The organism is Chitiniphilus shinanonensis DSM 23277 (assembly GCF_000374805.1).
GTDB lineage: Bacteria > Pseudomonadota > Gammaproteobacteria > Burkholderiales > Chitinibacteraceae > Chitiniphilus > Chitiniphilus shinanonensis.
On the sequence record NZ_KB895355.1, the window covers coordinates 1 to 56,375 of the forward strand.

Genomic DNA, 56,375 nt, shown 5'->3' on the forward strand with positions numbered 1-56,375 from the left:
GGCGCCGCCTACGGCGAGCAACTGCTGCCGCAATCGGTCGCCGGCGAGGAAGCGCTGTCCCGGCCGTATCGCTACGTGGTGGAATGCCTGTCGCCCGACGTCGGCGTGCCGCTCAAATCGCTGCTCGGCCTGCCGGCGCAGCTCGGCATCCTGACAGCCGACGGCGACGAAGTGGTGCGCTGCGGTGTGGTCACCGCCGCCCGGGCACTGCCGTCCGATGGCGGCTTTGCCCGCTACGCGCTGACGGTCGAACCGCCGCTGGCGCTGCTGGCGCATCGGCGATCCAGCCGGGTATTCCAGGACTTGAGCGTGGTCGAGATCGTGCAGCAGCTGCTGGACGAACACCTCGCCACCAACCCGGTGTTCGGCGCCACCTTCGCGGTGCGTTTCGATCTGGCCGAGACCTATTCCCCCCGTTCCTACTGTTTGCAGTACCGCGAGAGCGATCTGGCCTTCGTCTCGCGCCTGCTGGCGGAAGAGGGCCTGGCCTACCGCTTCGAACATCAGGCCGGCGATACGCCGCGCGTCACCCTGGTGGCGTTCGACGACCCTTACTCGTTGCCGCAGGCGCGCCACGGCCGCATCCGCTTCCATCGCGCCGACGCCACCGAAGCCGAAGACAGCCTCACCGACTGGACCAGCAGCCGCCAGCTCGGCCCCGGCCAGGCATCGCTGGCCAGCTTCGACTATCGACCGGTGCTGACCCAGCAGGCCGGGGAAGACAGCGCCATCGACCAAGGCGCGGGTGGCAGCCAGGCCGAAAGCAGCCTGGAGCACTACGATCCACAGTCGCTGTACTACGCCGCCGACGGCGAACAATTGGGCCGCTACGCCCAATTGCGGCAACAGGCGTTCGACCTGCAAAAAAAGGCTTTCCACGGCCAGGGCACGGTGCGCGGGGTGCAGGTCGGCGAATGGTTCCAACTAGCCGACCACCCGCTGCATGACAGCGACGCCCCGGAACAGCGCGAGTTCGTCGCCAGCCAACTGAGCTTCACCGCCCACAACAACCTGCCGGGCGACCTGCTCAAGTTCCTGAAGCAGGGGCAAGACGTCCCGCAGCCGTTCACGGTCCAGCTTGCAGCGCAACGGCGCGGCATCCCGCTCACGCCCGACTACGCCGAGAGCACCCACGCCAAACCCACCGCCCTCGGCGTGCAGACCGCCACCGTGGTGGGGCCCGAGGGTGAGGAAATCCACACCGACCAGTACGGCCGGATCAAGGTGCAGTTCCACTGGCAACGGCCGCAGGAGCATCCCGAATTCGGCGCCAACCTGGATGACCGCTCCTCGTGCTGGCTGCGCGTCGCCTATCCCAGCGCTGGCGCAGCCTGGGGCCACCAGTTCATCCCGCGCATCGGCCAGGAAGTGCTGGTGGACTTCATCGAAGGCGACATCGACCGGCCGCTGGTCAAGGGCGTGTTGTACAACGGCAGCCACCCGACCCCGGCGTTCTCCGGCGCGGGATCGCTGCCGGCGAATAAAACCCTGTCCGGCATCCAGAGCAAGGAATACCAGGGCAGTCAGTACGGCGAACTGCTGTTCGACGATACCCAGGGCGAAGTGCGCACCAAGCTCTCGTCCGAACACGGCAAGACCCAACTGAACCAGGGCTATCTGACCCACCCGCGCAGCGACGGCAAGGCCGAACCACGCGGCGAAGGCTTCGAACTCAGAACCGACCGCCAAGGCGCGCTGCGCGCCGCGCAGGGCTTGTTGCTCAGCACCGAAGCCAAGCCCGGCGCCAGCGGCCAGCAACTGGACCGGGAACAGGCCCAGGCCCAACTGGAATCCGCGCAGCAACTGGCGCAGACGCTGGGCGACACCGCGCAGCAGCAACTGGCCGACCCCACCGAAATCGGCCCCGATACCCTCGACCTCGAAGGGCAGAAACAGGCCAGGTCGCAGCAAGGCCACCTCGATCACCTGAACCAGGCGCTCAAGGCGTGGCAGGCGGGCAGCAACACCGATCCCGACGGCAAGACGGCGCAGGGCCAATCCGGCCAGCAAGCGATCCTGCTCGCCACGGCCCCTGCCGGCATCGGCCTGACCACGCCCAACGAACTCATCCTGCACGCCGGACATAACCTGGACAGCGTCAGCCAGCGCGATACGCAACAGACCACGGCCCGCCGCTGGCTGCACAACGTGGGCAGCAAGATCAGCCTGTTCGTGCAGGGCGTGGCGGATCAGATCAACCTCAAGCTGATCGTGGCCAAGGGGCATGCCAACCTGCATGCGCAGGCAGGGGATGTGGAGATCGTCGGCGACAAGAACGTGCGCCTCTACGCCAACAAGCAGAAGTTCACCCTGGCGGCTGGGCAGGAACTGCTGGCCACCTGCGGCGGCGCGTATATCCGGCTCAAGGGCGGCGACATCGAAATCCATGCGCCCGGCTCGGTGACCTTCAAGGGCACGAACTTCGACTTCAGCGGGCCGGCCAGCCTGAACTACCGCCTGCCGCAGTTCCCGCAAAGCGAACTCAAACTCAGACAGCGTTATTCGCTCTCCCGCTAATCGTTCCGGCCCGCCCCATGCTGATCAGCCCCCCTTTCCTGCCGACGCGGCAGGACAACGAAACCGAAAGCGCCTGGCTCGACCGCGCCATGCGTGAAGCCGCCGACGGCATGTATCCGGTCGGCCAGAATCTGTGCTGGCACGGCGGCGTCCACCTCGAAGCGCCCACCGTGGACCGGCAGCCATTGCCGGTACGGGCGATCGCGGATGGCGTGGTGCGCTGTGTCCGTGCCGCCGCGCCGAACCAGAGCAGCAATCCCGATCACGCGCAGAGTTACGCCGGCTGGACCGACAACGGCGTGGTGGTGATCGAACACAACACCGAGATCGGCGCGGCCGCCGACAACACCCCGGTGGCGGTGCGCTTCTATTCCATCTACCAGCACCTGATCGACATCCCCGCCACCGTGCGCCCCGGCCAGCCGATCTATCGCAAGGCCGAACTGGGACACGCCGGGTATATCGACGGTCAACCCGGCCGTATCCACTTCGAGATCGCCTGCGATGGGGAGAACCTGCAACACCTGATCGGCCGCAACCAGGGCCAGGTGGCGACCGACCGGGATGGCCGCAGCGATGTGGTGTTCGGGGAAATCTATGCCCGGCTGCCCAGCGGTACGCCGGTCTATACCCTGCCCGAAGGCCACCGCCTGCTCGACAACAGCGCGGCGGCGCAGAGCCAGGGCCCGGCGCCCCGGGCCGGCGCACAACGCCCTCCCGCTCAAGCACTGGCGGCCGCCACGGCCACGACCATCGACTGCTACATCGGCCTGCGCTATGCCATGGGCGACGGTCCCGCCGCCAACCGCGGCGACCTGACGCTGACCACCTATCGCGAGGATGGCAGCGCCTGCGGACAACGCCGCGAAGCCAACGGCGAATACAACCTCTACAACCGCGCCAAGGCGATCAGCGAAGCGTATCCCGCCACCGGCCGCCCCGCGCCGAGCGCCGTCTACGAATTGCTGCGTTTCGGCCGCGTGATCAACACCGCCAACGAAACCCTGACGCCCGCCGATGTGCCGCACTGGCGCGAGATCATCATCCCCACCGCCGACGGCACCGGCACTCAAAGCGGCTGGGTCAACCTGAACAATCGGGCGGAAGGCCAGCAAGTACGCCTGTTCAGCGACGCCGATTTCCCGCACTGGCGGGGCTGGCAACTGTTCGATGACGACCTCAGCGCCGGCGACAGCCGCTGCGACTCCGATGCACTCAAGACCCTGCTCGACGTGGACGGCGACCACCATGTCACCCCTGACGAGCGCCGCACCCGCATGCAGGATGTAAACGTCAGAAGCAAACTGCGCCACGCCATCTGCGCCATGCCTTCCGAGTGGAACGCGGCGGACCTGCAGGCCCGCTGGTCCTGGCTGCAACAAGCCACCGAGGAAAACCCCACACCACTGGTGGGGGAGAACTACGACGACTTCATCGCTCACGCCCAGGCGCTGAGCTTCGAGGCACCACAGGCATTTGCCGCGACCTGGCGGTTTCATCCGAGGGGGTTTATTGAAGCCTTTAAGAAGTGTGGATGGCTAAGCCGCGAAGAGCTCGTGCGAATCTATCCCAATAGCAAGTACCCAATCGCAGCGTTGCGTACAGAAGGGTTGGGAAGGACTCCTGAAACTATTCGAGATACCCATCGGCTTCACATCAACCGTACTACTAGGAAATATTCCATTAATACACCGGTTAGGCTTACTCATTTTCTTGGCCAGGGTGCAGTGGAGTCCCAATTCCTTTCGTTGATGATTGAGGGATCGGCAGCCTTTTCACGCAATCCAGCGCACGCCAGCTTTCGGCCAGAGACCAACGGTTTTTATGTGCCCACAAATCCGAACGACTATCTTTATTATCTTGAAAATGTACTTGGGAACGTAGAGGCGGGTGATGGGCCGAAATTTCGTGGTCGCGGAATGAAGCAATTGACGGGTAGGGAAAACTACGCGAAATATTGGGTTTATCGAGGCTGGCTTGCTTATGATTCATATACCACTCCGTGGTACAACCCGACACGTTTAAACCGAGCTCCTCAAATACCAAATCCTCAGCAGCTTTCGATTAGCCCATTCAATGCGATTGATGCTGGGGGCTGGTACTGGGAGGCTGGCGCGGCTAGCAATGCATACAATTCGATGAACTCGGTCATTGTCAGCATGACCATCAATCGTGCTAGTGTTCGCGAGGTCGCCCGTGCAATCAACGGCGTGAATCGACGAACTGGCGATCCAAATCAATTGGCCGAGCGTTTAAATGAAACGCTGGCGGTCGCAGTAATAACAATGGATGCAGCATGAATAAGTTTTTAGTTTTTCTTGCTTTTCTAATTGCTCAATCATTCTGTCTTGCAAAGGAGGCGCTTTCTTTGAAAGGGGTTCGGTTTTCGATTAATCCTCCTTCCGCATTTTATTTGAGCAAGGAAAAAAAAATATCTTTATCTTATCCGGATACTGAATGTTTGGAGGTCAGGAAGCGGGTGGGGAAAAAGAATATTGGATTTTTCTGTTCCACTCACAGTAAAGCGTTTATGCGGGATTTCGGTGTTTTCGAAAAGCAAGACGATGCGAATTCGGGTGGCCAGGCTGTTGATGAAGGCGCAGCCAGCTATACCTTGGCAACTGGCATGTCAACATATGAAGTTGCACCATTTACCGATAAAGGAATAAAGAGCTATGCCGCGGAAGTCGATTGCGATGAAGCGGGTGGGGCTGTATATAGGGCGACATCGACCTGTCACGTTGCGATTGCTATGTTGAAAAATGGCAGGTTTCTATATAGCAATATTGTAATCAAAAATCATGTGTCAGGCGCGGAAGGGGGTAAGGTGGCAGACATCAAAAAATTCTGGGAGAGCCTTGAGCCCACGGATGCCAATTAGGGAGCGTGTCCTTGATGCCGATTCGTAACAATGAAGGGCGGGCGGCGTTCTCTGCTGTCTGGGGAGTGATCAATGACTCCATGCAATGGCTGTTCTTATATTTTTTATGTGATGATGTTGGCTTTTTCGGCTGCTGTTAATGGGCAGGAATACCTTCATGTGATTGGAAAGGATTTTCTGCTGAAAGAGTGCGCGAAGAAACAAGACGTAACTCTTGTTACTTTTGTGGAAAGTGCTGAAAGCTCAAGAGCCGATGATTTTGATGAGGTTGTGTGGGTTTTTGGTTTTTCGAAAAAAGAAGAAACGCCACATGATTTGATTGGGTTTGCAAAGACAGGGAGAGGCTTTTTATTCAATGGCAATGAAATTTCGTCTCCACTCATGAATGAATATGTTGTCGCGCGTAAACCTGAAAACAAGATCACTCGCGAAGGACGGTGGAAGGTTGGAGTAGAGAACATCTACTATGGAGCGCAAGGAGGTGCAAATGGCTATACCATTGATTGTGCTACCGCCATTTCTGCGAGCGAAGGAGGAGGGTTCTACGTCGTTTCACAATGCTACCCATTAGAGAAAAAAAGTGCCTTTGCGAAGTTGCTAAAAGAAATAAATCTTGATTTTTTGCAGAGACTGACAAATCTATTGGAAATAGAAGTTCAAACCCAAGATGGAGCTTGCTCAGGCGTTGCTGAAAAATAATCGTGACGACCTGAACAATGCTATGGGACAAAAATTGATTGCGCGTTTGAAAGGCGCTGCATTTTTCCTGTTTCTGTTTTTAGCTTCGTTTGCGTTTGCTGAAAATGGGGTGAGCCCGTTTTCCCAGAAAAACCTGGGCCGATGCTACAAAAGCACCAATGACTTTTTCGAATATGTCATAGGTGAGCGCGCACTGGATGATGAGAATATCTCTGTTCGGGAAAAAGAAGGGTGGGTTTGGATCGTAGATCGAACTGCTTCCACCAACTATACTTGGTACTTGTTGTCACGCTCGGGAAAAAATCTCTGCTTTGAAGCTTATATCCTCTTTGCGGCAGAGGTTGGGTTTGAAAATAAATGTGGGAAAAGGGTTTTGAGGGCGATTATTCCACAGGCGCTCAATTTTCCAGGGAAGTTAATGATATTTGAAATGGGTGGTGGCGGGAGATATTTCTCGATAATTCATTGTTATTCGATGGCGTTGTCTTCAAAAGGAAAAATTAAAAATCCCATTGAATGCGATCAAATTTTGGATTAATTGCTTCTGCGTGCGTCCTCGAATCTCAAGAGATTTTTCATTATGTTCGCCAATTGCCTTAGCCATATGGCACTTTTCGCCATACTAATCATGGCGTCTTCGTTTGGCCTGGCAGCCTCGTCAATTTGGGCGAATGAAGAGTTGGGAGTATGTTATCCCACGGTCGATAGTTTCATGGAGACAACCTATGGATCGGATTGTTCGCAGGATGAAAATATAAAAATATTTCCTGCGCCTGGGACTATTGAAGGAAGATATATGATTGCGGTTGACGACACGCCATCGATAAACCAAACGCATTATTTATTGGATAATTCTTCAGGTCAGGTTTGTGTTGTTCTTTTTGCGCCGTTTTCCAGCTCGTTCGAGTTGAACCTGAAAAAGGATGGCTCTTTGCCCGAAAAAATAAAAACAAGCAGTACCGCCCCAGCAGGGCACTCTTCCTTTGAGGTGATATTTAATTTGGATAGAAAGAAAAATATCTATCGCCCATATAAATGTAGATCCGTCAAATACAATGGTAAAAAGGAAGAGATAAAAGTAATCAATTGTGAAAATTCATTTCAAGGGTTGTAGTTGCGCAGGGGCGTGGCTTGTCTCCTGGAGTTTGGGCTCGAAAACCCGGACATTCGCCGCAGCTTGGCGATGGGCTAAAGAGGTTTGACTTGAAAATCCATCTCGCTCTTCTTCTCTGCGGTGTGTTGCTTCCTTCTTTTTCTGAAGCTGCGATAGAGATAAAGCTATCGGACTCAAAAAGGACTCTGCTTGTAAACGAAGGCACAAATAGCAGGGAATGTATTTTGCCGCATGAATCCGAAAAGGCGTGGGTCAGCTTCGATGGAGAAGCGGTTATCTTGTCGGAGCGGGAATACGTGCCAGTCCGCGGGCTTGTCCAGTGCAAAGAGCAAGTTCCTGTTGTCGTGAAAGAAATCCCGGAAGGCGTAGGGTTCTTGGTTGATATAAATATACGAAAAGGTATTTATTTGACGCTGGATTTCATATCGACAAATCCGCTGTCTTATTTGGCCACGGTGGCGAGAATCGGCCATTCCAAGAATATTGTTTCCCTCCCGGGCGCCTATGTCGAATCTGCGGATTTGCAGGAACTTCAACGGTACGGGTTCGGCTTTGATCCAGAGTCAGACCGCCCGCGTATATCGCTCAGCGGCCGTTACGTTTCCCCCAGCGGAAAAATTGATTGCTCTAGCGACGCTTATCCCGGGGTTTGGGATATCAAGAAAAAGATCAAGGTGACCATAAGCGGATCCAATAGCACATGTGAGCAATTGTTTGAAAAACCATGACCCTACGAATTTTTGGCATGACAGCATGGTGATGGCCTTAATTCACCGGTGTTTGGTCGTACTCGTTGGCGGTTTTTTTGGTTTTGCTGCACAAGCCGGTTCTGAGCTTTCTTCACATGTGAAGAGTGAGTATTTTCATATCAACGACCCTTCCGAAACCGGCCTCGGTTTTTTGGCCGATACCAATCTGCTGTATGTAGGTGGGTGTCGTGTTTTTGAATTGAAAAAAAGAGAGTTTGGAAAAACCTGTTTGTATCCAGCTGATTTACGATGGGCGGCAGTCAGCCCGGATGGTTCACTGTTGTTGGGTTCGGCAGCTCCGGTTGATGGGGGGAAAGGAACATCTTATCAACTTGATGCGGTAACCGGGCGTGTGCTTTCTTCGAGGCGTGGTTTGTATTTTGCCCCTCCAATTGCCATTAGCCCGACCAACAAATATTGGGTCGGCTCGTTTGCTGCTGCAAACGCCATTGGATCGGAACATCTTGGTCTGATGGGGCGGGATTGGCGTATAAAAAAGCAAAATATCGATGCTGGCGTACAAAGGATATTCCGGCTGGATTTTTCCGAGAACGGAGAGCATTTGTGGGTCAATGGCCATGGTTCCACATCGGCCAGGCTGGACACGGTGAACTGGGAGGTCAGCTCCGATATAGACGCCTGCGATGCCTGTGGCAACTTGGCCTTTGTCGATCAGAAGGCAGGAATCGGGGTGCGGTTCATTCAGAAAAAGGCAATTATCAAATCGCTCGAAGATGGCCGAGCGCTTTTCGAGGTGGATATCGACTCATCCCGTGCCGAGCCGGAGGTGGCCATCAGCAAGGATGGGAAGTTGCTGGCCATTAAAGGGAATTTTGAAAAGGATGGCAAGGTCAACTATGGTTTTGTGTTGGTTGATTTGAAGTCCTTGGTGAGATGATATGCCCTGTGTATATGTTGCCCTGTTGCTTTTTCTGTTTTTCTCCACGGTTTCGCACTCCAAGGAAATAGAGATTTCCGGTGTGGCAGTAATTGATTTGGACGATCCTGCGGGATGGGTCTTGGAAAAAGATTCAACCGGTCAAGGTTGTATTGTTCTGGCAAGAAAAGAAGAAGCCAATAAGGTGCCGACCATGCGAATTTGTGCGCAGGAAAAGGGTGGGACTCTTGCTGCGAAGGAGTTTGGTTTCTATTTTGAAGATGCGCGCTGGAAGGTGGGTGGCGCTTTTGGCACTTATGATGTCCAGCTTGTCGATTTGGCGGATAAACTGATTTTGAAGTCGGTTGTCGATTGCGGCGTTGAGCAAGACGGAATTCATCATGCGGCGGCTGGGTATTGCTTTCGGGCCATGGTTTTTGGAGAGCGGGCCTCCGTGAGCATTGAAGCCAGCTCTGTTGGTCAGGCCATGACGGCGGTGGAGCGAATTGTGCCGCGTATTCGTCCTAAATTGCCGCTATCCAAGATCAGTAGGGATGAAATCGTGAAGGGTATTGGCGCCGCAGTGGATTGAATTTTCCGGCTCTTGGAGTAGCCCTGCAATAACCCTGGCGACCCCAGCCGCCCAAATAAAACGGAGCAACCCAAAGGGTTGCTCCGTTTTTCATTCACCGGATTGCGCGATTACCCCCACGCCAACCAGCCGATCCGGCCGCGCCTCAAGCCAGCCCGTTGTGCCGCAGCAGCGCATCGATGTTCGGGGCGCGGCCGCGGAAGGCGGCGAAGGATTCGGCGGCGGGGCGGCTGCCGCCGACGGCGAGGATTTCGCTGCGGAAGCGCGCGCCGACCTGCGGGTCGACCACGTTGCCGCTGTCCTTGGCGGCTTCCTCGAATGCGGCGTACGCATCCGCCGACAGCACTTCGGCCCACTTGTAGCTGTAGTAACCGGCGGCGTAGCCGCCGGCGAAGATGTGGCTGAAGCTCTGCGGGAAGCGGTTGTAGTCGGGCGGCAGCGGGATGGCCAGTTCGCGCTGGATCTCCTCGGCCAGCGGCTGTACCGCCACGGCCTCCACCTGGCCGTGCAGCGTCATGTCGAAGATCGAGAAATACAACTGGCGCTGGAAGCCCGAGCCGGACTGGAAGTTCTTGGCGGCCAGCATCTTGTCGAACAGCGCGCGCGGCAGTGAGGCGCCGGTGTCCACGTGGCGGGTCAGCGCGGGCAGCACCTGCCATTCCCAGCAGAAGTTCTCCATGAACTGGCTGGGCAGTTCCACGGCGTCCCATTCCACGCCGGAGATCCCCGACACCGACAGTTCGTCCACTTCGGTGAGCAGGTGGTGCAGGGCGTGGCCGGTCTCGTGGAACAGGGTGATCACGTCGTCGTGCGGCAGCAGCGCGGGCTTGCCGTCCACGCCACTGGCGAAGTTGCAGACGATCAGCGCCACGGGGGTTTGGAGGCTGCCGTCGGCCAGGCGGCGACGGCCGCGCACGTCGTTCATCCAGGCGCCGCCCTGCTTGCCTTCGCGGGCGTACATGTCCATGTACAGGCCGCCGACTTCGCTGCCGTCGGCGTTCTCCAGGCGATAGAAGCGCACGTCCGGGTGCCACAGCGGGGCTTCGGCGGGCACGAAGCGCAGGCCGTACAGCGTTTCGACCAGCTGGAACAGGCCGGCAATCACGGTCGGCTCGGTGAAGTACTGCTTCACTTCCTGTTCGGAGAACGCGTATTTCTCCTCGCGGATGCGCTCGGAGACGAAGGCGGTGTCCCACGCCTGCAAGCGGTCGTAGCCCAGCTTGTCCTGCGCGTAGCGTTCCATCTCGGCACGGTCGGCCAGCATGTGGGGCTTGGCGCGGTCGGACAGATCGCGCAGGAAGCCCAGCACCTGGCCGGGGCTGTCGGCCATCTTGGTGGCGAGCGATTCCTCGCTGAAGCTGCCGAAGCCCAGCAGGCGCGCGGCTTCCTGGCGCAGGCTGTGGATCTCGCCGATCAGCGGGGTGTTGTCCAGCCCGGCATCGCCGAACTCGGATGCGCGGGTGACATAGGCGCGGTACAGCGTCTCGCGCAGCGGGCGGTGCTCGGCGAACTGCATCACCGGCAGGTAGCTGGGCATCTTCAGCGTGACTTTCCAGCCGGCCTTGTCGTCGGCCTGCGCGGCCTGGCGGGCGGCGGCGCGCCAGTCGTCCGGCAGGCCGGCCAGCTCGGCTTCATCCTCGACGTAGAGCGCCCAGGCGTCGGTGGCGTCGAGTACGTTCTGCGCGAAGCGGGTGGTCAGTTCGGACAGGCGCTCCTCGATCTCCTTGAAGCGCTGTTTCTCGGCCGGCGGCAATTCGGCGCCGGACAACTTGAAGTCGCGCAGCGCGTCCTCGACGATGGTCTTGCGTGCGCGGTCGTAGCCGGCGAATTCGGCGCTGGCGGCCAGTTGCTTCCAGCCGGCGTACAGCGCTTCGTTCTGCCCCAGGTCGGTGAAGAAGTTGGACAGCCTCGGGATGTTGGCGTTGTACACCTCGCGCAGCTCGGGCGTGTTGACCACCGACTCCAGGTGGCCGACCACGCCCCAGGCGCGGCCCAGGCGCTCCATGGTGTCCTCCAGCGGGGTGACGAAGGCGTCCCAGGTCGGCGGCGCGGCCTCGGCCGCCTTCACCGCCGCGTCGGCCTGGGCCAGCAATTGGTCGAGGGCGGGGTTGACGTGTTCGGGGCGGATGGCGTCGTAGCGGGGCAGGCCGTTCGTTTCGAGCAGGGGGTTGGACATTGAGGCGGCTCCGTGAGGGTCGGGGATGGCGGCGGCCGCGGTGGGCCGCGCGCGCGTATCGGGTCGGGCGTCCGGCGACGGACTGCCACGGGACAGTATCGGTTCAGATGTGCGCCAGGGGCGACAACTTCAAGGGCCGGCGCGGGCCGGCGGCGTTACAATCGGCTTTTTCGCAACGGAACGACGCGCATGGCGCTACAGCAATTCGACGGCATCGCGCCGCAACTGGCGGCCGGCGCCTGGGTGCACGACGGGGCCTGGGTGATCGGCGAGGTGCAACTGGGCGAGAACGTGTCGGTGTGGCCCGGCGCGGTGGTGCGCGGCGACGTCAACCATATCCGCATCGGCCGCGATTCCAACGTGCAGGATTGCAGCGTGCTGCATGTGACCCACAAGCGCCCCGACGATCCCGAAGGCGCGCCGTTGATCATCGGCGAGCGCGTCACCATCGGCCATGGCGTGATGCTGCACGGCTGCACCATCGGCAACGAGGTGCTGGTCGGCATGGGCACCATCGTGCTGGATAACGTCGTGATCGAGGATCGGGTGATGATCGGCGCCGGCTCGCTGGTGCCGCCGGGCAAGGTGCTGCGCTCGGGTCATCTGTACCTGGGCCGGCCGGTGAAGGAGGTCCGCCCGCTCACCGACGACGAACTGGTGCATTTCGCGTATTCCGCCGCGCACTATGTGCGCTTGATGGAAAAGCATCGCCAGTCGTGATCGGGCGGCGCGATGGCGCAGGTCAAAAAAAAGCGGAGCTTCGGCCCCGCTTTTTTTGTCGTGCCGGAAACCAGGCGCGATTCAGGACTGGCTGCGGTGGCGGACGGGAACGAGCAGGTCGAGCTGCGCCGGCCGCAGGGCTCCCGGCGTCTGTAGATGAGTGAAGACATTCAAATGCTCTTCCAGCGAATCGAACATGTTCTCCGGGGAACCATTGCCGCGATAGACGTATTCGCCGTTTTGCTCCACCCACGCGCTCAGCCATTCCCATTCGTGGAAATCGTCCATCTGGATGGCGTGGGCCGCATACAGGCCGCCTTCGAATCGCTTCTTGGTAAGCGGGGCAGGGACGGCGAGGTCATCGGGAATGGTGAGCCAGAACTCATAGCCATGCGCGCCGGTATCGTCCACCGGGTTGGGATGGTTGAAGCCGTACAGCCGCAGGTCGGGCTTGATTCGGGCCAGGTCATGGGCGCGGGCGAACGCGGCGATCTGGTCGAGCGTGACGTGTTCCGGGTCGGGACCGATGAAATGGGCGGCGGCGACGGTGGCGGGCGGCAGATAGAGAATGCGCACATTGCGCAGCTTGGAACACGATTGCCGGTCATGCTTCAAATCATCTGTCATGGCGTGGGCTTCCTCGGGTTGGTCGTTTCGGGTGGCGGAGGATTGGCACGGTTTGCCTGTCCCGCGCCCGGCAAAGGAATGGCGATCTGAATCGCCGGATATGTTCTCCGACATGCACTTCGCATGCCTTTGTCTTTTCTCAAGAAACAATGGGCTGGATTCAAAACGTCGGGCCAAGACGCGATCGTGGGCCAGCGACCGGCGAGCCGTGCGCAATGCGGCGAGTCCATATCCTGATATCCGGGGCAAAGCTTTGGGTCATCCACTGGGCGTCCATTGCCGGCGGATGCTTGCCCGGCGTTGGGGCGGCGGCCCGGCATGGCCGCGCGGTGACGGGGCGCCGCGATGATCGGCGCGGGGCCGGCCAATATAAAAAGCGGAGCCGAAGCCCCGCTTTTTATATTGCGTGAAACGACCTCAGAACCAGGTGCCGAAGCGGGCCCACAGTTGCGATGTCGGACGGCAGACGTTGGCTGCGTTGCACAGCCAGACGCTGACGCGGCTGGTCGGGTCGATGCGCGTTGCCGGCAGCGTGGCGCTGGCGGTCCAGGCATAGCGTGCCTCGCACACCGGGTTGCCGGGCTTGGGCTCGGGGCAATCGGTCACCACCTGGTGGAACAGCGTATCGCTGGCGGCCACTTCGCCGTTGACGTGGATTTCCCAGCGCGCCGGGGCGGGCGTGCGCGGGCCGATCGGGGTGTTGATGAAGAAGTCGTAACGCTGCGTGGCCTGGGTGGCGTCGAGTATCCGGTACACATTGGCGAGGAAGGTCTGCGGCAGGCCGGAGGGCGGCGGCACGTCCGGCAGCAGTTCCCACGCGCCCCACTGCTGGCTGCCCGGCACTTCGCCCTGCGTCCACCAGCGGGCGCGGTAGACCAGGCCGTTGTAGACCACCTGGGCACCGCCGCTGTACGCGATGCTGTTGGACCAGGCACCCGCGGTGCCGTTGTCCAGCGGCTCCCACGCGCCGCCGCTGCCCGGACGCTCGCCCTGGGTCCACCATTTGGCGCGCCAGCCCACGCCATCGACGCTGGCGGTATCGCCGGCGTTGTAGACGCGCGCAACATCCCAGGCCGCCGGCAGCGGCGTGCCGCCGCCGAACAGGCGCTGGTAATCGGCGTCGGACAGCGAGGGCAGCGGTGCGTCGTTGCCGTAACGGCCGGGTACCGGGCAGGGATTGGGGGGGATGACGCCCACCGGCTGCTGCGCGATGTTGGGCAGCACCAGCGGCAATTGACCTTCCGGCCCATTGGGAGCGGGCGCGAGCGGGATGATGAGCGGGGGCAGGCAGGCCAGGGCGGGCGCGGCGCACAGCGTGCCGGCCAGTATTGCCAGGCCGCGTGCCAGGGACGGGGCTTGCATAGGGACACTCCTCCAGTCGAATGATTATGCGGACAGCATGGCGCTGCCCGCGCTAAGCATCGGCATGGCACTGAAGGAAGTCAATAAATATCAATAAATCAATATATTGCGATGGATTTGCCTGCCGCCGGTCGCGCGAAACCCACCGTGTGGAGCGGGCCGGCGCCAGGGCGAATCGATCTTCACGCGTGGGTGCGAAGGTCGGGCGGATGGCTGTGTTGCGCCTCGCTTGCGGGTTTACCCCGCGGTACTTGGCACGCCTTGCCCTGCCTCCCGGCATTCGCCCTTCGCACCCAGTTTGAATGTCGATTCACCCTAGGCCAGCCCCATCGATCAATTGCGTTTCTGCTCGATTTCCCAGGTGACGATCTTGTCGCCGTTCAGCCCGCATTTGAGGATGACGGGAAGGCTCTTGCCGCCGCGCGTGCCGGTGGCGTCGATCAGCACGCGAGTCGACACCACCGTGGAAAGGCGCGGGGTGAAGGCTTGCTCCCAGCGCTCGATCATGCCGGCGGCCAGTTGCTCGTCGGTGGCGTGGATGGCGGTGTATGCGGTGCGCTTGGGAACGCGCTTTTGCAGGCGTTCGTAGCACTGGGTGACGGTGGCGGAAGGTGTGGCGCCGGGGGACGAGGCGTCGTCGGCGGCCTGGGCGGCAAACGGGATGGCTAGAGCGGCGATGAGGACGAACTGGAACGTGCGCATGAGGTTGAGCCCCTTTCTTGTCTTGAACCTTCCTTAGCATTGGCGATGAAAGGTTGTGTGGCAAGTCGGGATCACGGCAAAAGCCGCAGGTGGTTGATCGACAAGGAAACTTGCCGTGATCCACGGGGCTGATCTGTCAGCAACGACCCTTTTTGGCTTGTCCGGGCGGGCAATGCTTGGGCTTGGGGCCGTGATGGTCGTGCCACCATTTCTGGTCGCGCCAGCGATGGCCGTCCCAGTAATAGCCCTTGGGATGGCGCTCGCCGACATGGCGTCCCTGGTGATCGTCCCACCAGCGCGGTTCGCGCCAGTCGTAGCCGTCCCAGTAATAGCCGCGATGATCGCGATCGCCGATGTGGATGGAGATGCCAGGGGCGCCGATGCTGACGTCCACGTCGGCGGCCTGGCCCAGCAGCGGTAAGGCCGCCAGGGCGGCGATGAGCAGGTACTTTTTCATGATGGGCTCCTCGATGGGGTATTGGACCAGCCTACCAACGTTCAGCCCGGTATGTCGGTGGACCAATTAACGGCCCACCGGCCGACAGGCGCGCGATTTCGTGAGCCACATCACAACGCTCAGCAGTCCCCCACCCGGTGGCCTTTGCCGCGTACGTGGCGCTTCACCGACGCCGAGTCGAACTGGTTCTCGAAGGTATAGGCGTCGCGCGCGGGGTTGAAGACGATCACGCTGTGCAGCGTGGACGCGTCGGGTTCGCCGCACTGGATGTCGGTGGTCAGCGTGTTGCCGCTGACGGTATAGCGCGGGTCGCCGCATTGCTTGCCCAGGCCCTGGCTTTCCTGCCACGCCTTGAAGCTGGCTTCGTCCACGCACATCGAGCCGGTCAACGTGCCGGCCTTGAGGTCGAGATTGGCGCCGCTCTTCTTGATCTGCGCCAGCGCCTGCGGGCCCGCCTTCTGAAAGGCGGCCTGCTGCTCGGGAGTCAATTCGGTGGTGACTTCCCATTTGCCGTTCGCGGGCAGCAGCGGCGGCAGGTCGAGGGCGTGGGCGGCAAAAGGGAGCAGGGCCAGCAGGCAGAAGCGGCGGAACATGAGCAACTCCGTTGACATGAGGAGTCCTCTATATCCACGCCCGACCCTGGGCGCGCAAGCGATACGGTTCATCGGACACGAGGAACGGCGCGCTCGTCTTGCCCGCGTCGGGGCGCGCCGGGTTGGCGGGCCGATGGGCCGGCCCCGTCATCTGGCGTTCTAGCGTGACGGGCGATTTGCCTCAGCGCTTGCCCAGCAGCTTTCCCAGCAGCGGGTTCAGCGGCTGCGCCTGCTTGGCGCCGCCGTGTTGCGCGCCGTGTTGCGCGGCGCTGTCCTGCTTGAGCTTGTTGTTGATCTTGAGGCCCCTGCGCTTTTCCAGCTCGGTGCGTTTCATGGTCATGGCGGTGTTCCCGGGAAACGAAGGCGGCGATTGTACGATGCGCCGCCGCTGCCGGGTATCGTCGTCCGCCCTGCGCGATCCGCTGCACGGCGCCGGCGGGGCGACGCCCACGAAAAAGCCGGCGTCGGCCGGCTTTTCCGCAAGGTGGGCGAGGATGATTACTTGGTGCCGCCGCCCAGGGTTTCCAGCACTCTCCATTGTCCGCCGGACACGCGATAGACCGTGATCGCGCCATCCTTCAGATCGCCCTTGGCGTCGTAGGCGATGTCGGTGGAGGTGACGCCGGCGTAGTGGATCTGCGCCAGCTTGGGCAGGTAGCGCACCGGGTCGGCCGAATCGGCCTGCTTCATCGCCTGGAGCAGCACCCGCGTGGCGTCGTAGCCGTAGGGGGTGTAGATCTCCAGTTCGCCGTACTTGGCGCGGTAACGCTCGGCGAAATCCTCGCCGCCGGGCATCTGTTCCAGCGGCAGCCCGGCCAGCGAGGCGATGGTGCCTTCGGCCTCGCCGCCGGCCAGCTTGAGGAAGGTATCGGAGCGCGTCATCTCGCCCGACATCAGCGGGATCGCCATGCCCAGGCGCGCCTTCTGCCGCGCCATCGGGCCCGATTGCGCGTCGGTGCCGCCATAGAAGATCAGTTGCGGCTGGGTGGCCTTGATCGAGGTGAGGATGGACGAGAAGTCGGTTTCTCGGTCAGTGGTGAATTCGCGCCGCACGATGGTGGCGCCCGCCGCCACGGCGGCCTTCTCGAACTCGTCGGCCAGGCCCTTGCCGTAGGCGGTCCGGTCGTCGATCACCGCGATGCGCCTGGCGTTGAGCTTGTCCACCGCGAAGCGGCCCATCACCGATCCTTGCTGGGTGTCGGAGGTCATCGAGCGGAAGGTGGTCTTGTAGCCCTGCTGCGTGTAGTCGGGCGCGGTGGCCATGGCGATCTGGGGGATGCCGGCGTCGGCGTAGATCTTGGAGGCCGGGATCGAGGTGCCGGAATTGAAGTGGCCGATCATGCCGGCGATCTTCATGTCGACGAACTTCTGGGCGATCTGCGTGGCGCTCTTGGGATCGGCCTGGTCATCCTCGGCATAGAGCACGAACTTCACCGGCTTGCCGCCCAGCGTGGGATGGCCCGCGTTGACGTCGTCGATCGCCATCTGCACACCGTTCTGGTAGCCCTTGCCGTAGTGCGCCTGGTTGCCGGTCAACGGCGCGGCGAAGCCGATCTTGATCTCGGCGACGCCCGACGCGTTGTCCGCCGCCTTTTCCGCCTGCCTTCCGCAACCTGCCAGCGCGAGAAACGCCAGCAGCGCCACCCCTAAACTTTTGGTTTTCATTGTCTTCCCCTTGATGGATAAACCACTGCCGTTGTAGCGGATTCCGGGGGGACGATGCAAAGGGCGCGGCGTTCAGCGTGCGTGCGCGCCCCAGCCCAGCGCATCGAGCACGCTGGCGTAGTCGTCGGCCAGCGGGCAGCGCAGGTCCAGCGGCTGGCCGGTGGCGGGATGGACGAAAGCCAGGCGGGTATTGGCCAGCAACAGCCGGCGCACGCCGAAGGCTTCGGCGAAGGCGCGGTTGTGGTGGCCCTTGCCGTGGGTGGCGTCGCCGATGATGGGGTGGCTGATGTGCTTGAGGTGTCGCCGCAACTGGTGGCGGCGGCCGGTCAGCGGATGCAGCGCCAATAGCGCGTAGCGGCTGCTGGGATAGCGGTCGATGGCCCATGGCAGTTCCACCGTGGCCAGCCGGCGGTAGCGCGTCAGCGCGTCCTGGGCGCCGCTGGGCAGCGGGCCGCCCCAGATCTCGGCGTCGTCCAGGCGCCGTTCCAGCGGGTGGTCGATCTCGCCGGCCTCGTCGGGCCAGCCGCGCACCACCGCCAGGTAATCCTTGTCGACCTGGCGGGTTTCGAACAGCGTGCTCAGCGCGCGCCCGATCTCGGGCGTCAGCGCGAACGCCAGTGCGCCGCTGGTGCCCTTGTCCAGCCGATGCACCGGATAGACGCGCCGCCCCAACTGGTCGCGCACCAGTTGCAGGGCGAAGCGGGTTTCGTGGAAATCCAGCGAGGTGCGGTGGACCAGCAGGCCGGACGGCTTGTGGACCACCACCAGGTGGTCGTCGAGGTACAGCAGGGGCAGGGCGGACATGGCGCGATGATAGCCCGGCTGTGGTGCCGCTCACATCATCGACGTCATCGGCCGGCGCGCGGTGGGCGTTATGGGCGCCAGGGGATGCACACAGTAGCGCCATGGGGCGCGATGTCGAAAGGAGCCACACCATGAACACCCTCTGGATCAAACGCCTGATCCGCTGCCTGCCGCTTTGCGCCGGGCTGGCGCTGGTGCCCACCGCCCAGGCCGAGGTCAACGTTGACATCCGTTTCGGGTATCCGCCACCGCCACCCTACGCGGTGGTGGTGCCGCCGCCACGCTATGGCTACTACTGGCGGCCCGGCCGCTGGGTGTACTACGGGCCGCATCGCCGCTGGGACGAAGGCTACTGGATGCGCCACAGCTGGTATCGCCCGCCGCCTCCGCCGCCGTACCGGGGCGGGCCGCGTTGGGAACACGAGCGCTGGGATCGCGGGCCGTACGACAAGGGACGTTGGGACGACGACCGCTGGAAACACCGCGGTGGCGACGACAAGCGCTACGGCCGCGACGGCGGCTACGATCACAGCCCGCGCGGTCATGGCCGTGGTCGCGATTGATCTCGCCCATCCGAGCCTGGCGAGGCGGCCGCGGCGACCGGCCGCGCCGCCCATCGTGCCGCGACGCGGGCCGCGCGATGCGTGGCGCTACGGCAGGCAGACCGGCGTGACCGGATGGCCCGCATGCCGCAGTCGCTAGGGCGAATCGATCGAACCCCTTGCGCAAGCGACAGGAGCCGGCCCCTGATGGGAGCCGGCTCCTTTTTTGCCCGACGCGGCGGATGGCCGCGCCCGGCGGGTTACGGCAGATCGTGGATCAGCTTCACCCGGCGGATCTGGAAGTGGATGGTGCCGCCCTGGTCGTCCCAGGCGGGCAGCAGTTCCAGCACCGAACTCAGCCTGGCCGCATTCCAGCTCGGATCGTAGCCGGCATCGGCGAACGGCAGGCGCACGGTGACCCAGTTGTTGAGCGGCGGGTGGCCCAGTGCGGTCTTCAGGTCGCCGGTGCGGCAGAAGTCGGGCTTGCGCTCGCACACCATCTTGACCCAGAAGCCCTGGGTGTTGCTGCCGTAGTCCAGCACGCGGAACTCGAACTCGACGCCGCCGTCCGGCGCCACGGCGCCGTCGATCAGGTTGGGCGAGCGGGTCTGGAAGAAGATGCCGCCGTTGCCGCCGCCATCGCTCACGCCGTTGAACACCACGTCGAGCACCTTCTCGCCGTCGACCACCAGCGTCTTGTCCAGCGCGATGCTGCCGCCGCCGTACGACCAACTGCCCGGATCGTCGAACAGCGCGGGGTCGGCGTTGCCGTCGACGAACACGTCGATATTGGCGTTCACCGGCGTCACCGGTGCGTTGCTGGCGCCGTCGCACGCCACGTTGCCGGCGCGATTGGGCTCCCAGCGCACGTTGCCCACGGCAATCTCGAAGGTGCCCGAGCTGTAGAGCAGCAGCGGCGTGTTGACCACGGTGAAGTCGGTGCCCTTGTCGGCGAAGCATTGCAGCGGGATCGCCAGTTCGGTCCAGGTGCCGGTCGGCAGCGCGGCGATGGCGCTGGTGACGTCGATCTCGCCGATGCACGGGTAGACGCAGTCGATCCGCGCCTTCACCGGCGAACTCGGGGCGACGCCCAGCCGCGCATCGAACACCAGTGCGCCGCCGGCGTTGAGATAGCCCTGAAGATTCTTGCCCTCCGCCTCGACCGCGGTCTGGATGTAGAGCTGGCCCTCGGCGTTGTGCCAGGTGGCCTTCACCGCGCCCCACTGGCTGCCGTTGCGGTCGTCCACCGGCGTGGCGGTGATTTCGCCGTTGGGCGTGGCGGTGCTGGCGCTGGTGGCCTGCACCACCGGCACGCCGCTCCACAGCGACGGCGCGGCCACTTTCATCAGCCAGTCGTCCTGGTTGCCGCGGTCGAAGATCGCCAGCGGGGTATCGGCCACGCCGCCGCCGTCGGTCACGCCGCAGCCGATGTCGGCGCTGGGTTCGGGCAGCGGCGCCACCTCGGCGGGGCGGCCGTAGCTCAGGCCGTAGCCGTAGGCGAACTGCGGCGCGTAGTCGGCGTCGCCGACGTTGAGCGGGGTCTGGCACGGCGCGGCGGGCCAGGAGTAGGGCAGCTTGCCCTGGAAATCCAGGTTCACGCCGCCGCTGGCGGTGCGGAACAGCACATCGGTCATGCCGTCGCCCTCGGTGCCCGGCAGCCAGGCGGCGACGAAGGCGTCGGAGCGGTTCAGTTCCTTGTTGGCGTACAGCGGCCGCCCCGAATACAGCACGGTGACGATCTTCTTCACGCCCCTGGCCTTCAGCGCGTCGATCAGCGCGATGTCCTCGGGCCGCAGCCGTGCCAGCTCCAGCGTCTTGTTCTTGCCGATGTCGCCCAGGCCCTCGGCGTACGGCGTTTCGCCGATCACCACGATGGCGGCGTCGAAGTCCGGGCTGCCCAGCGCGCCGTCGGCGCTGGCATCCAGCACCGCGTTGGGCGCGATGGCGTGGATGGCGCTCCACAGCGTGGTGCCGCCGCCGAAGTCGGCGTTGGTGTTGTTGGTGCCCTGCCAGGTCAGCGACCAGCCGCCGCTCTGGTTGGACAGACTGTCGGCGCTCTTGCCCGCGACCAGGATCTTCGCCTCGCGCGACAGCGGCAGCAGCTTGTCGTTGTTCTTCAGCAGCACCAGCGACTTGGCCACGGCCTCGCGCGCCACCGCACGGTGTTCGGCGGTGCCGACCTCTTGGCTGGTCAGGCGCGCCGACGGCTTGGGCTTGTCGAACAGGCCGGCGCGGTACTTCACGCGCAGGATGCGGCGCACCGCGTCGTCGATGCGCGCCTGCGGGATCTCGCCGTTCTGCACGCTGGCGATGGTGTTGGCGATGAACGCCTGCCAGTCGGCACGGTACGGCACCATCACCATGTCGATGCCGGCGTTGATCGCCTGCGGGCAATCCGAGTTGCTGCAATTGCGCGGGCTGTCGCTGTTGCCGGTGGTGAGCTGGCCGTTGCCGTTCCAGTCCGACACCACGAAGCCATCGAAGCCCATCTTGGTCTTGAGCACGTCGGTGAGCAGGTACTTGCTGCCGTGCATCTTGTAGGCCTTGGCGCCTTCGCCGGCGGCCTTGTCCTGCCAGCTGTTGAACGACGCCATCACTGTCTGCGCCCCGGCGTTCAGCGCGGGGTAGTAGCCACGGCCGTGGAGGTTGATCAGTTCCTGCTCGGTGGCCACGGTGATGCCCTGGTCCTTGCCCTGGCTGGTGCCGCCGTCGCCGATGAAGTGCTTGGCGGTGGCGATCACCTTCTCGTTGGCCTTGGCATCCTTGGCCAACTGGCCTTGCAGGCCCTCGATCAGCTTGCCGGCGTAGGATTCGACCACCTCGGGGTTCTCGGCGAAGCCCTCGTAGGTGCGGCCCCAGCGGTCGTCGCGCACCACCGCCAGCGTCGGCGCGAACGCCCAGTCGATGCCGGTGCTGGCCACTTCGCGCGCGGTCACCGCGCCGATGCGGCGCATCAGCGCCGGATCGCGGGCGGCGCCCAGGCCGATGTTGTGCGGAAACAGCGTGGCGCCCTTGACGTTGTTGTGGCCGTGCACCGCGTCGGTGCCCCACATCAGCGGGATCTGGTGCGGGTTGGCCGGGTCCATCGACGCCGTCCACAGCGCATCGGCCAGCGCCAGCCAGTCCGCGACCGCCGCGCCCTTGTTCTGGCCGGGGAACGAGCCGCCGCCGTTGAGCACCGAGCCGATGTGGTACTGGCGGATCTCGTCCGGCGTGACCTCGGCGATCTCCACCTGGGTCATCTGTCCCACCTTCTCGGCCAGCGTCATGCCGGAAAGCAGGGCCTCGACCTTGGCCTCGATGGCCGGGTCCTTGGGGATCGCGCTATGGATGGTGGGCCAGTCCTGCAATTCCGGGCTCGGTGGGATGGGAGGTTGTTCTTCCTCGGGCACGCACCCGGCGAATGCCAGGGTGACGAGCGCCGCGGCGCACAGCCGTAGCCGCCATGGTACTGGGTTCATGTGTTCTCCTGGAGCCTGGTCCGTGGACGCAGGCATGGGTTGGGGACCGACCGCAACGCGCACCCGGCCAGGCTGGCCGTTCCGATCCGGCGCGCCGCATGCCGGGGGGCGTGACCTGCGGCGCGCCGGCAGGGCGGCGCGTGGCCCGTAATGGGGCGCGACAAGAATGAAAGCGCTTTCAAATTGCGTGGGAAACTTAGCCGGCGAACCACGATGGTGCGCTGCCAGCACGACGGACGGTTGTTTTGGTGCGACGTGCGCAGACGGCGAAACACCGCTCGTCGCGGCGCTTGACGGCACTGACGCAAGCTGTCGAAATGCCGGCTCATGAATGACCGACCCACCACCACGCTCGACCAGGTGGCACGCGCCGCCGGCGTGTCGCCCAGCACCGTTTCGCGCATCCTCAACGGCACCGCCAGGGTCAGCGAAGCCAAGCGTCGCAGCGTGGAGGAGGCCATCGCCAGGCTGGACTACCGTCCCAACGTATTGGCGCAGGGCCTGGCGCGCGGGCGCTCGCTGACCATCGGCGTGCTCACCCAGGACATCGCCAGCCCGTTCTACAGCGAATCGCTCAAGGGCATCGAGGAAGCACTGGCCGGCACCGGCTACGCGCCGCTGTTCGTCAGCGGCCATTGGGATGCCGAGGAGGAATCGCGCAAGGTGGCGCTGCTGGTCGACCGGCGGGTCGATGGCGTGATCGTGCTGACCGGCATGATCCCCGACGACGCGCTGATCGCCACCGCCGAGCGCGTGCCGGTGGCCGTCACCGGCCGCACCCTCGCCGCGCCGCACCTGATCTCGATCGACCTCGACCACGAAGCCGGCGCCTACGCCGCCACCCGCTATCTGATCGACCTGGGACACACCCGCATCGCGCACTTGGCCGGGGTGCAGGGCCACGCCGACGCGCGCGCCCGGCTGGCCGGTTATCGTCGCGCGCTGCAAGAGGCCGGCATCGCCGAAGACCCCGCGCTGGTGGTCGACGGTCAGTTCAACGAGAACGGCGGCCTCGACGCGGTGAATGGCCTGCTCGATGCGCGCGTGCCGTTCACCGCGGTGTTCGCCGCCAACGACCAGTCCGCCGTCGGCGCGCGGCTGGCGCTGTACCGGCGCGGCCTGCGCGTGCCGGAGGATATCTCGCTGGTCGGTTTCGACGACCTGCCGGGCTCGCTCTACACCACGCCGCCGCTGACCACGGTGCGCCAGCCGGCGCACGAGCTGGGGCGGCTGGCGGCGCGGGTGCTGTTGCACCTGATCGACAACCGCCCCGCGCCGGCACTGGACCTGCCGATGTCGCTGATCGTGCGCGATTCGGCGCAAGCGCCGGCCTGAGTTTTTCCACCTTCCGCCGGCGCTGCCGGCCGGAATACACCGCGGCCCAACCGGGGGGCGGCGGATCGACAGCCACCCACATCGCGCAGCGGTGCGGCCGTGGTGATAACCACCGGGTATAAGGACGCAGCCGCCGCGACGCGCGGGCCAGCCGGCAACAGCCGGGGGTCGCCACGATGACCGGCGCGCCCGACAGTCGAGGCCGCAACCCGGTTCTCGAACAGGATGGACAGAAGAGGCGCCCCAGCGTTGGGCGCGTGCATCGCCGGCGACGGCCGGCGTTGCGCAGGAGAGTCGAGATGTCGTTCCGTATCGTGATCGCGCTGGTGCTGGCGGGGGTCGCACTATGCGCGCGGGCGGCCGAGCCGTTGACGGTGGCCGTCTATCCCAACCTGGACGAGGCGATCCGCCTGGTCACGCCGCTGTGGCGGCAACGTCATCCCGACGTGCCGCTCAAGTTCATCGCCCGCAACTACGTCGATCACCACAACGCCATGACCACCGCGCTGGCGGCCGGCAGCGGCCTGCCGGACGTGATGGCGGTCGAGGTCGGCTACCTGGGGCGCTTCGCCGCCAGCGGCGGGCTGACCGACCTGGCCGCCGCGCCGTATCGGGCGGGCAGGCTGCGCGACCGCTTTGTGCGCTACGCCTTCGCCCAGGCCGAGAACGGCGGACGCATCGTGGCGATTCCCACCGACCTCGGGCCCGGCGGGCTGTTCTACCGCCACGACATCTTTTCGCGCGCCGGCATCGACGAGGCGGACTTCACCGCCTCGTGGGAGCGCTACCTCAGCGCCGGGCGCCGGCTGAAGGCCGCCACCGGGGTGTTCCTGCTGGCCCACCCGCGCGAGATCAAGGACATCGTGCTGCGCAGCGGGCTCAAGGACGGCGAGGGCCTGTACTTCAACGCCGCAGGCCAGCCGCAGGTGGAGTCGCCGCGCTTCGTGCGCGCCTTCACCCTGGCACGCGCCGCGCGCGTGGCGGGGCTGGATGCGCGCCTGACGCCGTATTCCGCCGAGTGGAGCGCCGCGCTGCGCACCGGCCGCGTCGCCAGCCAGCCCGGCGGCGCGTGGCTGGTGGGGCACCTGGAGGACTGGCTGTCGCCCGGCACCGACGGCCGCTGGCGGGTGACCCGGCTGCCCGGCGGCACGCGCGCCGCGTGGGGCGGCTCGTTCTACGCCATCCCCGCCGCCAGCCGCAACAAGGCGCTGGCGTGGGAGCTGATCCAGCTGCTGACCATGGATCGCGCCTTGCAACTGGCCGCGTTCAAGTCGCCCCGGCTCAATGCGTTTCCGGCGCTGCGCACGGCGCAGGACGACCCGTTCTTCGCCCAGCCGATGCCGTTCCTGGGCGGGCAGCGGGCGCGGCTGTTCTGGCGCGAGGCCGCCGCCGAGATGCCGGCGCTGACGGTGCACCGGCTGGACCCGGTGGCCGAGGAGATCGTCAACGCCGAGCTGGATCGCGTGCTCGACGACGGCAAGGACATCGCCACCGCGCTCGCCGACGCGCGCCGGCTGATCGAGCGCCGGGTGCGCCGCCCGTGACCGCCGCGCGTCAGCGGGCGCCGTACCTGTTCCTGGCGCCGTTCCTGCTGCTGTTCGTGGTGTTCGGCGCCTTTCCACCGCTGTTCGCCGCCGCGCTGTCGTTGTTCGCCTGGGACCCGGCCAGTGGCTACGCCAGCGCGCGCTTCGTCGGCCTGGACAACTACGTGTTCGCGCTGACCGACCCGTGGTTCTGGCAATCGTTCGGCAACACGCTGTGGCTGGCGCTGGCCGCCGGCGTGCCGCAGCACCTGGTGGCGCTGCCGCTGGCGTTCTGGCTGCATCGTCGCGCCGGGCGGGTACGTCACTGGTTGCTGGGGGCGTACTTCCTGCCCTTCGTCACCGCCAGCGTGGCGGTGTCGCTCACCTTCGCCACGCTGTTCGCCACCGACTACGGCCTGGTGAACCAGGCATTGCAGCGGCTCACCGGCCTGCCGCTGGCGCCGGACTGGCTGCACGACCCGGCGCTGCTCAAGCCGCTGGTGGCGCTGGTGGTGTTCTGGCGCTACGTCGGCTGGAACACGCTGCTGTACGTGACCGCGCTGCAAGGCGTGTCGCCCGCGCTGTTCGAGGCCGCCGCGCTCGACGGCGCCGGCAGCTGGCGGCAGTTCCGCCACGTGGCGCTGCCGCTGCTGCGGCCGACCATCCTGTTCGCCGGCACGCTGTCGTTGATCGGCGGCCTGCAACTGTTCGAAGAGCCGTTCATCCTGACCCAGGACGGGCGCGGCGGCAGCGGCGGCGCCGCGGCCACCACCGCCATCTACCTCTACCGCACCGCCTTCGATTTCGGCGATTTCGGCAGCGCCGCCGCCATGGCGTGGCTGCTGTGCGTCGCCATCGCGCTGCTGGGCTGGGCGGCGCACCGCGCGTTCCGCCGCGAGGAAGCGCCATGAGGCGCTGGCTGGCGTGGACGGCGGTGCTGGCCGGCGCGGCGCTGATGCTGCTGCCGTTCTGGTGCATGCTGGTGTTCGCCACCCACGGCCGCGCCGAGATCTTCCAGGCGCCGCCGCCGCTGTGGTTCGGCGACGGGCTGGCCGGCAACCTGGCCATCCTGCGCGAGCGCCTGCCGTTCTGGCGCAACGTCGGCATGAGCCTGTACGTGGCGACGCTGACCACGGCGCTGGCGCTGCTGCTGTGCGCGATGGCCGGCTATGCCTTCGCGGTCTACCGCTTTCGCGGTCAGCGCCCGCTGTTCGTGCTGGTGGTGGTCAGCATGATGTTGCCGCCGTACCTGGCGATGGTGCCCACCTACCTGGTGCTGGATGCGCTGCACTGGATCGACGCGCCGCGCGCGCTGTGGCTGCCCGGCGCGGCCAGCGCCTTCGGCGTCTACCTGATGCGCCACTACATCGCCCACGCCTTGCCGCGCAGCCTGCTGGAGGCGGCGCGGCTGGACGGCTGCGGCGAATGGCGCATCTTCTGGTCGATCGCGCTGCCGCAGTGCCGTCCGGCGCTGGGCGCGCTGGGGCTGATCGTGTTCGTCGGCTCGTGGAACAACTTCGTGGCGCCGCTGGTGGTGATGCGCAGCATGGAGCACTACACGCTGCCGCTGGCGCTGCGCACCTTGCAGGCGCAGCTCGATACCCAGTGGGGCGCGCTGTTGGCCGGTTCGGCCATCGCCGCGCTGCCGTTGCTGCTGCTGTTCGCGGTGGCGTCGCGCCAGTTGATGGCCGGCTTCGCCGCCGGCATCTCGGGAGAGGAGTAGCGCGGCGCGCGGCGTATCATCGTGCCGTTCCCCACGCCCGCACCGCCATGAACTACCTTGCCCACCTTTACCTTGCCGGTACTTCGTCCGCCGATCGCGTCGGCGGCCTGATGGGCGATTTCGTCAAAGGGCCGTTGCCCGGCCGCCTGCCGCAGCCGTTGGCCGACGGCGTGGCGCTGCATCGCGCCATCGATGCCTGGGCCGAGGGGCATCCGGCCTTCCGCGCCAGCCGCGCCCGGGTCAGCGCGGCGCGGCGGCGGGTGTCCGGCATCATGGTCGATCTGTTCTACGACCATTTCCTGGCGCTGCACTGGACGCGCTTCGTGCCGCGCCCGCTGGAGGCGTTCGCCCGGGATGCCTACGCCGAGGTGGCGCGCGAGGCGCGCTGGCTGCCCGAACCGCTGGCCGCCGTGCTGCCGGCGATGCAGCGCCACGACTGGCTCAGCTCGTACCGCGATCCGGCCAATGTCGCCTTCGCGCTGGAGCGTATGGCCGAGCGCCGGTTGCGCCAGCCCAATCCGCTGGCGGGCGGCGGCGCCGAGCTGGGCGAGCGCTACGGCGAGTTCGAGGCCGATTTCCTGGCCTTTTTGCCCGATGCGCGCGCGTTCGCCGACGACTGGCGCGCCCGGCGCGATGCCGGGCGGGGCGCCGGTTGATTGCACGCCCCCGCCCGCGCTGATCGGGGAGTGGCCGCCGTCCGCTATTTACGACGGCGTCGGCGGGACGTGCCGGACCCCGACGAACTGGCGCTGCCGCCGTCGGGCGTACCGGGCGGGGTGGAGGTGCCGGAGGATGAACTGGACGCGGTCGGCGTGGTGACCACGGGGGTGGTGCTCGACGACGCGCCGCTGCTCGACGTGGCAGCGCCGCCGCCGAGGCGCCGCGAGTACTGCGCCGCTTCCAGCGTATACGGGCCGGTGGGGGTGGTCTGGCTCAGCACCCCGACCGAGGACCGATTGTAGGTGTCGGAACGCAGCAGCATCGTCAGGCTGTCGCCCCGCTTCTTGCTGGCGATGGCGGCGCTCTCGATGTGCTTGTCCACGATCAGGTTGCCGCCCTGCGGTCCCCATACCGTCCGCACGTCGTTGCTGTCCGCGCCCACCACATCGAACGGCGAGGCATGGGCCCGGTGGAACGGGCCGTGGTCGTCGGACGGCTTGGGGCTGCTCGGGTCCTGGGTGATCTTTTCCTGCGCCTTGGCGCTGGATTTCTTCCGCTTCGACGTCTCGTCGTCGCTTTTCTTTTTCCGGCCGCCATCCGGTCGCTCGCGGGCATACGAACTGGTGAACATCGCGCCGCTGTAGCTGCCGCCGTCGCTGGCATTCACCCGCAGGTCCGACTGGGATACCGGCACGCTCGTCTGCGCGAGATGCGCCTCGACGTGCAGGCGCATCCCGTTCGGCAGCAGCTCGCTCAGTCGGGTGCTGCTGACCGCGGCTTCCCGGATCTCGGTATGGGTGTCCTCGCGCTCGTTCTTGTCGCTGCCGCCGGATTTGGCCTGGTATTGCCGCTGCGCCGACCACACCGGGGTGCTGACATCGATGCCGAAATGCGAGGCACCGGGCTGGGGGGCGTTCTCCAGCTTGCGCACCGTTTCCTGTTGCTTCAGCTTGGCGAGCCGGCGGCTGCCGCCCCCTGTCATGCGCCCCAGATCCTCGCCCGAGCCGCTGCTGGACGAGGTGGACGGCGCCGTGATCGCGGGGAAGGTCACCGTGCTCGAACTGCTGGACGAGGCCGTGCCGCCGCCCACCGATGGCATGAAGCCGGAGCCGGTGGGCGACAGGGACGGCGGGGTGACGGCCTTGGTCGAGCGCCGGATCGGCGTGCGCGGCGTCAGCCCGCTGCTGCTCGCGGTCGGAGCGGTTGCGATCGGCGATACGTTGAGGCTGGTACGGCGCTTGTCGGTATCGCGCGGCGAGGTCGGCCGGGTGGGGATCGACGGGGTACCGCTTTCTTCATCGCGCTTGACGCGTTTGCTGCTGCTCATGACGGGTAAGGGGATAGTGATACCGCAGAGCTATCACGATGCGTGCCAGCACCGCGCAGCGAACGGCGCCCGGCAAACCCTTGATTTGCCTCGCCGGCACGGCGGGCGCGCCGCGGCGGGTGGGTGCAAATCCACCCGGCGAGGCGTTTTTCCTCCTCATGGCCATGGGCGGCCTGGCTCGCGGCACTGCACGAAGCGTAGCCGTTCGCTGTCGCGAAACAATTGACGACACGCCCTAGCCCGAGCCGCCGCCGGATGACCCCGGCGGCGCATGATGCGTGCCGCCCGGGCCGGAGGCGGACGGCGCGGCGGGTGCGGCCGGGGCTGCGGGCGCCACGCCGGCGGCCGTGGGGCGGCGCTGGTATTGCGCCGAATGCAGCGTGAATGCCCCGCCGGCCGCGCCTTGGCTCAGCACGCCCACCGAGGAACGGTCGTGGGTATCGGCGCGGACCACCATGGTCAGGTGATCGCCGCGCTCGTGACTCTGTTGCGCCACGCGCTCGATATGGCCATCGACGATCAGGTTGGCGGACTTGCGCGCCCACACGGTGCGGACATCGTTGCTTTCCGCGCCGACCAGCGCATGCGGCGAGGCATGGGTGCGATCCGCCGGCCCGTCCGCGTCGCTGGGCTGGGGGCTGCGCGGCCTGCCGGTCTGCTTGCCTTCCTCGCCACCGGCCGCCATGCCGCGGCCGCGCACGTGAGAGCTGGTGAACATCGCCCCCGCGTAGGCGCCCCCGCGCTCGGGATGCACCCGGCCATCGTCCTGCGAGACCGTGTTGCCGCCGCCCAGGTGCTGCTCCACATGCTGCCGCATCGCCCCCGGCAGCAATTGGCTCAGGTCGGCGCTGGTCCGGGCGGATCGATCGATGGTACGGCGCAGCGCCGCGCGCTGGTCGGGATCGCTGCGCAGGCCGGCCCGGTAATCCGCTTGCGCCGCTTCGACCCCCGCGGTCATGTCGTGGCCGAAGTGGGTGTCGCCGGCGGCGGGGACGCGCGCCATCAGCGCGGCGGTCTCCCTGGCTTCGATCGCCTGGGCCCGTGCGCTGCGACGAACGCCGTGCTCGTCAACCACCCGGCCCAGACCTTCTTCGGCCGGCATGGCCACGGCTGCGCGGGCCCGCCGCGCCGGCGCGGCGGCCGCCGCGGCAGCGGGCGGCGCATCGACCCCGGGCATGAATCCCGCCCCGGTCGGATGCATCGCGTGGGCCGGGCCGCCCACGGCGGTATGGGGCGGTGGCGGCATCGGGCCCAAGGCGCTGGGGCCGCGCGTCGGGGCGGCCAGCGATCCCGGCGGCAGCGGAAGACTGGTCCGCCGTGCGTCGAAATCGCGAGGACTGTCGGGGCGGGCTGGAGAGGCACTGCCTGGAGGCGGGTTTTCCGCGCGGTTGCGCTTATGGGAGGACATGGCAATCGTTGGCAACGGATTGCCGGCAGGCATGCAATTTACATGCCAAATGCATGAATTGTGCCTAACTTGCTGACTTCATTGGTTGGGAATGGCTGGAGTCGCAGCCACGACAGGCACGATCGACTGCCATGGGTGCTTTATGTCCCGGCTCGCGAGACACGCGGCGGTGGCTCGCTTGCCGGAGCGAATCGACCTTCGCCCTACGGTGAAAGTCGATTCGTTTTCGGGTTATTCCACCAGCGCGCGGACGATGCGGAGGACCATTTGAATCCCGATGAATACCCAAAACGTACTGGCCCAGTTCCAGCCGCGTGTCAGGGTGGCTTGCCGGGGCGCGTACTGCTTGGGGGGAAACCACTGAGTCCGCCATTTCCAACTGACCACCGCCTTGGTCAGAAGCAGGGCACCCGGAACCAATGCCCAGAGCAGCGCATGATAGGCCGCCGACCAGGTCCATCCCTCGTCCGGCAGGAAGAAACCGCTGATGACCACCATCAACAGGCCCCATAGCGAACTCCACAGCAGCCAGCTCAACGTGCTGAAGCCATGATCGAGCAGGCCGTGCCATGCCGACGGCAGCAGCCGCAGGCTCAACGCATAGTTGATCCGTTCGAGACGGGGACGCATCCGTAGCCAGATCTGGCAGCAGAAGGTCAGTGCCAGCGGGAACAAGCCGGTCAGCGTGGCCCATAGCAGGAGCATCGAGACGGTGGTCAGGGTCGAGGGCGGCAAGTGGCTCTCGGCGATGGTGTAGAGCACGATGGCCAGGACCACCCCGGGGAACGTCAGGATAAAGCCAGGCGCCTGGGTGAAATGCGGATGCTCGTCGCGCCAGAACGCCAGGGTGCGGGTATCCAGCCTTTCCGCCAGAACGGGATAACGGGCATCGATTTCCCCGACGAAATGCCGGGCGTAGTCCTGGACATCCTTCGTCACCGAGGCCAGCCGCGCGCGCCACGGCGAAAACGGGGCCAGTACCTGCCGGGCTGCCTTGCGCCGGGACCACACGTCCGGCGATGCCCGCGTGTTTTCCTGCGCCAGTTGACGCAGCCCGGTTTCAAAGCTTTCGGATTCCGCTACGCTGCGCCGCGCGTGATAGTGCTGGCGAAAGCCATAGACCACGCCGGGATCGAGCAACTGCAAATGGCGGACATCGTCGGACCATTGCAGCAGTTCGACGATCTTGTCCAGGTTGCAAAGCGGCGTTTCGTGGTCGAGCAGCGCCCGCATCAGGGTCAACTGGAAGTGGTCCCGCGTGCCCAGTTCCTGCATCCAGTCGCTGCGCTGCAATTGCTCGAGCAACTTGATCCCCGGGCCGATCTGGGTAGGCTGAAACAGCTCGGCGATCCGGGTCGCCTGCTGCGCCGCCCAGTGCGCCTTCACCGACCGCAACGCGCCTTGTACGGCTTCCGATGTCTCGACCGGGTCGAGCCAGTGGAATGTCCGGGCGGCATGTTCGAGGAAAGCCACGCTGGGCGACGAGGCGCTGGCGCAGCCGTGCAGCACGGCTTCGGCCAGCGCCTGCCGCATTCCGGGCAGGGTGCAATGCGCCTGGCCCAGCAGCCGGTTCAGCCGGGCGATGGCCTTGTCGCCATCCGCTTCGCCCAGTTCGGCGACCAGCAGGGCGACATCGTCGGCGAGGGGGCTGGCGGCCAGTGTCGATGGCATGGCCTCGGCTGCCACGGCTTCGGCGGGTGCCGCTTGCGCCGGATGCGGTGGCGGCGGCGCGTCGTGCTCGTCCTGATCGGCATCGTCCCGTTCGAATACGCTGGCGAGGTAGCAGGCGTGCTCGTAGGCGCCGCGCAGTTGCTGGAAGCCATCCGGGTCGGTTTCGGCGTCGATGCGCTTGAGCAGCCTGGCGTAGGCGCGCTTGATGGCGCGCAGGTCGTCGGTGGGTTCCAGCCCCAGCAGGGACCACGGCATGTCGTTCACAGCAGCAGCTCCCCGGCCAGTTCGTCCAGTCGCCGCTGCATCTCGCGGCGCGCGTCCAGGATGGTGCGGGCGTCCTGCGATTCGAGCGCCGCGCGGAATTGCGCGATCAGGTGCCCGACGTATTCCCGTTCCCCGCCCAGCCGCTCCTGGTAGAGCCGTTCGGCGCGATTCAGCAGCAGCGTGTTTTCCAGCTGGTCGCGCGGATGGGTCTTGAGCGCGGCCAGCGTGGCCAGCCGGCGCTCGGTTTCCTCGGCGTCCAGCACCCCGGGGTTCTTCTCGATCACCAGGCGGTGCCGCTCGCCGGAATCGAGCGTGCATTCCGTTTCGAGGATGCCGTCGAGGGTGTAGGTGAAGCGCACTTCCAGCGAGATCTCGCCGGCGGGCTTGGGCGGCACCTTGATGTCCAGCTCACCCAGGTACACGTTGTCGCCCACGCTGCGCGATTCGCCCTGGAAGATGCGGACGGTGACCAGGCGCTGGTTGTCGGACATGGTACTGACGGTTTCGCTGCGGCTGATCGGCACCACCGAGTTGCGCTCGATGATCGGCAGGTACACACCGTTCTCCACGTGAGTGGCGCTGTAGCGGCGCGAGACCTCGATGCCCAGGGTGTAGGGGCAGACGTCGGTCATCACCACTTCCTCGAGCGCGGCATCCCGCATCTTGAGGCCGGCCTGCACCGCGGCGCCCTGGGCCACGATCTCGTCCGGGTTGAGGTGGACGGCCGGGAACTTGCCGAACATGCGCGCCACCAGCTTGCGCACCAGCGGCATACGGGAGGCGCCGCCGACCAGCACCACCTGGTGCAGGTCGGACAGCTTGAGCCGGCTGTCGCGCAGCGCGCGCTCCACCGGATGGCGCAGGCGCGCCAGCAGGGGTTCGACCAGCGCGGCGAAATGCTCGTCGCCGATGGTCCAGCTGTAGCGCTGCTCCTGCCAGTCGATGGCGAACTCGGCCTGCGCCTGCTCGCCCAGCACGCGCTTGACGCGCTCGCCCTCGCGGCGCAACGCCTGCTCCAGGCGGTGGTTGGCCGCGCTGCCGCGTTCCAGCGACATGGCGTCCTTCAACGGCCGGCCGGGGCCCTTGAGGAAGGTCTCGACCAGGATCGAAACGAAGTCCTCGCCGCCGAGGAAGTTGTCGCCAGCGCTGGCGCGAACTTCCATCACGCCTTCGAACAGCTCCAGGATCGACACGTCGAAGGTACCGCCGCCCAGGTCGAACACCAGAAAGGTCTTTTCGTCGTCGCGCTGGTGCAGGCCGTAGGCCAGTGCCGCTGCCGTGGGCTCGTTGAGCAGGCGTTCCACCCGCAGTCCGGCAAGCTCGCCGGCGATGCGTGTCGCCTTGCGTTGGGCATCGCTGAAATAGGCGGGAACGGTGATCACCGCCTCGGTGACCGGCTCGCCCAGGTGGCGCTCCGCATCGTCCTTGAGCGATTTGAGCACCAGGGCCGACAGTTCCTCCGGCCGGAAGCGCTGGTCCCCCAGCTTGAACACATGGTCGGAACCCATGTAGCGCTTGAACAGCGCCGCGGTGCGCTGCGGCTCCGTCAGCAACTGTTCGCGCGCTGCCAGCCCCACCAGGACCCGGCCCTGCTCGTCGAGGCCGACGACGGAAGGGGTCAGCACATGACCATGCGCATTGGGAACCAGCTCAGCCTGTCCGTCGCGCCAGATGGCGACCAGGCTATTGGTCGTGCCGAGATCGATGCCGATGATCATGCTGTCTTGTAGGTAAGTAAAAAACAGCATTTCACCATAACGTCCCGGCGTTACGCCAAGCTGTCATGCGGGCACTGCGCAAAAAGCCACGCCTTCGCTTGGCGGGGCCTGACGATTGCGACGGCGGATGGCCGCCGCAACCTGACGTCATGCGGCGTCGCGCGGCGGCAAAGCGCGATGGGGCGCGGCATTCCCCGGAATCGGCACCAGCGCGCACACCACTCCCAGCACCGCCAGCGCGGCGACGTAATGGGCCGGGGCCAGCGTGTCGTACTTCAGCCAGATCGTCAGCATCACCGGAGTCAGGCCGCCGAAGATGGCGTAGGCGACGTTGTAGCTGAACGACAGGCCGGAAAAGCGCACCACGGCGGGGTAGGCGTGCACCAGCACGTAGGGCACGGCGCCGACGGTGCCGACGAAGAAGCCCGCCACCATGTAACCGGCGATCAGCCCGCCCGGCGTGGTGCTGCCCAGGCTGCCGTAGAACAGGTAGCTCGTCACCAGCAGGCCCAGGCTGCCGACGCCCAGCGCCCATTTGCTGCCGAAGCGGTCGGCGGCCATGCCGAACACCACGCAGCCGATGGTCAGCATCACGATGGCCAGGCTGTTGGCCTGCAACGACAGCGCCGGGGCGACCGCGAACTGCTTTTGCAGATAGGTGGGGGTGAACAGGATGACCACCACGATGGCGGCGGACAGCACCCAGGTCAGCAGCATCGACAGCACCACCGAGCCCAGGTGGTTCTTCACGATGGCCTTGAGCGGCAGCTCCTTGGCCAGCAGCTGGCGCGCGTGCATTTCCTTGAACACCGGCGTTTCCTCCAGGAAGCGCCGCAGGTAGACCGCGAACAGCCCGAACACGCCGCCCAGGATGAACGGGATGCGCCACGCGTAGTCGTGCACCTCGGCCTGGGTGTAGCCGCTGTTGATGGCGGTGGCGATCAGCGAGCCCAGCAGGATGCCGAAGGTGAGGCCGGCGGTCAGCGTGCCCACTGCCAGCCCGGTGTGGCGGCGCGGCACGTGTTCCGAGACGAACACCCAGGCGCCGGGTACTTCGCCGCCGATGGCGGCGCCTTGCAGGATGCGGAACAGCAACAGCAGCAGCGGCGCGGCGATGCCGACGCTGGCGTAGGTGGGCAGCAGGCCCATCGCCAGCGTGGGGATCGCCATCAGGAAGATCGACAGCGTGAACATGCGCTTGCGGCCGAGCAGGTCGCCGAAGTGGGCGATGACGATGCCGCCCAGCGGGCGTGCCAGGTAGCCGGCGGCGAAGATGCCGAAGGTCTGCAACTGGCGCAGCCAGTCCGGCATCTCCGGCGGGAAGAACAGGCTGCCGAGCACTGCGGCGAAGAACACGAACACCACGAAATCGTAGAACTCCAGCGCGCCGCCGAGCGCGGCGAGCGAGAGGGTCTTGTAGTCGTTGCGGTCCAGCTTGCGGTGAGCGGCCGCACCCAGCAAATCCACTGACGTTGTCATCTGGTTCTCGAGCGTAAAGGGGCGATGGGGAATGGCGTGGGGCGCTGCGGGCGTGGCGGGGATACCGGGTGCCTGGGCCGCGCCGGGGTGATGGCGCGGCAGTGCCTCGAATTGGCGATGCGCCCGATTCTAGGGCACCGATGCAACGCTGCCTATCGCGGAAAGCGCCAGGGCGAAATGGGCTTTTATACGCACGGGCCCCGACTACGGGATTCGCCCCGGGCCGCCCGCGCCCGCGCGGCGCGGTTTTCCCGGCAGTGGTTCGCGCCGCTGCACGCCGGCATGGGCGATTTCACTATTCATTTCCGCAATTTCACTAAAAATCCAACGCTTTGTTTATTTAAACCTCGGCAGGGGATGGGTAAGATTTTTTGGAAAGTTCCAACGAAGAACTGCAAGGGAATCCATATGTCTTCCATCGATGCGCTGCTCAATAATAATAAAAATCCGGATCAGGTATTCCGTGAACAGTTGCTGTCCAGATTCGCCAGTCATCCCCTGTTCGACCAGCCCGACGGCTTTTATTGCGAAAGCCCTTACCTGCGCCCGTTGCGGCCGCAGGACCTGTGCCAGCTCGAATTCGGCCGGGAATTGACGCTGGACGAATTGGACCAGCCCTCGCATCTGATGGGGCAGCGGCTGCTGCTCAATATCTACGAACAGGATCTGATTTTCCTGCCGCAGCAGAAGAAATTGCAATTGGACGAATTCAACGCCTTTTACGACGATGAATTGCGGTGCGCCGGCGCCGCCATCCGCCCATTGCTGGAGCGTCACGTATTCGGCTGGCTGGACGACGAAGTCAGCGTCAGCGGCAACTGGGATGTCGATACCTTCAAGGCCTATGCCGACGAGGTGCTGGACAAGATCGCCCGCACGCCGTCCGGCCTGCTCGAATGCATCGGCCAGGCGCGCGATCCCGCCAGCGCCGCGCGGTTCTTCCTGATCCAGTGCGCGGGGGATTTCCTCAGCGAGGCTTCGGCGATGGCGCGCAATGTGCTGGGCAATTTCGGGCCGGCGCAGAGCGAGCTGTTCAAGATCCTGATCGACGAATACGGCTACGGCGTGGCGCAGAAGAAGCACAGCGTGATCTTCGAGACGCTGATGGCGCATTGCGGCCTCAATCCCGGCGTGCACTACTACTGGCAGTTCTACACCGCCACCTCGCTGGCGCTGATCAATTACTTCCATTACGTCTCGGCCAATCACCGCCACTTCTTCCGCTACCTGGGCGCGCTGTTCTACACCGAGGCCAGCCTGGCGCTGGTCACCCGCGCCCAGGCGCAGGCGATGCGCGTGGCGTTCGGCGACGACGTCGACACCCTCTACTTCGACGAGCACGCCCACATCGACGTGCACCACGGCAAGATGGCCTTCGAACAGCTGATCCGGCCGGTGGTGCTGCGCTACGGCAACCAGGTGCTGCCGGACATCATCCGCGGCTTCGAGGAATTCCGCCTGTTGCAGGACGTGGCCGACGCCGAACTGTTCGCCCACATCGGCTGGCACGACGACCTGGCGGCCTGGCAGCCAGGCCCCATGCCGGAGCCGCCGTCCGGCGCGCCCAGCCATACCTTCCACGAATGCCGCGACGACCTTTCCGTCACCCACGTGCACGGCAACAACGAGCTGTTCGTGGTCGACAAGGGCACGCTGCGGCTGGTGGCCAGCCCGTTCACCGAACTGACGCTCGGCGCCGGACAACACGTGGTGATTCCGCGCGGCATGCTGCACGGCTCGGTGATCACCTCCGACCACTGCTCGTACACCGTGACCAGCCTGGAGTAACCGATGAAGATCACCACCTTGCCCCTGGACAGCTTCAACTCGCTGGCCGTCGGCGCGCGCCGCTACTTCCTGTTGCAGAACGGCGTCAAGCCGGTGATCGCGCCGAGCGAATGCCCGCATCGCGGCGGCCCGCTCAACCTGGGGCGGCGCAAGGCCTGCGGCGCCAAGCTGGTCTGCCCGTGGCACGACAACGCCTATCCCACCCATTCGATCGAGCGCGGCGCGCTGCCGGCGATCCGCCGCTGCGACCAGATCTCCTTCGTCACCGGCAACGAGGAGATCCGCGTCTGGACCGAGTTGCTGCCGGTGAACCAGCAGCAGAGCGCCTGCGAGGATGGGCAATGAACGCGGACAAGCGGCGGTTGCTGTCGTTCTACGCCATGGTGACGCTGTTCACCGGCGTGGACATGGGGCTGATGATCGGGCTGTTCTGGTCGTCGCTGAAGATCACCGGCTCGCCGCTGGCGCTGGGCCTGGTGCTGTGCCTGTCGGTGCTGCTGCCGTTCTCGCTGCAACGGCTGGCGCGCCGCCTGGGCAAGACCCTGATGCTCGATTTCCAGCACACGCTGGTGATGCGTGCCGCCGGCTTCGTGCTGGTGCTGGGCTGCGCGCTGGCGGGGCTGTTCCACGGTCTGTACGGCTTCGTGCTGATCGCGTTGCTGGTGGGGGTGCTGGGCTTCTTCACCACCAGTGCGCTGGAGGCGGTGAACACCTGCTTCTCGCTGGCGCGGGTGGTCAGCAGCGAAGCGTCGGCGCGCTGGATGCAGACGGCGATCCAGCTCGGCGCCTTCGGCGGCGCGGCGCTGGGCGGCCTGGTGCTGGAAGGCCTGGGCATCGACCGCTTCGCCCTGGTGTTCTGCTCGGCCGGCTGCCTGGCGGCGCTGGCGGTGCTGGTGTCGCCGCTGGGGCGTTTGCACGCTGAGCGCGTGGCCGGCGCGGCGATGCCGGCGCCGCGCGCCGGCGGCATGGAACAGGTGCAGGGCGTGGACGGCCGGCTGCTGCGGGCGCTGTGCCTGGGGCTGGGCATGATCGGCTTTCACATCGGCGCGTTCAACACGCTGACGCCGGTGATCTACCAGTCGCTCAACCACTGGACGGCGGCCGATTTCGGTCTGGCCAGCGGCGTGGCGGGCGTCGGCGCCTTCCTGGCGGCGGTGCTGCCGAGCGCGCGGGTGCCCGATTACGTGCCGCCGCTGTTGATCCTGCTGATGGATGCCGTGCTGGTGTATGCGGGCGTGGCGGCGGTTTCCATCGGCGCCTGCTTCCTGATCGGCTACTCGATCAATCACCTGCGCATCCAGCTGCGCAGGAAGCTGATCGAACTGGCGCGCAGCCCGGCCGACGCCGACCGCATCGCCTCGATCAGCGCCTTCTACTACCTGCTGATGCAGAGTGCGGCGCCGCTGATCCTGGCGGGGCTGATCACCGAACGGCTGTTCGGCCGGCAGGCCGCGCCGGAGGTGTTCGTGCTGGTGGCGGCGGGGTTGTTGCTGAGCGTGCTGGTGCTGCCGCGCCTGGGCGGCGCCCCGGTGCGCGCGGTGGCCGAGCCGGGTTGAGACAGTGCGTTGAGAGCGGCTGACAAAACCCAGCGAAGCGGTCCTGGCAAGAAGCGCGAAACGCAGACAGTACGGGTAAGTACGGCAAGTAAGGCTCGGCGCCCCCGCGCGACGCAGCCGGGAGGGTTTTGTCAGCCGCGTCAAGAAAACGTGGCGCGGCGGGTCGGGGTAGTCGCCGCGCATTGTCGTGAAGTGTCCCCTCTTGCCGCCGGCGTGATCCGTGCCGGCGGCGTTTTTTTCCAGAATTCCAACGAGAGAGCCATGATTCCGCTCCAAGACCAGTACGTGATCGTCGTCGACCCGTTCTCCAGCGGCACGCTGTATGCGCCCCGCTTCGTCAGCCTGGGCTATCCCTGCGTGGCGGTGCGTTCGTCGCCGCACATCTCGGCGCGCTTCGCCCGCGGCTTCCAGCCGGCGGGGTTCCTGGACGGGCGGCTGTTCGATATCGACGAAGCACTGGCGCAGTTCGGCGCGGCGCGCGCGGTGGCGGTGGTGGCCGGCTGCGAGATGGCGGTCGCCGCCGCCGACGCGTTGGCCGAACGGCTGGGCCTGCCCGGCAACCCGGCCGCCAGCACCGCGCTGCGCCGCGACAAATACCCGATGCAGCAGGCGCTGGCCGCCGCCGGGCTGCGCCATATCCCGTCGCTGTTCATCCACAACCCCGAGCGCATCGACCAGGCCACGGCGGATCTGGAAGAGATCGCCTACGTGGTCAAGCCGGTGAACTCGGCGAGCACCGACGGCGTGCGTTTCGCCCACGGCCGCGAAGGCGCGCGCCAGGCGCTGCGCGATTCGGCCTGGGGCCAGGTGAACGACCTGGGCGAAGTGAACCGCGGCTTCGTGGTGCAGCCCTTCGTCGAAGGCCCGGAATACGTGGTGGACCTGGTGGCCCACGCCGGCGGCTACACCGTGGCGTCGGTGTGCGTCTACGACAAGGTGGAATGCAACGGCGCCCGCTTCGTCTACGCCGGCCTGGAGGCGCTGGACCCGCACGACGCCCGTTACGCGCCGCTGCTGGACTACGCCCGCGAAGCCGCCGCCGCGCTGCAACTGACGGTCGGCCCGCTGCACATGGAGCTGATCTGGAGCGACGACGGCCCGGTGATGATCGAGGCCGGCGCGCGCATGCACGGCGGCGTGGCGCCCGCGCTGTTCGGCGATTGCTACAGCCCCAATCTGCTGGAGCTGGCGGTGGACGCCTACCTGGGGCGGCCGATCGACAAGCTGGAGGCGCAGCGCCGGCAGTACGGGCGCATCGTGTTCCTGATCGGCCGCAGGGAAGGCATCTACCCCGGTCCCTCGCCGGTCTACGAAGCCAACCTGCGGCAACTGCCGTCGTACCGCGGCCACCGCATCTTCATCTCGCAGGGCGAGCGCATGGTGCCGACGGTGGACCTGGCCACGTGCCCCGGCATCGTCTGGCTGGCCAGCCCCATTCCCGAGCAACTGGATATCGACGACAAGAGCTGCCGCACGCTGGCGGCCGTCTAGACGCGGCTGACCAGACCCTCCCGGCCGCGTCGCGCGTTTCGCGCTTCCCGCCGGGACCGCCTGGCTGGGTTTTGCCAGCCGCGCCAAGTCGGCCCGGGCGCCCGCGCCGCGGCAACGGTTGCACATCCGTAACAGGTTTTCAGGAGTCCACGATGATCGAACAAGTCCATATTTCCGCGGCCGCCGCCGCGGCCGGCGTGGCCAACGCCTGTGTCGCGCGCATCTCGGGCGTGACCGTGTTCCAGACCCGGCATTACGAGCGCCACCTGCTGGGCGCGTTGCAGCACATCGTCGACGACCGGGAGCACTTCATGCTGCGTCCCGAGATCGCCGGTTACCAGCAGCAGCTGCACCAGCTGGGTTTCACCGGCACCCGTCCGGCCAACGAGCGGCTGATCCACCACTTCATGAGCAGCGGCCCGCGCCTGATCAACAACGTGGTCGATGCCTACAACGCCGCGGCGCTGCTGTTCGGCGCCAGCATCGGCGGCCACGCGGTGGGCGGCCTGGACGGCTGCCTGGAGATCGACATCGCCAGCGGCGGCGAAACCATCACCCCGCTGTTCTCGCGCAAGGCCAAGCGGGTGGCGCCCGGTTCGCTGGTGTACTCGGTGGAGGGCAGGGCGCTGGCCACCATCGGCGCGCTGGATGCCGACGCCGACCAGTTCAAGATCGACGAGCAGGCGCGCGAGGTGATCCTGGTGGTGCTGGGGCACCAGCACACCAGCTATCGCTACAACTACAACGTGGCGCGGCGCGCGGCCGACCTGCTGGCCGAAACCAACCCCGGCAGCGTGTTCTCGGTACTGCCCACCCTCATCGATCGCAAGCGCCAGGAACTGGATGCGGCATAGGGCGAATCGACCTTCAAACGCGGGTGCGAAGGAAGTCCTTCCCTGCGGGTTGGTCCGTGGGCCGATGTCTGCTTTGTCGCACGGCTTGCAGAGAGGAGGGCTATCTGCCGCGCCGCGCTTCGCGCAGCCATCCGGCCCACCGACCAACGCATCCCGCGTTTGAAGGTCGATTCGCCCCAGCGCGGCACGCGACGAGACCGCTTCCCCGGTAAAGAGTTTTTCTGCGGCGACGCTTGGCCGACCTGGCAACGGGTCGGCCTTTTTTGCATGGGGAAGCCGCCGGGAGCGGAATCGATCAGGGAGCGCCGTCGCCGGCAGCTCGACCAAGCATCGCCCCCGCCTTTACCCAGGCTGGCCATCGGTGGCGGCGTCAGCAACCGGCACCGACGCCTGCCAATGCACTCGAGCGAAGCGAGGCTCCCTCGCGGCGGCGAGGGCGGGGGGAGTGGAATCGATCAAGGGAGCCGGTGTTGGCGAACCACTGTTGCCAAGTCCCCGGCTTTGCCGGGGGCCCGATGCGGGTTGTGCTCCCATTTGCGTGTTCCAGCCATCAAGGCTCCTGCGGCGAGGGCGGGGGGAGTCGGGGTGAATCAGGATAGGGTCGTGGCTGGCAGACAGAGGTCGCTATGCGCCCGGCTCCGCCGGGGGCTTGCCATCGGTGGAGGCGTTGGCGACAACACCGGCGCATGCCAACGCGCCCCGAGCAAAGCGAGGCCCCCTCGCGGCGGCGAGGGCGGGGGGAGTGGAATCGATCCAGAGAGCGCCGTTGCCGGCAAACCAGAAACAACACGCCCCCGGCTTTGCCGGGGGCTTGCCTCAGTACGATCCATCACCGGAGTCGACAGGAACCCCAGGCGCTAAGACCAGGTTTTGAGCACCGGACAAATCGTCACTTCGCGCACTTCGCTGATGCCGTTCAGATGCTCCTTCATCGCCATCAGCTCCTCGAACTGGGCGTAGCGCATCTTCACGATGAGGTCGAGCGGGCCGAACAGCGAATGGCACTCGACCACGTTGGGGTATTCCTTGATCTCGTTCCAGATGATGTGGCAATCGCTGCCGCCGGAATGGCGGATGATCAGGAACGCTTCGTTGGCGGGGCCGACGCGCGGGCCCTGTTCCCCCAGGATCACGCGGTAACCCCGGATGATGTGCGCCTGCTCCATGCGCGCGATGCGCGCCTCGACGGCGGTGCGCGACTTGTGGATGCGCCGGCCGATCTCGGAGATGGAGGCGCGCGCGTCCTCCGACAGGATCTCCAGGATCTTTACGTCGATATCGTCGATCTTCTTCATTTCGCCTTGGGTGGGGGCTCGTTCAGCGGGAAACGGAATGATCTCGGCGGAGTGGCCGAGCACGGGTACGAAGCGGGAGGCCATCGCGCGCGTCAGGCGAGCGCCGGCCGGCGACCGGTCGGTGGCGGCACGCTCCATTGCGCCTGTGCCTTGCGCGCGTTCCCGGCATTCATCCCCGCATGCTCCTGTTGGTGGCCCCGATGGCGACCCTGCGCAGCGCCGCCCCGGCACGCATGTTTATCACAACGTCGTGGCCGGCTGAAAGCTTTCCGTTCCCGGCTGTCGGCGATGTGCCAGGATGAGCTGCAACCTTGGCCTTGCCGGGCGATCCCAACCGACGCAATGCCATTCAAGCCCGGCCCGATTGCGCCGATAACGGATTGTCCCGTATTGGAATACCGCCATGAAAACGCCATCCACCACCGGCAGCCTCCCCACTGCGCTCCAGAACTACCCGCGCGCCGGCACCAGCCAGGCCGGCCGCAGCGGGGCCGCCTCCACCACCCAGGGGCTGGACAGCCTGCTGGCCGCCGCGCAGCCGTCGGACAGCGCCATCGGCCGGCGCGTGGGCCAGTTGGGCCAGGCCACGCTGGACATGGCGCAGCAGTTCCTCGGCAGCTTCGCCGAGCAACTGTTCGGCGATCAGGCCAAGGGCATGAAAGTCGATTTCGATTCGTTCGAACTGGCGGCCCAATCCACCGCCAGCATGGCCACCTACGACAGCCGCGGCGCCCAGGGCGCCAGCCAGGCCGCCGCGTTCCGGCTGGAGGACGCCAGCTCCTTCGTCGGCCGCGGCAAGCTCACCACCGCCGACGGCCGGGTGTTCGATTTCGAGATCGAAGTCCGCTACCAGTCGATCCAGGAGGCCGCCTACGCCAGCAGCAGCGGCGCCCAGGGCGCGCAACGGCAGCTGCCGCAGGACGACGCGGACGGCCAGACATCGCCGGCCAACGACCTGCGCAGCTACTTCCCCGGCACCGCCGGCGACCTGCTCAGTCAGCTTTCCGGCACGCCGGTGCGCCAGCCGTTCAGCATGCTGCTGCCCCGGCAGGATGGCAGCGACGATCTGCTCAAGCTCCTGGGCGACCTGTCGTTGAAGTTGAAGAACCTGCCCGGCGGCGACCGCTACGTGAACCTGGCCAACGTCGGCCAGGACCAGGCGGCCGGCGGCGTGGCCGACAAGGCGTGATCCGGGCGCCGCGCGTCGGCGGCCTGTCACAATCGGGCGATCCCGCACGTCTGGGCGGGGTCGCCCGATCAACAAAGCGCTCCTGACCGCGTCGCGCTCGTTTGCCGTACTGGCGTGCCGCGCGGGTTGCCAGGACCGTTTGGCCGGGCTTTGCCAGCCGCTTTTCGTCCGGAGCCATCCTTGCCGCACCGCCAATTCGAAACCCACCGCCCGCGCCTGTTCGCGCTCGCCTATCGCATGCTCGGCACCCGTGCCGAGGCCGAGGATGTGGTGCAGGATGTCTACCTGCGCTGGCACGATGCCGCGCCCGCCGCGCTCGATTCCGCCGAGGCGTGGCTGGTGACGGTGACCACCCGCGCCGCCATCGACCGCCTGCGCGCGGCGCAACGCGAGCGCGCGCATTACGTCGGTCCCTGGCTGGCGGAGCCGATCGCATTGGATGCACTGCCGGGTTCCCAGCCCGGCCCCGACCAGCAGTACGAGTTCGCCCAGGACGTGTCGGTGGCCTTCCTCGCGGTGCTGGAGCGGCTGGGCGTGGAGGAGCGTGCGGCCTTCCTGCTGCACGAGGTGTTCGACAACGACTACCGCGAGATCGCCGCGATGTTGGGCAAGAGCGAGGCGGCGTGCCGGCAGATGGTGCACCGCGCCCGCGAGCGGGTGCGCGCCGGCCGGCCGCGCTTCGCGATCACCCCGGAGCACCACCGCGCGTTGCTGGCGCGTTTCGCCGAGGCGGCGCGCGGCGGTGGGCTCGACACGCTGCGCGCCCTGTTCGCCGACGACGCGGTGCTGGTGTCCGACGGCGGCGGCAAGGCGGTGGCCGCGCTGCGGCCGCTACAGGGCGCGGCGCGGATCGCACGGCTCTATCACGTGCTGGCGCGCCAGCGCAGCCAGATGCGCGAGGCGTTCCGCATCGTCGAATTCAACGGCGAACCGGGGCTGCTGCACTGGCTGAATGGTCAGTTGGTCACCGCCTATTCGGTGGTTGGCGACGGCGAGCGCATCCACGCGCTGTACGCCATCCGCAACCCGGAAAAGCTGGCGGGCCTGATCGGCATCGACGGCGCGCTGTCACAAGCGGTCTAGGCGCTGCGTCTAAGGGGCAGGCCGGCGCGGTTGCCGGCCGCCAACCGGAGCCCGTCATGTCCCTGAATCCCCCCACCGCCTACCGCAGCGCCGCGCGCGAAACCTATCAGGCGTTGCTTGCCACCACCGCCACGCTCCAGTCCGGCGTGCTGGGCGAATCGCTGATCGAACTGGTCAACCTGCGTGTCTCGCAGCTCAACGGCTGCGCCTATTGCGTCGACATGCACGCGCGCCGCCTGCTGGCGCTGGGCCACGACTGGCAATGGGTGAACAGCGTGGTCACCTGGCACGAGGTCGATTTCTACGACGAGGCCGAGCGTGCGGCGCTGGCCTGGGCCGAGGCGGTGACTTCGCTGGCGCAGCACGGGCGCGACGAGGACTATGCCGCGCTGGTGCCGCATTTCGACGAACGCGCCCGCGCCGAGCTGACCTTCACCATCGCGCTGATGAATGCCTGGAATCGCATGGCGATCCCGCTGCACAGCCAGGTGGCGCGGAACCCGGCGGCGCCGGCCTGAGCCGCGCCGGCAAGGTCGCCGGGAAGCGCGAACCGGCGGCGCGCGACCAGAGCAGGTGCTAGATTCCGGTTATCGTGCCAACCCGGAACCGCCATGCCCCAATTGAATGCCTACCTTGTCTTCGACGGCGAGTGCGCCGCCGCGATGCGCTTCTACGAAAGCGTGTTCGGCGGCACGCTGAGCATGACCACCCAGGCCGATGCCCTCGGCGATGGCGAGGCGTCGGCCGACGAGGATGCGCGCATCCTGCACGCGCGGCTGGTGTTCGCCGAGGGGCAGCGGCTGATGGGGTCCGATTGCCCGCCGGGCATGCCCTACGAGGGCATCAAGGGCTTTTCGCTGTCGCTGATCTACCCCGGCATCGACGAGGCGCAGCGGGTGTTCGACGCGCTGGCCGTCGGCGGGCAGGTGACCATGCCGATGCAGCGCACCTACTGGGCCGGCGCCTTCGGCATGCTGACCGATCGTTTCGGCACGCTGTGGATGGTCAACGGCGAACTGATCGATCCCTGAGCGCCACGGTCGTGCTCCTGCACGATGAGCAAGGGCCGGCGCATGCCGGCCCTTGTCCATTCTGGCGACCTGTTCAGGGACGGCGTGCCAGGCAGGTCTGGTAGCGGCCGTTGACGCGCTCGGCGAACCACTCGGTGGTCAGCTTGCGGGTGATCTTGGGGCTCTTGAGTCGGATCTGCGGCAGCGCGGCGCGCGGCAATGGCTTGCCGGCGGCGGCGTCGGCAAGCGCGAACACGCGCTTGTAGGTCTCGCTGTTGCCGAAGCCGGACATCTTTTCCTGTTGCAGGTCGCGCAGCATCGCCTCGCGCGACAGCTTGAGGCGCTCGCCCAGCGTGTACAGCGCGGCCTGGCTGTCGCTGGTGCCCACCGGGCGCCCGTTCTGGTAGCGCAGCAGGTCGCCGTCGAGCGACAGCTGCTTGCCGGTGAGCCGTTCCACCGCCTGCTGGAAGGCCACGTTGCGGCTGGCGTAGCGCCCGGCGTTGTAGTCGGCGAAGCGGTAGATCATCTCGCTGTAGGGCGCGGGGTAGTGCAGCAGGTTGGCGATGCCGAAATAGGTGCCGCCGCGGCGGGTGAACACCTGCTGGCGCACGCTGCCGCGCTTGGCGTAGGGATAGGGCCAGGCGCGCACGTGGTTCTCGGCGAACTCCACGCTGACCTGCATCGGCCCGCCGGTGCGGATCGGGTTGCGCATATTGAGCGGCAGGCCCAGGTTGCTGGCCTCGCGCGCCATGTCCTCGAACAGGTCGTTCATCTGGCGCTCGGTGGAGAGCGTGTCGATGCGCTGCTTGTAGCTGGCGCCGGTGGGCGAGGGCTTGAGCAGGGCGGCCTTCACCACCGTCAGCGGCACGTGGTAGCGCGACGCGCGCTCGTCGATGGCTTTCCAGACGATGGCGGGCAGGCCGGGCACGCCGGGGTCGCCCTGCCAGCTGGATTCCTGTTCGATCACCGCGGCCGAGGCGCAGAAGTATTCCGCGCTGTAGGGGATCTTCAGCGCGGTGAAGGCGTCGAGGATGTCGTCGGTCCAGCCCGCGCGGTCGGGCATCTTCGGCGGCAGCAGGCGTTCCAGCAGCGCGCGGCCCTCGGCTTCGCTCAGGCGGCGCGGCGCGGAGCTGGGCGGCGGGGTGGGGACGGCCACTTCCACCGGCTCGCTGGCCGTTGTGGCCTGCGGTTCGCTGGCAACCTCGGCGGCCGGCTGCGATGCGGCCATGCCGGCGGGTTCCGAGGCGGCCTGGGGCTGCGGTGCGGGGGCCGGGGCGGGCGAGGGCGGGGTGGTGGCACAACCGGCCAGGAGCGACAGCAGGGCGGCGAGCAGGGGCAGGCGGGGCATGGCGTGACCGATGGGGCGGGGAAGCGCGCAGCTTACAGCGGCGGCGCGGGCACGGTGCAACGGTTTGTTTTCACCGACGGTCGGCCCTCATGCGGCCTGCTCGTCCTTGCCGCCCCGCAGCGGCGCCACGCGCGGCAGCAGGATGAAGAAGGTGGTGCCCTGGCCGACTTCGCTCTGCACCACGATCTCGCCGCCCAGGGTCTGGGTCACCAGGTTGTAGACCACGTGCAGCCCCAGGCCGCTGCCGCCCAGACCGCGCCGGGTGGTGAAGAACGGATCGAACACCTTGGGCAGATGCTGGAGCGGGATGCCGCGCCCGTCGTCGGCGAATACCAGCGTCACCACGTCGCCCTCGCTGCTGGCGGTCAGGGTGACGGTGCCGGCTTCGTCGTCGTCGAAGGCGTGCGCCAGGGTGTTGGTCAGCAGGTTGGTGACGATCTGCGACAGCGCGCCGGGAAAGCCGTCCATTTCGATGGGCTTGGGGCAATCCAGCTTGATCTCGATCGGTCGCCGGTGCAGCGCCGGGGTCAGGCTGGTAACGATCTCGCCGAGGTACTGGCGCAATTCGAAGGTGCGGCGCGCCTCGGACGCCTGGTCCACCGCCACGCGCTTGAAGCTCTGGATCAGCGATGCGGCGCGCTCGGCGTTGTTGAGGATCAGCGTGGCGGAATCGCTGGCGGTGCCGCAGTACGCCAGCAGGTCGGATTTCTTCACCTGCCCGGCCTCGACGCGCTCGCGGAAGGCGCCGGTCTCTTCGGCCAGCACCGAGGCGCTGGTGAGGATCACCCCCACGGGGGTGTTCACCTCGTGCGCCACGCCGGCGACCAGCCCGCCCAGCGAGGCCATCTTTTCCGACTGCACCAGGCTGGCCTGGGTGGCCTTGAGCTGGCGGTAGGCGTCCTCCACCTCGCGCTTGGCGTCGCGGATGGTCGCCTCGGCCAGCTTGCGGTCCTCCAGTTCGTCCATCAGGCGCATGGCGATGCGGACCACGCTGTTGCCCACGTCGGCCAGTTCGTCGCGCCGCTTGCCCAGATCCTGCAATTCGAGCAGCGAGAAATCCTCGTGCTGCTGCTGCGCCATGCGGTCGAGCACCGCCCGCAGCCTGGACAGCGGGCGCAGTGCGACGAGCGACAGCCCCAGCGCCAGCACGGTGATGATGATGGCGTCGACCACGATGATCTCGACGATCTTGCGGTGGATCACGCCTTGCAGCCGCTGCTCGACCCGTTCCTTCGAGGTCTTGTAGTACACGGTGCCGATGTGACGGCCCTCGTACTCGATCTCCAGCGACGACGAGCCGGGCGGCGGCGAGGTGGTGCCGACCACGATCCGGTTGCCGTCGCGCGCGCGGGCGATGGCCAGTTGGGGCGGATCGAATACCCCGAGGTAGACCAGGTCGGGCCAGCCCATCTCGGCCTGGAGGGTGTTGATGAGCTGCCCTTCGTCGAAATTCCAGATCTGCCCCGGCAGCACGGTCTCCAGCCGCGCGCGCAGGGTACTTTCGCGCTCCTGCATCTCGTCGGTCAGCCGCCGCTCGCCGGTGTAGTAGTTGTAGGCACCGGAGATGGCCAGGGCGAGGGTGACGGTGACGATCAGCAGGAAGTTGAGACGGAAGCGGATGCTGTGCATGGGCGGGCGACGGGCTGGACGTTGCATCCAATGTAGACCAGCGCCAGGGCGATCTGACACCACAGCTTGAGCGCGTCGGGCCGCAAGGCGGGCAGGTCTTTGGGAGGGGCCGACTACCGGCGCGCGACGATGCGATGCGCGGTTGGCGGGAACCGTTGCGTGTCGTCGGTCGGTCGGGCCGCGTCGCAGGACGGCGCTACTTGCGCCAAAGGTAGAAACGATCGTCGAAGGTGCGGACCCACTGCGGGCGGTAGACCACCAGCAGCGTCAGGTGGATGCCGGTGAGAAAGGCTTCCGGCCAGCCCATCAGGAAGTAGTACGGGAACTGCTCCTCGAACAGGAAGGCGGCCGGGTAGGCGCCGGCCAGCGCCAGCAGCGCGCAGCCCGCCAGCCCCACCGCCCACATCGACAGCGCGCCGGCGGCGAAGCAGTTGAGAAAGATGTAGACGAAGTAGTTGGCCGGCAGCCGCCGCTGCGCCAGCCGCAGCAGCGCCGCGGTCAGCGTGGTGGGCAGGCCGGCGATCACCAGCCACGACAGGCCCAGGCTGGCCCATTGCCCGTCGCCCTGCGCGGCGTCGGCCGCCAGTGCCACCGCCAGCCCCAACCGTGCGCGCTCCGGCCCGGCGATCAGCGTCAGCGCGGTGGCGCCCACCAAGTGGAAGGCGATGCCCGGCTGCAACTGCGCCTTGAACTGCCACAGCACCAGCACCACCACCGTGGCGCCGAACCACGCGGTCAGTTCGGATTGCCGCAGCGTCAGCCACGGCACGCGCCGCGCGGCATGCAGCAGGCACCACAGCGTGAGCAGCCAGCCGGCCAGCAGCCAGGAATCGGGAAAGTGCTCGGCGATCAGGTTCATCGGCCCCGCCCGTGGATACCGCTCAAGCGCGGCAGCGCCACTCCCGCTCGACCAGTTGCCCCAGCTGGGTCAGCCGGCCGTGGAAGAAATGGCCGACGCCGGGCACCACCAGCACCGGCAGGTGTTGCGGACGCGCCCAGTCCAGCACCGCGCTCAGGCTGATGACCTCGTCCTGCTCGCCGTGGATCACCACGGTGTCGGGCGGCACGGTCGGGAAGTCGTAGCGGCTGACCGCCGGGCCGACCAGGATCATGCCGGCGACTTCGTCGTCGCCCAGCCGTTGCCGCAGCCGGCTCTGCACCAGCGTGCCGAAGGAGAAGCCCGCCAGCACCACGCGGCCGACGCCGGGGTTTTCGGCGCGCGCCTGGGCCAGCACGGCGGCCATGTCGTCCGGCTCGTGCTCGCCGCGGCTGTGCGTGCCCTCGGAATTGCCGACGCCGCGCAGGTTGGGGCAATAGGCCACGTAGCCCAGGCGGCTCATGGTCTTGGCCAGCGTGTGCACGATCTTGTTGGTGAAGGTGCCGCCCTCGGTGGGGTTGGGGTGGGCGACCAGCACGATGCCGCGCGTGTCGTCGAGGGCGGATTCCAGCTTCAGGCATTCCAGCCGGCCGGCGGGGCCGGCGATGTCGAGCGGCTGGAAGGCGGGGGCCTTGCGGGCGGCGTTCATGGCGCGTCGCTCCCGGCGCGGCGTTGGCGGCGCAGGCGGCGGCGCTTGAGCACCCAGCGCAGCGGCAGCCACAGCACCAGCAGCCACGGCAGTGCCACGGCGGCGAAGGTGAGCAGGGCGGCCACGCTCTGCATGAAGTTGTGGCCGATGTCGTGCCAGGCGTCGGCCAGCGGCATCAGCACGCTGCGCTCGGCCACCGAGCGCGCGGCGCGCAATTCGACGTCGATGCGTACTTTTTCGGTCTGGTTGGCCAGCGCCAGGCGCTGCCCGGCGGCGGCGTCGAGCTGGGCCTGGGTGGCCGCCAGCTCTTTCTGCACCGCCAGCAGTTCCTCCAGCTTGGCGTTGTGGCTGTCCAGCATCTGGCGCAGGTTGTCGCGCAACTGCGCCAGGTTCTTCAGACGTGCCTCGGTGTCGATCACCTCGTCGGTCTTGTCCTCGCGCTCGGTCGATTGCGACACCACCCGGCCCTGCTGGCCCAGCGCGGCAAGGTAGCCCGTCACCGCGCCCGGTGCGATGCGCAGCGACAGTTGCGCCACGCCGGGCGAGTAGTCGCTGTCGCGTTGCAGATTGGCGGAGAGCAGTTCGCACGTCGGTTCGACGCAGCGCGCCTGGGCCGCCTGCCAGGCGGCGTCCAGCCGGTCCGGCGCGGTTTCGACGGTGAGGGCGTGACGCACGGCGATATGACGCTTGGGCGCGGCCTGCGGTGCGGCGCCGGCGGCGTCGGTCGCCTCGGCTGCGGCGGACACCACGGCGTTGCCGCCATAGGCGACGGGGGCTTCCTCCTTCTTGCCGCAGGCGACCAGCGCCGCGGCCAGCAGCAACGGGAGCAGGACGCGTGTCATAGCTTCAGCCGCTCCACCACGCGTCCGTGCACCAGATGCTCTTCGATGATCTCGTCGATGTCGGCGCGATCCACGTAGGTGTACCAGGTTTCTTCCGGGTAGATCACCATCACCGGGCCTTCCTCGCAGCGATCCAGGCAGCCGGCCTTGTTGATGCGCACCTGGCCGGGGCCGGCCAGCTTCAGTTGCTTGATGCGGTCCTTGGCGTAGCCCTGCATCTCGCTGGCGCCGCAGCGGTTGCAGCTCTGGCGCTCGCCCTCCGGGCGCTCGTTCAGACAGAAGAACACGTGGTGGCGGTAATAGCTCATCGGTCGTCCTCGATGCGCGCGGCGGCGCTCAGTGATGGGGCTTGGGAAGATAGTGCGCGGTGACGAAGAACGGCAGCTCGCCATCCTTGTCCGGCTGCACCGTGTCGATCACGCGGATGTCGTCGAGCTGGCATTCGCGGAACAGCGCGTCGGCGAAGTCGCGCACGTGCTCGGCGCTGTCCAGCGGCGCCAGCGGCCAGACGAAGCCTTCCCAGCGCTCGGCGTCCTCCAGGCTGGAGAAGGTGATGCGGATCTCGCCACCCTCGTGCGCGGCGATGGTGGCCACCGGGGTGCGGCCCTTGCTGCGGATGCTGCGCAGGGCGTTGCTGGCGGCGACCTGCAATCGCGTTTCCAGGTGGGTGACGCGCGCGGCCTCCTGCGCGGCCAGCCAGCTTTGCGGTACGCGCGGAATGGCGAACAGCGTCAGGCCGTCCAGCTTGAGCGCGTCGCCGATGGCCTGCGCCAGCGGCATGCCCCAGGCGCCCACCTGGCCGCCGAGGCGGATCGCCGGCGCGGCGTCGCGCTGCTGGATCGCGCTGCCGACCAGGAAACGCAGGAACACGCCTTCGTCCTTGAATGACACCGGCGCTTCACGCACCACCCGGCCGATGGCCTCGGCCTGCGCCGGATCGCGCCAGTCGGCCAGCGTCGCCGGGTTGACCGCGGCGAGGTCGCCCGGATGCACCAGCGCGCCGGACAGCCGGCATTCGGCGTCGGGCGCGATCACGCCGTGTTGGCGCAGCAACGCCAGCACGGCATCGCCGTCCACCCGGCCGGGCAACGTGGTTTGACCGCGCGCGCCGGCCACCAGCACGATGGGCAGCACGAACGGCACGGCCCACGACGCCGCGCCGGCCGGCGGTGTCTCGACCTCGTTGCGCAGCACCTGCCACAGCGCCTTGTAGGCTTCCTGCGATGGCGCCTGGGTCAGCGCGCCGTTGAGCGCGTAGTGGTCATGCGTTGCCAGCAGCTCGCGCACCTGCTGCGCCAGTGCGTCGTGCTTGCCGGCCGCGGCAGCGGCATCGGTCTCGGTGAGATAGGACATCAGCGCCCGGATCACCGGGTTCTGCGGATTGACGCGGGGGTAGAGGCGGGGGTCGGGCAGGTACATGCGCGGGGGAGGGCCAAACTGGAAAAAGGCGATTATACGCAGTGGCGAAAGGGTGGGTGCCGCCCGTCGTATGACGCCGTTCTAAATTCAGGCACAAAGCGTCACATATGGTTGCATTGCACGCCGTTCGGCCCGCAATGCCTTGAATTGATTGACCATCCTGCATCAAATCCGTTAAATTGAAAGCTCTGTTGGGATGCAGCAAGGTGCGTCTTGATAGTTTCTCCTTTGTAGATGTTGTTTGAAACCCGGACGTGTTCCGGGTTTTTTTTGGCCCGTCGTTCCACATGGCCATCCCGGCCGTAGCCACCCGTGCTCAGAGCTTGAACAGGCTCTCAGACGGTGGAACGCTCCTGGAAGCCGGCGCAATCCTCCAGCGCGCAATCCTCGCCTTCCACGCTTTCGACATACGCCGCATTCGGGCCGCGATGCGCCCAATCCTCCACCTTGGCGACCGCGGCGGCGTCGCCTTGCAGGAACAGCTCGACGCTGCCGTCGTCGCGGTTGCGCACCCAGCCGGCCACGTCCAGGCGCTTGGCCTCCAGCCAGGCGGAATAGCGGAAGCCCACGCCCTGTACCCGGCCGCGGATCCGTAGTTTTCTGGCAATCATCTCGGTTTCCCCATCGCAGACGCTGCGGAACGGTTCGCGGGGCGCGCCGTCGTGCAGCGTGTGTCCGGCCTGCCCGCTGGTCGCGGGCATCGTTTCAGGGTAGCGATCCGGTCCGGTGTCTGCCCACGGCAATTTGCGCGGGCCACGGCTGAACGTGGCGGCGAGGAACAGGCGTAGCGGCTCGGACAGGGTGTTCGCGACGAAGCGTCCCATGATGTTCTTCCTTCGGATGGCAGTCTGGCTCAACGAAGCGCCCTGGGCGGGCGCTGGCGGCGCGGCGGTCGGTACCGCGCGGGGCCTGCGCGGTACGGGCTTGGAGCGGCTGACAAAACCCTGCGAAACGGTCCTGGCGAGCGGTGCGAAACGCGGGCGGCGCGTGGAGTACGACAAGTTCTCGCGCTGCTGCCAGGAGGGGTTATCGGCCGCTCAATGCCCGAACAATCCGACGAGGCCGATAATGATGAGATAGAGGGCAATGATGTAGTTGAGCAAGCGCGGCATGGCCAGGATGAGGATGCCGGCGATCAGCGAAACGAGCGGGGCGATGGCGAGATTGAGCTGCATGGCGGTCTCCAGCGGGTCTTGGGATGTTTGCAGCCTAGCAGCGCGCCACGCGGCGCCGACGTAAAAAATGCGACGCCGCGGCGTCGCATTTTCGTTTTGCGTGGGGCGGATCGGCCTCAGGCGCGATTCGCCGCAGGGGCGGATCACTTCACCCGCATGCCCGGCTGCGCGCCCGAATCCGGGCTGAGGATGTACAACCCGCCGTCGCCGCCGGCGGCCAGCACCATGCCTTCGCTCACGCCGAACTTCATCTTGCGCGGCGCCAGGTTGGCGACCATCACCGTCATGCGGCCGACCAGCGCTTCCGGCGCGTAGGCCGACTTGATGCCGGCGAACACGTGGCGCGTCTCGCTACCGATGTCCAGCGTCAGCGACACCAGCTTGTCGGCACCCTCGACCGCCTTGGCCTCGATGATCTTCGCCACGCGCAGGTCGATCTTCATGAAGTCGTCGATGCCGATGGTCTCGGCGATCGGTGGGATCTCATAGGCCGGCGCGGCGGCCTGCGCGGGGGCTGCCTCGGCGGGGGCCAGCGTCTGCTTGTTCTCCTCGACCATCGCCTGCACCGCCTTGGGGTCGATCCGGGTCATCAGGTGCTGGTACGGCGCGATCGCGTGATCGCGCAACAGGGTTTGCGCGTCGGCCCAGGTCAGCGGTTGCACTTGCAGGAACGCTTCGACGTCGGCGGCCAGCTTGGGCAGCACCGGTTTCAGGTAGATGGTCAGCAGGCGGAACGCGTTGATCAGCACCGAGCACACGCGTTGCAGCTCGGCATCGCGGCCTTCCTGCTTGGCCATTTCCCACGGCTTGTTGGCGTCGACGAACTGGTTCACCTCGTCGGTGAGCAGCATGATCTCGCGCAGCGCGCGGCCGTACTCGCGGGCTTCGAACCATTCGGCGATGGGCTCGGCGGCGGCTTGCAGGCGGGCGATCAACGGGGCGTCGCCCAGGTCGGCGGCGAGGCGGCCGTCGAAGCGCTTGCTGATGAAACCTGCGGCGCGGCTGGCGATGTTGACGTACTTGCCGATCAGGTCGCTGTTCACCCGGGCGACGAAATCGTCCAGGTTGAGGTCGATGTCCTCGATGGCGCTGCCCAGCTTGGCGGCGAAGTAATAGCGCAGCCATTCGGGGTTGAGGTGGCGCAGGTACGATTCGGCGGTGATGAAGGTGCCGCGGCTCTTGCTCATCTTGGCGCCGTCCACGGTGAGGAAGCCGTGGGCATTGATGCCGGTAGGGGTGCGGAAGCCGCTGTATTCCAGCATCGCCGGCCAGAACAGCGCGTGGAAGTACAGGATGTCCTTGCCGATGAAGTGATACAGCTCGGCGGTGGAATCCTTGGCCCAGTACTCGTCGAAATCCAGGCCCAGGCGGTCGCACAGGTTGCGGTGGCTGGCCATGTAGCCGACCGGGGCGTCCAGCCACACGTAGAAGTACTTGCCCGGCGCGTCCGGGATCTCGAAGCCGAAGTAGGGCGCGTCGCGGCTGATGTCCCAGTCGTTGAGGCCGGCCTCGAACCATTCCTGCATCTTGTTGGCGGCGCCTTCCTGCAGGCGCGGGCGGGCCATGCCGCCGACGGTCTCGCTACCGCGCGTCCAGTCGCGCAGGAACGATTCGCACTCGCCCAGCTTGAAGAAGAAGTGCTCCGAATCGCGCAGCACCGGCGCGGCGCCGGACACCACCGAGTACGGGTTCTTCAGGTCGGTGGGGCTGTAGGTGGTGCCGCACACTTCGCAGTTGTCGCCGTATTGATCCTTGGCGCCGCACTTGGGGCATTCGCCCTTCACGAAGCGATCCGGCAGGAACATGTTCTTCACCGGGTCGTAAAGCTGGCTGATGGTGCGGCTGGCGATCTTGCCGTTGTCGCGCAGCGCGCGATACACGCGGTACGAGTACTCGCGGTTCTCTTCGCTGTTGGTGCTGTAGTAGTTGTCGAAGCCGACCAGGAAGCCGGTGAAGTCGCGCAGGTGCTCGCCGTGGACGCGCTCGATCAGTGCCTCGGGGCTGATGCCTTCCTTCTCGGCGCGCAGCATCACCGGCGTGCCATGGGTGTCGTCGGCGCACACGTAGTGACAGGTGTGGCCGCGCAGCTTCATGAAGCGCACCCAGATATCGGTCTGGATGTATTCGACCAGGTGGCCAAGATGAATGGCGCCGTTGGCGTAAGGCAGGGCGGAGGTGACGAGAATCTTGCGTGGCATGCGGGTTTCCGGGCGTTCGGCGACGAATCGGGCGATTATACCGCAGCCCGTCGCCTCGACCGTGACGCCCGATTTCTTACAACGGTATAGTGAGCCGATCAGCAAGCCAGTTCCTGACGGAGTCCCCCATGCCGCGCGAGTCCCTCATCGACGCCCAGACCATCGCCCTGGAGGTGGCCAGCGTGGACGCCATGCTGGCGCAATTGCATCGCCAGGTGGGCATGGACCTGCGCGCCGAACTGGTGGCCGCGTTTCTGCCGCTGTTGCAGGAAACCTTGCAGACACTGCCGCCGGCGCTGGCGGCGGGCGATGCCGACGAGATCATC

General features: G+C 66.1%; 52 protein-coding genes (1 of these 52 running past the window's edge). 26 read left to right on the forward strand and 26 right to left on the reverse strand.

The features are described 5' to 3' along the window. From C556_RS20855 to C556_RS0116590, 9 genes are all read left to right on the forward strand, one after another. The coding region (locus C556_RS20855) for a type VI secretion system Vgr family protein (RefSeq protein WP_018749369.1) at positions 1 to 2,517 on the forward strand (2,517 nt) is incomplete at its 5' end. A 17-nt stretch (positions 2,518 to 2,534) separates the two neighbouring features. Continuing rightward, the gene (locus tag C556_RS20860; RefSeq protein WP_018749370.1) at positions 2,535 to 4,817 is read left to right on the forward strand and encodes a M23 family metallopeptidase; all 2,283 of its coding nucleotides are present in this window, start codon (positions 2,535 to 2,537) and stop codon (positions 4,815 to 4,817) included. Continuing rightward, positions 4,814 to 5,398: a hypothetical protein gene (locus tag C556_RS23210; RefSeq protein WP_157236232.1), complete on the forward strand. Its 585-nt coding sequence runs from the start codon at positions 4,814 to 4,816 to the stop codon at positions 5,396 to 5,398. Before C556_RS20860 ends, C556_RS23210 begins: the two co-directional genes overlap by 4 nt. A gap of 72 nt (positions 5,399 to 5,470) precedes the next feature. Further along, entirely contained in the window at positions 5,471 to 6,097 is a 627-nt protein-coding gene (locus C556_RS23215; protein WP_157236233.1) for a hypothetical protein, read from the forward strand. Next, positions 6,066 to 6,635 carry a hypothetical protein gene (locus tag C556_RS23220; protein ID WP_157236234.1) on the forward strand — a complete coding sequence of 190 codons (570 nt, stop codon included), beginning with the start codon at positions 6,066 to 6,068 and terminating at the stop codon, positions 6,633 to 6,635. Before C556_RS23215 ends, C556_RS23220 begins: the two co-directional genes overlap by 32 nt. 174 nt (positions 6,636 to 6,809) lie before the next feature. Beyond that, a complete protein-coding gene (locus tag C556_RS23225; RefSeq protein ID WP_169338636.1) occupies positions 6,810 to 7,211 on the forward strand; it encodes a hypothetical protein in 402 nt (133 codons plus the stop codon). Positions 7,212 to 7,300: 89 nt separating this feature from the next. Next, a complete protein-coding gene (locus tag C556_RS23230) occupies positions 7,301 to 7,939 on the forward strand; it encodes a hypothetical protein (RefSeq protein ID WP_157236236.1) in 639 nt (212 codons plus the stop codon). Further along, the gene (locus C556_RS23235) at positions 7,926 to 8,858 is read left to right on the forward strand and encodes a hypothetical protein (RefSeq protein ID WP_169338637.1); all 933 of its coding nucleotides are present in this window, start codon (positions 7,926 to 7,928) and stop codon (positions 8,856 to 8,858) included. The genes C556_RS23230 and C556_RS23235 overlap by 14 nt, the downstream gene beginning before the upstream one ends. A gap of 1 nt (position 8,859) precedes the next feature. After that, positions 8,860 to 9,429, forward strand: coding sequence for a hypothetical protein (locus C556_RS0116590; protein ID WP_157236238.1), 570 nt, complete (start codon positions 8,860 to 8,862; stop codon positions 9,427 to 9,429). Positions 9,430 to 9,574: 145 nt separating this feature from the next. On the opposite strand, the gene C556_RS0116595 is transcribed toward C556_RS0116590, so the two are convergent. Continuing rightward, positions 9,575 to 11,605 carry a M3 family metallopeptidase gene (locus C556_RS0116595; protein WP_018749374.1) on the reverse strand — a complete coding sequence of 677 codons (2,031 nt, stop codon included), beginning with the start codon at positions 11,603 to 11,605 and terminating at the stop codon, positions 9,575 to 9,577. 189 nt (positions 11,606 to 11,794) lie between these two features. Between C556_RS0116595 and C556_RS0116600 the strand changes: the two genes are divergently transcribed. Further along, entirely contained in the window at positions 11,795 to 12,325 is a 531-nt protein-coding gene (locus C556_RS0116600) for a gamma carbonic anhydrase family protein (RefSeq protein WP_018749375.1), read from the forward strand. An 81-nt stretch (positions 12,326 to 12,406) separates the two neighbouring features. On the opposite strand, the gene C556_RS20865 is transcribed toward C556_RS0116600, so the two are convergent. The 8 genes from C556_RS20865 to C556_RS0116640 form a co-directional block, all read right to left on the reverse strand. Further along, a complete protein-coding gene (locus C556_RS20865; RefSeq protein ID WP_083930654.1) occupies positions 12,407 to 13,066 on the reverse strand; it encodes an effector binding domain-containing protein in 660 nt (219 codons plus the stop codon). Between the two features lie 303 nt (positions 13,067 to 13,369). Further along, positions 13,370 to 14,314 carry a carbohydrate-binding protein gene (locus C556_RS0116610; RefSeq protein ID WP_018749377.1) on the reverse strand — a complete coding sequence of 315 codons (945 nt, stop codon included), beginning with the start codon at positions 14,312 to 14,314 and terminating at the stop codon, positions 13,370 to 13,372. A gap of 333 nt (positions 14,315 to 14,647) precedes the next feature. Beyond that, positions 14,648 to 15,016, reverse strand: coding sequence for a BspC domain-containing protein (locus tag C556_RS0116615; protein ID WP_018749378.1), 369 nt, complete (start codon positions 15,014 to 15,016; stop codon positions 14,648 to 14,650). 136 nt (positions 15,017 to 15,152) lie between these two features. Next, positions 15,153 to 15,473: a DUF2502 domain-containing protein gene (locus C556_RS20870; protein WP_018749379.1), complete on the reverse strand. Its 321-nt coding sequence runs from the start codon at positions 15,471 to 15,473 to the stop codon at positions 15,153 to 15,155. 119 nt (positions 15,474 to 15,592) lie between these two features. Then, a complete protein-coding gene (locus C556_RS0116625) occupies positions 15,593 to 16,066 on the reverse strand; it encodes a DUF3617 domain-containing protein (protein ID WP_018749380.1) in 474 nt (157 codons plus the stop codon). A gap of 181 nt (positions 16,067 to 16,247) precedes the next feature. Further along, positions 16,248 to 16,406, reverse strand: a complete 159-nt coding sequence (locus tag C556_RS23240; protein WP_018749381.1) for a hypothetical protein — start codon at positions 16,404 to 16,406, stop codon at positions 16,248 to 16,250. Between the two features lie 158 nt (positions 16,407 to 16,564). Next, positions 16,565 to 17,731 (reverse strand): branched-chain amino acid ABC transporter substrate-binding protein, encoded by a 1,167-nt coding sequence (locus C556_RS0116635; RefSeq protein ID WP_026263162.1) that lies wholly within the window; start codon positions 17,729 to 17,731, stop codon positions 16,565 to 16,567. A 72-nt stretch (positions 17,732 to 17,803) separates the two neighbouring features. After that, complete coding sequence (locus C556_RS0116640) at positions 17,804 to 18,535, reverse strand: pseudouridine synthase (protein ID WP_018749383.1); 732 nt, start codon at positions 18,533 to 18,535, stop codon at positions 17,804 to 17,806. Between the two features lie 131 nt (positions 18,536 to 18,666). On the opposite strand from C556_RS0116640, the gene C556_RS20875 reads away from it, so the two are divergent. Then, entirely contained in the window at positions 18,667 to 19,098 is a 432-nt protein-coding gene (locus C556_RS20875; RefSeq protein ID WP_018749384.1) for a hypothetical protein, read from the forward strand. Between the two features lie 239 nt (positions 19,099 to 19,337). Here the strand turns inward: C556_RS20875 and C556_RS0116650 are convergent, their stop codons facing one another. Next, on the reverse strand, positions 19,338 to 22,538 hold the full coding sequence (locus C556_RS0116650; protein ID WP_083930656.1) for a glycoside hydrolase family 3 protein: 3,201 nt from the start codon (positions 22,536 to 22,538) through the stop codon (positions 19,338 to 19,340). A 327-nt stretch (positions 22,539 to 22,865) separates the two neighbouring features. Here C556_RS0116650 and C556_RS0116655 point away from each other — a divergent pair, with 327 nt between their 5' ends. The 5 genes from C556_RS0116655 to C556_RS0116675 all read left to right on the forward strand — a co-directional run bounded on the left by C556_RS0116655 (position 22,866) and on the right by C556_RS0116675 (position 27,775). Beyond that, entirely contained in the window at positions 22,866 to 23,873 is a 1,008-nt protein-coding gene (locus tag C556_RS0116655; protein ID WP_018749386.1) for a LacI family DNA-binding transcriptional regulator, read from the forward strand. Between the two features lie 299 nt (positions 23,874 to 24,172). Next, positions 24,173 to 25,417 carry an ABC transporter substrate-binding protein gene (locus C556_RS0116660; protein ID WP_018749387.1) on the forward strand — a complete coding sequence of 415 codons (1,245 nt, stop codon included), beginning with the start codon at positions 24,173 to 24,175 and terminating at the stop codon, positions 25,415 to 25,417. Continuing rightward, positions 25,414 to 26,307, forward strand: coding sequence for a carbohydrate ABC transporter permease (locus C556_RS0116665; RefSeq protein ID WP_018749388.1), 894 nt, complete (start codon positions 25,414 to 25,416; stop codon positions 26,305 to 26,307). Before C556_RS0116660 ends, C556_RS0116665 begins: the two co-directional genes overlap by 4 nt. Next, positions 26,304 to 27,119: a carbohydrate ABC transporter permease gene (locus C556_RS0116670; protein WP_018749389.1), complete on the forward strand. Its 816-nt coding sequence runs from the start codon at positions 26,304 to 26,306 to the stop codon at positions 27,117 to 27,119. The genes C556_RS0116665 and C556_RS0116670 overlap by 4 nt, the downstream gene beginning before the upstream one ends. Before the next feature lie 47 nt (positions 27,120 to 27,166). Further along, on the forward strand, positions 27,167 to 27,775 hold the full coding sequence (locus tag C556_RS0116675; RefSeq protein ID WP_018749390.1) for an acyl carrier protein phosphodiesterase: 609 nt from the start codon (positions 27,167 to 27,169) through the stop codon (positions 27,773 to 27,775). A 44-nt stretch (positions 27,776 to 27,819) separates the two neighbouring features. Here the strand turns inward: C556_RS0116675 and C556_RS0116680 are convergent, their stop codons facing one another. From C556_RS0116680 to C556_RS0116700, 5 genes are all read right to left on the reverse strand, one after another. Continuing rightward, positions 27,820 to 29,106: a hypothetical protein gene (locus C556_RS0116680; protein WP_020608489.1), complete on the reverse strand. Its 1,287-nt coding sequence runs from the start codon at positions 29,104 to 29,106 to the stop codon at positions 27,820 to 27,822. 235 nt (positions 29,107 to 29,341) lie between these two features. Further along, positions 29,342 to 30,283 carry a hypothetical protein gene (locus C556_RS0116685; RefSeq protein WP_018749391.1) on the reverse strand — a complete coding sequence of 314 codons (942 nt, stop codon included), beginning with the start codon at positions 30,281 to 30,283 and terminating at the stop codon, positions 29,342 to 29,344. Positions 30,284 to 30,745: 462 nt separating this feature from the next. After that, the gene (locus tag C556_RS0116690) at positions 30,746 to 32,449 is read right to left on the reverse strand and encodes a J domain-containing protein (protein WP_018749392.1); all 1,704 of its coding nucleotides are present in this window, start codon (positions 32,447 to 32,449) and stop codon (positions 30,746 to 30,748) included. Next, positions 32,446 to 34,167 carry an Hsp70 family protein gene (locus C556_RS0116695; protein ID WP_018749393.1) on the reverse strand — a complete coding sequence of 574 codons (1,722 nt, stop codon included), beginning with the start codon at positions 34,165 to 34,167 and terminating at the stop codon, positions 32,446 to 32,448. The genes C556_RS0116690 and C556_RS0116695 overlap by 4 nt, the downstream gene beginning before the upstream one ends. Positions 34,168 to 34,314: 147 nt before the next feature. Next, positions 34,315 to 35,646, reverse strand: coding sequence for an MFS transporter (locus C556_RS0116700; RefSeq protein WP_051083258.1), 1,332 nt, complete (start codon positions 35,644 to 35,646; stop codon positions 34,315 to 34,317). Between the two features lie 408 nt (positions 35,647 to 36,054). Between C556_RS0116700 and C556_RS0116705 the strand changes: the two genes are divergently transcribed. The 5 genes from C556_RS0116705 to C556_RS0116725 all read left to right on the forward strand — a co-directional run bounded on the left by C556_RS0116705 (position 36,055) and on the right by C556_RS0116725 (position 41,335). Then, the gene (locus C556_RS0116705; protein WP_018749395.1) at positions 36,055 to 37,434 is read left to right on the forward strand and encodes an iron-containing redox enzyme family protein; all 1,380 of its coding nucleotides are present in this window, start codon (positions 36,055 to 36,057) and stop codon (positions 37,432 to 37,434) included. Between the two features lie 3 nt (positions 37,435 to 37,437). Next, complete coding sequence (locus tag C556_RS20880; protein WP_018749396.1) at positions 37,438 to 37,779, forward strand: Rieske 2Fe-2S domain-containing protein; 342 nt, start codon at positions 37,438 to 37,440, stop codon at positions 37,777 to 37,779. Beyond that, the gene (locus C556_RS20885) at positions 37,776 to 38,990 is read left to right on the forward strand and encodes a hypothetical protein (protein ID WP_018749397.1); all 1,215 of its coding nucleotides are present in this window, start codon (positions 37,776 to 37,778) and stop codon (positions 38,988 to 38,990) included. Before C556_RS20880 ends, C556_RS20885 begins: the two co-directional genes overlap by 4 nt. A 261-nt stretch (positions 38,991 to 39,251) precedes the next feature. Next, entirely contained in the window at positions 39,252 to 40,481 is a 1,230-nt protein-coding gene (locus C556_RS0116720; RefSeq protein ID WP_018749398.1) for an ATP-grasp domain-containing protein, read from the forward strand. Positions 40,482 to 40,633: 152 nt separating this feature from the next. After that, positions 40,634 to 41,335, forward strand: a complete 702-nt coding sequence (locus C556_RS0116725; protein ID WP_018749399.1) for a phenylalanine--tRNA ligase beta subunit-related protein — start codon at positions 40,634 to 40,636, stop codon at positions 41,333 to 41,335. A gap of 857 nt (positions 41,336 to 42,192) precedes the next feature. Here the strand turns inward: C556_RS0116725 and C556_RS0116730 are convergent. Then, entirely contained in the window at positions 42,193 to 42,630 is a 438-nt protein-coding gene (locus C556_RS0116730; protein WP_169338638.1) for an Lrp/AsnC family transcriptional regulator, read from the reverse strand. Positions 42,631 to 43,033: 403 nt separating this feature from the next. On the opposite strand from C556_RS0116730, the gene C556_RS21865 reads away from it, so the two are divergent. The 4 genes from C556_RS21865 (at position 43,034) to C556_RS0116750 (ending at position 45,933) form a co-directional block, all read left to right on the forward strand. Next, positions 43,034 to 43,819, forward strand: coding sequence for a hypothetical protein (locus C556_RS21865; protein WP_018749401.1), 786 nt, complete (start codon positions 43,034 to 43,036; stop codon positions 43,817 to 43,819). Between the two features lie 180 nt (positions 43,820 to 43,999). After that, positions 44,000 to 44,902 carry an RNA polymerase sigma-70 factor gene (locus C556_RS0116740; protein ID WP_018749402.1) on the forward strand — a complete coding sequence of 301 codons (903 nt, stop codon included), beginning with the start codon at positions 44,000 to 44,002 and terminating at the stop codon, positions 44,900 to 44,902. Positions 44,903 to 44,958: 56 nt separating this feature from the next. Then, positions 44,959 to 45,420, forward strand: coding sequence for a carboxymuconolactone decarboxylase family protein (locus C556_RS20895; protein ID WP_018749403.1), 462 nt, complete (start codon positions 44,959 to 44,961; stop codon positions 45,418 to 45,420). Positions 45,421 to 45,513: 93 nt separating this feature from the next. Beyond that, positions 45,514 to 45,933, forward strand: a complete 420-nt coding sequence (locus C556_RS0116750) for a VOC family protein (RefSeq protein ID WP_018749404.1) — start codon at positions 45,514 to 45,516, stop codon at positions 45,931 to 45,933. A 73-nt stretch (positions 45,934 to 46,006) separates the two neighbouring features. Here the strand turns inward: C556_RS0116750 and C556_RS0116755 are convergent, their stop codons facing one another. From C556_RS0116755 to metG, 10 genes are all read right to left on the reverse strand, one after another. Further along, complete coding sequence (locus C556_RS0116755; RefSeq protein WP_018749405.1) at positions 46,007 to 47,260, reverse strand: DUF1615 domain-containing protein; 1,254 nt, start codon at positions 47,258 to 47,260, stop codon at positions 46,007 to 46,009. A gap of 87 nt (positions 47,261 to 47,347) precedes the next feature. Beyond that, positions 47,348 to 48,916 (reverse strand): sensor histidine kinase, encoded by a 1,569-nt coding sequence (locus C556_RS22490; protein WP_083930657.1) that lies wholly within the window; start codon positions 48,914 to 48,916, stop codon positions 47,348 to 47,350. A gap of 169 nt (positions 48,917 to 49,085) precedes the next feature. Next, a complete protein-coding gene (locus tag C556_RS0116765; protein ID WP_018749407.1) occupies positions 49,086 to 49,748 on the reverse strand; it encodes an energy-coupling factor ABC transporter permease in 663 nt (220 codons plus the stop codon). Between the two features lie 22 nt (positions 49,749 to 49,770). Then, positions 49,771 to 50,415 (reverse strand): alpha/beta hydrolase, encoded by a 645-nt coding sequence (locus C556_RS0116770; RefSeq protein WP_018749408.1) that lies wholly within the window; start codon positions 50,413 to 50,415, stop codon positions 49,771 to 49,773. Next, complete coding sequence (locus tag C556_RS20900) at positions 50,412 to 51,257, reverse strand: DUF4349 domain-containing protein (RefSeq protein WP_018749409.1); 846 nt, start codon at positions 51,255 to 51,257, stop codon at positions 50,412 to 50,414. Before C556_RS20900 ends, C556_RS0116770 begins: the two co-directional genes overlap by 4 nt. Next, a complete protein-coding gene (locus C556_RS0116780; RefSeq protein ID WP_018749410.1) occupies positions 51,254 to 51,565 on the reverse strand; it encodes a (2Fe-2S) ferredoxin domain-containing protein in 312 nt (103 codons plus the stop codon). The genes C556_RS20900 and C556_RS0116780 overlap by 4 nt, the downstream gene beginning before the upstream one ends. Before the next feature lie 28 nt (positions 51,566 to 51,593). Then, positions 51,594 to 52,676: a hypothetical protein gene (locus C556_RS0116785; protein ID WP_018749411.1), complete on the reverse strand. Its 1,083-nt coding sequence runs from the start codon at positions 52,674 to 52,676 to the stop codon at positions 51,594 to 51,596. Between the two features lie 335 nt (positions 52,677 to 53,011). Next, positions 53,012 to 53,500 (reverse strand): acylphosphatase, encoded by a 489-nt coding sequence (locus tag C556_RS23635; RefSeq protein WP_018749412.1) that lies wholly within the window; start codon positions 53,498 to 53,500, stop codon positions 53,012 to 53,014. A gap of 213 nt (positions 53,501 to 53,713) precedes the next feature. Continuing rightward, positions 53,714 to 53,851 (reverse strand): DUF3096 domain-containing protein, encoded by a 138-nt coding sequence (locus C556_RS22495; protein ID WP_018749413.1) that lies wholly within the window; start codon positions 53,849 to 53,851, stop codon positions 53,714 to 53,716. A gap of 143 nt (positions 53,852 to 53,994) precedes the next feature. After that, on the reverse strand, positions 53,995 to 56,049 hold the full coding sequence (metG, locus tag C556_RS0116800) for a methionine--tRNA ligase (RefSeq protein ID WP_018749414.1): 2,055 nt from the start codon (positions 56,047 to 56,049) through the stop codon (positions 53,995 to 53,997). Positions 56,050 to 56,177: 128 nt separating this feature from the next. Here metG and C556_RS20905 point away from each other — a divergent pair, with 128 nt between their 5' ends. Beyond that, positions 56,178 to 56,375: the 5' portion of an Hpt domain-containing protein gene (locus tag C556_RS20905; protein ID WP_018749415.1), read on the forward strand. It continues 177 nt past the right edge of the window; only the first 198 of its 375 coding nucleotides appear in the window; the start codon lies at positions 56,178 to 56,180; its stop codon lies beyond the right edge, outside the window.

What these genes read in the sequence shown, in the direction of transcription:
- C556_RS20885 (WP_018749397.1), top strand. Translation starts at nt 37,776, where the DNA reads ATGAACGCGGACAAGCGGCGGTTGCTGTCGTTCTACGCCATGGTGACG.
- C556_RS20875 (WP_018749384.1), top strand. Translation starts at nt 18,667, where the DNA reads ATGAACACCCTCTGGATCAAACGCCTGATCCGCTGCCTGCCGCTTTGC.
- C556_RS0116685 (WP_018749391.1), bottom strand. Translation starts at nt 30,283, where the DNA reads ATGCCCGGGGTCGATGCGCCGCCCGCTGCCGCGGCGGCCGCCGCGCCG.
- C556_RS23215 (WP_157236233.1), top strand. Translation starts at nt 5,471, where the DNA reads ATGACTCCATGCAATGGCTGTTCTTATATTTTTTATGTGATGATGTTG.
- C556_RS20860 (WP_018749370.1), top strand. Translation starts at nt 2,535, where the DNA reads ATGCTGATCAGCCCCCCTTTCCTGCCGACGCGGCAGGACAACGAAACC.
- C556_RS20870 (WP_018749379.1), bottom strand. Translation starts at nt 15,473, where the DNA reads ATGAAAAAGTACCTGCTCATCGCCGCCCTGGCGGCCTTACCGCTGCTG.
- C556_RS0116635 (WP_026263162.1), bottom strand. Translation starts at nt 17,731, where the DNA reads ATGAAAACCAAAAGTTTAGGGGTGGCGCTGCTGGCGTTTCTCGCGCTG.
- C556_RS0116705 (WP_018749395.1), top strand. Translation starts at nt 36,055, where the DNA reads ATGTCTTCCATCGATGCGCTGCTCAATAATAATAAAAATCCGGATCAG.
- C556_RS20895 (WP_018749403.1), top strand. Translation starts at nt 44,959, where the DNA reads ATGTCCCTGAATCCCCCCACCGCCTACCGCAGCGCCGCGCGCGAAACC.
- C556_RS0116640 (WP_018749383.1), bottom strand. Translation starts at nt 18,535, where the DNA reads ATGTCCGCCCTGCCCCTGCTGTACCTCGACGACCACCTGGTGGTGGTC.
- C556_RS20865 (WP_083930654.1), bottom strand. Translation starts at nt 13,066, where the DNA reads ATGTCGGAGAACATATCCGGCGATTCAGATCGCCATTCCTTTGCCGGG.
- C556_RS0116765 (WP_018749407.1), bottom strand. Translation starts at nt 49,748, where the DNA reads ATGAACCTGATCGCCGAGCACTTTCCCGATTCCTGGCTGCTGGCCGGC.
- C556_RS0116730 (WP_169338638.1), bottom strand. Translation starts at nt 42,630, where the DNA reads ATGAAGAAGATCGACGATATCGACGTAAAGATCCTGGAGATCCTGTCG.
- C556_RS0116595 (WP_018749374.1), bottom strand. Translation starts at nt 11,605, where the DNA reads ATGTCCAACCCCCTGCTCGAAACGAACGGCCTGCCCCGCTACGACGCC.
- C556_RS0116700 (WP_051083258.1), bottom strand. Translation starts at nt 35,646, where the DNA reads ATGACAACGTCAGTGGATTTGCTGGGTGCGGCCGCTCACCGCAAGCTG.
- C556_RS0116750 (WP_018749404.1), top strand. Translation starts at nt 45,514, where the DNA reads ATGCCCCAATTGAATGCCTACCTTGTCTTCGACGGCGAGTGCGCCGCC.
- C556_RS0116770 (WP_018749408.1), bottom strand. Translation starts at nt 50,415, where the DNA reads ATGAACGCCGCCCGCAAGGCCCCCGCCTTCCAGCCGCTCGACATCGCC.
- C556_RS0116680 (WP_020608489.1), bottom strand. Translation starts at nt 29,106, where the DNA reads ATGAGCAGCAGCAAACGCGTCAAGCGCGATGAAGAAAGCGGTACCCCG.
- C556_RS22495 (WP_018749413.1), bottom strand. Translation starts at nt 53,851, where the DNA reads ATGCAGCTCAATCTCGCCATCGCCCCGCTCGTTTCGCTGATCGCCGGC.
- C556_RS23635 (WP_018749412.1), bottom strand. Translation starts at nt 53,500, where the DNA reads ATGGGACGCTTCGTCGCGAACACCCTGTCCGAGCCGCTACGCCTGTTC.
- C556_RS0116660 (WP_018749387.1), top strand. Translation starts at nt 24,173, where the DNA reads ATGTCGTTCCGTATCGTGATCGCGCTGGTGCTGGCGGGGGTCGCACTA.
- C556_RS0116785 (WP_018749411.1), bottom strand. Translation starts at nt 52,676, where the DNA reads ATGTACCTGCCCGACCCCCGCCTCTACCCCCGCGTCAATCCGCAGAAC.
- C556_RS0116755 (WP_018749405.1), bottom strand. Translation starts at nt 47,260, where the DNA reads ATGCCCCGCCTGCCCCTGCTCGCCGCCCTGCTGTCGCTCCTGGCCGGT.
- C556_RS0116625 (WP_018749380.1), bottom strand. Translation starts at nt 16,066, where the DNA reads ATGTTCCGCCGCTTCTGCCTGCTGGCCCTGCTCCCTTTTGCCGCCCAC.
- C556_RS0116590 (WP_157236238.1), top strand. Translation starts at nt 8,860, where the DNA reads ATGCCCTGTGTATATGTTGCCCTGTTGCTTTTTCTGTTTTTCTCCACG.
- C556_RS23240 (WP_018749381.1), bottom strand. Translation starts at nt 16,406, where the DNA reads ATGACCATGAAACGCACCGAGCTGGAAAAGCGCAGGGGCCTCAAGATC.
- C556_RS0116655 (WP_018749386.1), top strand. Translation starts at nt 22,866, where the DNA reads ATGAATGACCGACCCACCACCACGCTCGACCAGGTGGCACGCGCCGCC.
- C556_RS0116600 (WP_018749375.1), top strand. Translation starts at nt 11,795, where the DNA reads ATGGCGCTACAGCAATTCGACGGCATCGCGCCGCAACTGGCGGCCGGC.
- C556_RS0116725 (WP_018749399.1), top strand. Translation starts at nt 40,634, where the DNA reads ATGATCGAACAAGTCCATATTTCCGCGGCCGCCGCCGCGGCCGGCGTG.
- C556_RS20880 (WP_018749396.1), top strand. Translation starts at nt 37,438, where the DNA reads ATGAAGATCACCACCTTGCCCCTGGACAGCTTCAACTCGCTGGCCGTC.
- metG (WP_018749414.1), bottom strand. Translation starts at nt 56,049, where the DNA reads ATGCCACGCAAGATTCTCGTCACCTCCGCCCTGCCTTACGCCAACGGC.
- C556_RS0116720 (WP_018749398.1), top strand. Translation starts at nt 39,252, where the DNA reads ATGATTCCGCTCCAAGACCAGTACGTGATCGTCGTCGACCCGTTCTCC.
- C556_RS23225 (WP_169338636.1), top strand. Translation starts at nt 6,810, where the DNA reads ATGGAGACAACCTATGGATCGGATTGTTCGCAGGATGAAAATATAAAA.
- C556_RS22490 (WP_083930657.1), bottom strand. Translation starts at nt 48,916, where the DNA reads ATGCAACGTCCAGCCCGTCGCCCGCCCATGCACAGCATCCGCTTCCGT.
- C556_RS0116695 (WP_018749393.1), bottom strand. Translation starts at nt 34,167, where the DNA reads ATGATCATCGGCATCGATCTCGGCACGACCAATAGCCTGGTCGCCATC.
- C556_RS21865 (WP_018749401.1), top strand. Translation starts at nt 43,034, where the DNA reads ATGAAAACGCCATCCACCACCGGCAGCCTCCCCACTGCGCTCCAGAAC.
- C556_RS23210 (WP_157236232.1), top strand. Translation starts at nt 4,814, where the DNA reads ATGAATAAGTTTTTAGTTTTTCTTGCTTTTCTAATTGCTCAATCATTC.
- C556_RS20900 (WP_018749409.1), bottom strand. Translation starts at nt 51,257, where the DNA reads ATGACACGCGTCCTGCTCCCGTTGCTGCTGGCCGCGGCGCTGGTCGCC.
- C556_RS0116650 (WP_083930656.1), bottom strand. Translation starts at nt 22,538, where the DNA reads ATGAACCCAGTACCATGGCGGCTACGGCTGTGCGCCGCGGCGCTCGTC.
- C556_RS0116780 (WP_018749410.1), bottom strand. Translation starts at nt 51,565, where the DNA reads ATGAGCTATTACCGCCACCACGTGTTCTTCTGTCTGAACGAGCGCCCG.
- C556_RS0116610 (WP_018749377.1), bottom strand. Translation starts at nt 14,314, where the DNA reads ATGCAAGCCCCGTCCCTGGCACGCGGCCTGGCAATACTGGCCGGCACG.
- C556_RS0116615 (WP_018749378.1), bottom strand. Translation starts at nt 15,016, where the DNA reads ATGCGCACGTTCCAGTTCGTCCTCATCGCCGCTCTAGCCATCCCGTTT.
- C556_RS23220 (WP_157236234.1), top strand. Translation starts at nt 6,066, where the DNA reads ATGGAGCTTGCTCAGGCGTTGCTGAAAAATAATCGTGACGACCTGAAC.
- C556_RS0116675 (WP_018749390.1), top strand. Translation starts at nt 27,167, where the DNA reads ATGAACTACCTTGCCCACCTTTACCTTGCCGGTACTTCGTCCGCCGAT.
- C556_RS0116670 (WP_018749389.1), top strand. Translation starts at nt 26,304, where the DNA reads ATGAGGCGCTGGCTGGCGTGGACGGCGGTGCTGGCCGGCGCGGCGCTG.